Source organism: Escherichia sp. WS1451 (genome assembly GCF_046487365.1).
Classification (GTDB): Bacteria; Pseudomonadota; Gammaproteobacteria; order Enterobacterales; family Enterobacteriaceae; genus Escherichia; species Escherichia coli.
On sequence record NZ_JBJQJP010000021.1, the window covers coordinates 1 to 53,871 of the forward strand.

Annotated in this window: 69 protein-coding genes, 1 tRNA gene and 4 pseudogenes (1 of these 74 only partly in view); 17 read left to right on the forward strand and 57 right to left on the reverse strand. The window is 52.2% G+C overall.

From position 1 onward, the window contains the following. The 5 genes from ACJHX7_RS20820 to ACJHX7_RS20840 form a co-directional block, all read right to left on the reverse strand. The coding region (locus ACJHX7_RS20820) for a phage portal protein (protein WP_164525749.1) at window positions 1-768 on the reverse strand (768 nt) is incomplete at its 3' end. After that, window positions 768-950, reverse strand: a complete 183-nt coding sequence (gene ymfR, locus ACJHX7_RS20825) for a protein YmfR (protein ID WP_000605606.1) — start codon at window positions 948-950, stop codon at window positions 768-770. The genes ACJHX7_RS20820 and ymfR, both read right to left, overlap by 1 nt. A gap of 11 nt (window positions 951-961) precedes the next feature. Further along, complete coding sequence (locus ACJHX7_RS20830) at window positions 962-2,695, reverse strand: terminase large subunit (RefSeq protein ID WP_235410343.1); 1,734 nt, start codon at window positions 2,693-2,695, stop codon at window positions 962-964. Continuing rightward, the gene (locus tag ACJHX7_RS20835) at window positions 2,692-3,186 is read right to left on the reverse strand and encodes a phage terminase small subunit P27 family (protein WP_000929175.1); all 495 of its coding nucleotides are present in this window, start codon (window positions 3,184-3,186) and stop codon (window positions 2,692-2,694) included. The genes ACJHX7_RS20830 and ACJHX7_RS20835 overlap by 4 nt, the downstream gene beginning before the upstream one ends. 125 nt (window positions 3,187-3,311) lie before the next feature. Beyond that, window positions 3,312-3,662: an HNH endonuclease gene (locus ACJHX7_RS20840; protein ID WP_053264667.1), complete on the reverse strand. Its 351-nt coding sequence runs from the start codon at window positions 3,660-3,662 to the stop codon at window positions 3,312-3,314. 127 nt (window positions 3,663-3,789) lie between these two features. On the opposite strand from ACJHX7_RS20840, the gene ACJHX7_RS20845 reads away from it, so the two are divergent. Continuing rightward, on the forward strand, window positions 3,790-4,164 hold the full coding sequence (locus tag ACJHX7_RS20845) for a hypothetical protein (RefSeq protein WP_104698948.1): 375 nt from the start codon (window positions 3,790-3,792) through the stop codon (window positions 4,162-4,164). A gap of 82 nt (window positions 4,165-4,246) precedes the next feature. Here the strand turns inward: ACJHX7_RS20845 and ACJHX7_RS20850 are convergent, their stop codons facing one another. The 16 genes and pseudogenes from ACJHX7_RS20850 to ACJHX7_RS20925 all read right to left on the reverse strand — a co-directional run bounded on the left by ACJHX7_RS20850 (window position 4,247) and on the right by ACJHX7_RS20925 (window position 12,612). Next, window positions 4,247-4,495: a peptidase gene (locus ACJHX7_RS20850; protein ID WP_123017538.1), complete on the reverse strand. Its 249-nt coding sequence runs from the start codon at window positions 4,493-4,495 to the stop codon at window positions 4,247-4,249. Then, on the reverse strand, window positions 4,380-4,772 hold the full coding sequence (locus ACJHX7_RS20855) for a DUF2570 domain-containing protein (RefSeq protein WP_053264669.1): 393 nt from the start codon (window positions 4,770-4,772) through the stop codon (window positions 4,380-4,382). Before ACJHX7_RS20855 ends, ACJHX7_RS20850 begins: the two co-directional genes overlap by 116 nt. Next, a complete protein-coding gene (locus ACJHX7_RS20860; protein ID WP_053264670.1) occupies window positions 4,756-5,232 on the reverse strand; it encodes a glycoside hydrolase family protein in 477 nt (158 codons plus the stop codon). Before ACJHX7_RS20860 ends, ACJHX7_RS20855 begins: the two co-directional genes overlap by 17 nt. Before the next feature lie 3 nt (window positions 5,233-5,235). After that, window positions 5,236-5,573 (reverse strand): annotated as a pseudogene (locus tag ACJHX7_RS20865) (phage holin, lambda family). A 129-nt stretch (window positions 5,574-5,702) separates the two neighbouring features. After that, on the reverse strand, window positions 5,703-5,906 hold the full coding sequence (locus ACJHX7_RS20870; RefSeq protein ID WP_001181554.1) for a hypothetical protein: 204 nt from the start codon (window positions 5,904-5,906) through the stop codon (window positions 5,703-5,705). A 191-nt stretch (window positions 5,907-6,097) separates the two neighbouring features. Then, on the reverse strand, window positions 6,098-6,850 hold the full coding sequence (locus ACJHX7_RS20875; protein WP_001459462.1) for an antitermination protein: 753 nt from the start codon (window positions 6,848-6,850) through the stop codon (window positions 6,098-6,100). 13 nt (window positions 6,851-6,863) lie between these two features. Beyond that, window positions 6,864-7,853 carry a DUF968 domain-containing protein gene (locus ACJHX7_RS20880; protein WP_104698947.1) on the reverse strand — a complete coding sequence of 330 codons (990 nt, stop codon included), beginning with the start codon at window positions 7,851-7,853 and terminating at the stop codon, window positions 6,864-6,866. Window positions 7,854-7,860: 7 nt separating this feature from the next. After that, on the reverse strand, window positions 7,861-8,658 hold the full coding sequence (locus ACJHX7_RS20885; RefSeq protein ID WP_001061414.1) for a KilA-N domain-containing protein: 798 nt from the start codon (window positions 8,656-8,658) through the stop codon (window positions 7,861-7,863). Between the two features lie 19 nt (window positions 8,659-8,677). Continuing rightward, a complete protein-coding gene (locus tag ACJHX7_RS20890) occupies window positions 8,678-9,067 on the reverse strand; it encodes a RusA family crossover junction endodeoxyribonuclease (RefSeq protein WP_000767113.1) in 390 nt (129 codons plus the stop codon). Then, window positions 9,064-9,390, reverse strand: coding sequence for a LexA family transcriptional regulator (locus ACJHX7_RS20895; protein ID WP_000210170.1), 327 nt, complete (start codon window positions 9,388-9,390; stop codon window positions 9,064-9,066). The genes ACJHX7_RS20890 and ACJHX7_RS20895 overlap by 4 nt, the downstream gene beginning before the upstream one ends. Then, entirely contained in the window at window positions 9,387-10,040 is a 654-nt protein-coding gene (locus ACJHX7_RS20900; RefSeq protein WP_001433188.1) for a phage N-6-adenine-methyltransferase, read from the reverse strand. Before ACJHX7_RS20900 ends, ACJHX7_RS20895 begins: the two co-directional genes overlap by 4 nt. Next, window positions 10,040-10,534 carry a PerC family transcriptional regulator gene (locus ACJHX7_RS20905; protein WP_001393497.1) on the reverse strand — a complete coding sequence of 165 codons (495 nt, stop codon included), beginning with the start codon at window positions 10,532-10,534 and terminating at the stop codon, window positions 10,040-10,042. Before ACJHX7_RS20905 ends, ACJHX7_RS20900 begins: the two co-directional genes overlap by 1 nt. Next, window positions 10,531-11,472 (reverse strand): helix-turn-helix domain-containing protein, encoded by a 942-nt coding sequence (locus tag ACJHX7_RS20910; RefSeq protein ID WP_180464390.1) that lies wholly within the window; start codon window positions 11,470-11,472, stop codon window positions 10,531-10,533. Before ACJHX7_RS20910 ends, ACJHX7_RS20905 begins: the two co-directional genes overlap by 4 nt. Further along, window positions 11,462-11,641 (reverse strand): DUF4222 domain-containing protein, encoded by a 180-nt coding sequence (locus ACJHX7_RS20915; protein ID WP_023148278.1) that lies wholly within the window; start codon window positions 11,639-11,641, stop codon window positions 11,462-11,464. Before ACJHX7_RS20915 ends, ACJHX7_RS20910 begins: the two co-directional genes overlap by 11 nt. Window positions 11,642-11,816: 175 nt before the next feature. Further along, window positions 11,817-12,368: a protein YmfL gene (gene ymfL / locus ACJHX7_RS20920; RefSeq protein ID WP_000515830.1), complete on the reverse strand. Its 552-nt coding sequence runs from the start codon at window positions 12,366-12,368 to the stop codon at window positions 11,817-11,819. 43 nt (window positions 12,369-12,411) lie between these two features. Beyond that, entirely contained in the window at window positions 12,412-12,612 is a 201-nt protein-coding gene (locus ACJHX7_RS20925; RefSeq protein ID WP_000649477.1) for a YdaS family helix-turn-helix protein, read from the reverse strand. A 90-nt stretch (window positions 12,613-12,702) separates the two neighbouring features. Here ACJHX7_RS20925 and ACJHX7_RS20930 point away from each other — a divergent pair, with 90 nt between their 5' ends. Next, window positions 12,703-13,377, forward strand: a complete 675-nt coding sequence (locus ACJHX7_RS20930; RefSeq protein ID WP_000848748.1) for a LexA family protein — start codon at window positions 12,703-12,705, stop codon at window positions 13,375-13,377. A 234-nt stretch (window positions 13,378-13,611) separates the two neighbouring features. Beyond that, window positions 13,612-13,818, forward strand: a complete 207-nt coding sequence (locus tag ACJHX7_RS20935) for a hypothetical protein (protein WP_000549623.1) — start codon at window positions 13,612-13,614, stop codon at window positions 13,816-13,818. Here the strand turns inward: ACJHX7_RS20935 and ACJHX7_RS20940 are convergent. Then, window positions 13,790-14,224, reverse strand: coding sequence for a hypothetical protein (locus ACJHX7_RS20940; protein WP_000016389.1), 435 nt, complete (start codon window positions 14,222-14,224; stop codon window positions 13,790-13,792). The genes ACJHX7_RS20935 and ACJHX7_RS20940 overlap by 29 nt on opposite strands. A 143-nt stretch (window positions 14,225-14,367) precedes the next feature. Here ACJHX7_RS20940 and ACJHX7_RS20945 point away from each other — a divergent pair. The 6 genes and pseudogenes from ACJHX7_RS20945 to ACJHX7_RS20970 all read left to right on the forward strand — a co-directional run bounded on the left by ACJHX7_RS20945 (window position 14,368) and on the right by ACJHX7_RS20970 (window position 17,353). Next, a pseudogene (locus ACJHX7_RS20945) lies at window positions 14,368-14,687 on the forward strand (hypothetical protein). 81 nt (window positions 14,688-14,768) lie between these two features. Further along, window positions 14,769-15,305, forward strand: coding sequence for a 5'-deoxynucleotidase (gene yfdR / locus ACJHX7_RS20950; RefSeq protein WP_000008236.1), 537 nt, complete (start codon window positions 14,769-14,771; stop codon window positions 15,303-15,305). Continuing rightward, a complete protein-coding gene (locus ACJHX7_RS20955) occupies window positions 15,296-15,658 on the forward strand; it encodes a phage protein (RefSeq protein WP_001242749.1) in 363 nt (120 codons plus the stop codon). The genes yfdR and ACJHX7_RS20955 overlap by 10 nt, the downstream gene beginning before the upstream one ends. Continuing rightward, on the forward strand, window positions 15,658-15,963 hold the full coding sequence (gene yfdT, locus ACJHX7_RS20960) for a protein YfdT (protein ID WP_000206732.1): 306 nt from the start codon (window positions 15,658-15,660) through the stop codon (window positions 15,961-15,963). Before ACJHX7_RS20955 ends, yfdT begins: the two co-directional genes overlap by 1 nt. Next, window positions 15,879-16,313, forward strand: a complete 435-nt coding sequence (locus ACJHX7_RS20965) for a helix-turn-helix domain-containing protein (protein ID WP_077941726.1) — start codon at window positions 15,879-15,881, stop codon at window positions 16,311-16,313. Before yfdT ends, ACJHX7_RS20965 begins: the two co-directional genes overlap by 85 nt. After that, the gene (locus ACJHX7_RS20970) at window positions 16,235-17,353 is read left to right on the forward strand and encodes a tyrosine-type recombinase/integrase (protein ID WP_001132557.1); all 1,119 of its coding nucleotides are present in this window, start codon (window positions 16,235-16,237) and stop codon (window positions 17,351-17,353) included. The genes ACJHX7_RS20965 and ACJHX7_RS20970 overlap by 79 nt, the downstream gene beginning before the upstream one ends. A gap of 14 nt (window positions 17,354-17,367) precedes the next feature. Here the strand turns inward: ACJHX7_RS20970 and ACJHX7_RS20975 are convergent. From ACJHX7_RS20975 to proB, 3 genes are all read right to left on the reverse strand, one after another. Beyond that, window positions 17,368-17,443 (reverse strand) — tRNA-Thr (locus ACJHX7_RS20975). A 114-nt stretch (window positions 17,444-17,557) separates the two neighbouring features. Then, window positions 17,558-18,811, reverse strand: coding sequence for a glutamate-5-semialdehyde dehydrogenase (gene proA, locus ACJHX7_RS20980; RefSeq protein WP_094029763.1), 1,254 nt, complete (start codon window positions 18,809-18,811; stop codon window positions 17,558-17,560). Window positions 18,812-18,822: 11 nt separating this feature from the next. Beyond that, window positions 18,823-19,926: a glutamate 5-kinase gene (gene proB / locus ACJHX7_RS20985; protein WP_001285288.1), complete on the reverse strand. Its 1,104-nt coding sequence runs from the start codon at window positions 19,924-19,926 to the stop codon at window positions 18,823-18,825. 288 nt (window positions 19,927-20,214) lie between these two features. On the opposite strand from proB, the gene phoE reads away from it, so the two are divergent. Continuing rightward, entirely contained in the window at window positions 20,215-21,270 is a 1,056-nt protein-coding gene (gene phoE, locus ACJHX7_RS20990; protein ID WP_001339261.1) for a phosphoporin PhoE, read from the forward strand. A gap of 38 nt (window positions 21,271-21,308) precedes the next feature. On the opposite strand, the gene crl is transcribed toward phoE, so the two are convergent. From crl to gpt, 3 genes are all read right to left on the reverse strand, one after another. Further along, window positions 21,309-21,710 carry a sigma factor-binding protein Crl gene (gene crl, locus ACJHX7_RS20995; RefSeq protein ID WP_000174682.1) on the reverse strand — a complete coding sequence of 134 codons (402 nt, stop codon included), beginning with the start codon at window positions 21,708-21,710 and terminating at the stop codon, window positions 21,309-21,311. Between the two features lie 57 nt (window positions 21,711-21,767). Beyond that, window positions 21,768-23,012 (reverse strand): esterase FrsA, encoded by a 1,245-nt coding sequence (gene frsA / locus ACJHX7_RS21000; RefSeq protein ID WP_000189541.1) that lies wholly within the window; start codon window positions 23,010-23,012, stop codon window positions 21,768-21,770. A gap of 91 nt (window positions 23,013-23,103) precedes the next feature. Then, a complete protein-coding gene (gene gpt, locus ACJHX7_RS21005) occupies window positions 23,104-23,562 on the reverse strand; it encodes a xanthine phosphoribosyltransferase (RefSeq protein WP_001291990.1) in 459 nt (152 codons plus the stop codon). A 260-nt stretch (window positions 23,563-23,822) separates the two neighbouring features. On the opposite strand from gpt, the gene pepD reads away from it, so the two are divergent. Further along, complete coding sequence (gene pepD, locus ACJHX7_RS21010; protein WP_001293009.1) at window positions 23,823-25,280, forward strand: cytosol nonspecific dipeptidase; 1,458 nt, start codon at window positions 23,823-23,825, stop codon at window positions 25,278-25,280. 56 nt (window positions 25,281-25,336) lie between these two features. Here pepD and prfH read toward each other — a convergent pair whose 3' ends face one another. The 15 genes and pseudogenes from prfH to lafA all read right to left on the reverse strand — a co-directional run bounded on the left by prfH (window position 25,337) and on the right by lafA (window position 36,853). Further along, entirely contained in the window at window positions 25,337-25,951 is a 615-nt protein-coding gene (gene prfH, locus ACJHX7_RS21015; protein ID WP_094029765.1) for a peptide chain release factor H, read from the reverse strand. Beyond that, entirely contained in the window at window positions 25,948-27,087 is a 1,140-nt protein-coding gene (locus tag ACJHX7_RS21020) for an RNA ligase RtcB family protein (protein ID WP_410231690.1), read from the reverse strand. Before ACJHX7_RS21020 ends, prfH begins: the two co-directional genes overlap by 4 nt. Window positions 27,088-27,277: 190 nt before the next feature. Beyond that, window positions 27,278-27,730 carry a GNAT family N-acetyltransferase gene (locus tag ACJHX7_RS21025; RefSeq protein WP_075862062.1) on the reverse strand — a complete coding sequence of 151 codons (453 nt, stop codon included), beginning with the start codon at window positions 27,728-27,730 and terminating at the stop codon, window positions 27,278-27,280. A 9-nt stretch (window positions 27,731-27,739) separates the two neighbouring features. Next, window positions 27,740-28,138 carry a type II toxin-antitoxin system mRNA interferase toxin YafO gene (gene yafO, locus ACJHX7_RS21030; RefSeq protein WP_001263491.1) on the reverse strand — a complete coding sequence of 133 codons (399 nt, stop codon included), beginning with the start codon at window positions 28,136-28,138 and terminating at the stop codon, window positions 27,740-27,742. A gap of 2 nt (window positions 28,139-28,140) precedes the next feature. Beyond that, window positions 28,141-28,434 (reverse strand): type I toxin-antitoxin system antitoxin YafN, encoded by a 294-nt coding sequence (gene yafN, locus ACJHX7_RS21035; RefSeq protein WP_000554755.1) that lies wholly within the window; start codon window positions 28,432-28,434, stop codon window positions 28,141-28,143. A gap of 51 nt (window positions 28,435-28,485) precedes the next feature. Continuing rightward, entirely contained in the window at window positions 28,486-29,541 is a 1,056-nt protein-coding gene (gene dinB / locus ACJHX7_RS21040; RefSeq protein WP_001226154.1) for a DNA polymerase IV, read from the reverse strand. A gap of 70 nt (window positions 29,542-29,611) precedes the next feature. Continuing rightward, window positions 29,612-30,535, reverse strand: a complete 924-nt coding sequence (lafU, locus tag ACJHX7_RS21045) for a putative lateral flagellar export/assembly protein LafU (RefSeq protein WP_001232555.1) — start codon at window positions 30,533-30,535, stop codon at window positions 29,612-29,614. Between the two features lie 2 nt (window positions 30,536-30,537). Further along, the gene (gene motA, locus ACJHX7_RS21050) at window positions 30,538-31,401 is read right to left on the reverse strand and encodes a flagellar motor stator protein MotA (protein ID WP_001169518.1); all 864 of its coding nucleotides are present in this window, start codon (window positions 31,399-31,401) and stop codon (window positions 30,538-30,540) included. A 12-nt stretch (window positions 31,402-31,413) separates the two neighbouring features. Beyond that, window positions 31,414-32,133: a FliA/WhiG family RNA polymerase sigma factor gene (locus ACJHX7_RS21055; RefSeq protein ID WP_094029767.1), complete on the reverse strand. Its 720-nt coding sequence runs from the start codon at window positions 32,131-32,133 to the stop codon at window positions 31,414-31,416. Between the two features lie 19 nt (window positions 32,134-32,152). Next, window positions 32,153-32,620, reverse strand: a complete 468-nt coding sequence (locus tag ACJHX7_RS21060; RefSeq protein ID WP_000725264.1) for a flagellar basal body-associated FliL family protein — start codon at window positions 32,618-32,620, stop codon at window positions 32,153-32,155. A 7-nt stretch (window positions 32,621-32,627) separates the two neighbouring features. Beyond that, window positions 32,628-33,689 (reverse strand): flagellar hook-length control protein FliK, encoded by a 1,062-nt coding sequence (locus tag ACJHX7_RS21065; protein WP_094029768.1) that lies wholly within the window; start codon window positions 33,687-33,689, stop codon window positions 32,628-32,630. Next, window positions 33,686-33,997, reverse strand: a pseudogene (locus tag ACJHX7_RS21070) (flagellar protein FliT). The gene ACJHX7_RS21065 and the pseudogene ACJHX7_RS21070 overlap by 4 nt, the downstream one beginning before the upstream one ends. A gap of 4 nt (window positions 33,998-34,001) precedes the next feature. After that, on the reverse strand, window positions 34,002-34,394 hold the full coding sequence (fliS, locus tag ACJHX7_RS21075) for a flagellar export chaperone FliS (RefSeq protein ID WP_000285319.1): 393 nt from the start codon (window positions 34,392-34,394) through the stop codon (window positions 34,002-34,004). 22 nt (window positions 34,395-34,416) lie between these two features. Then, window positions 34,417-35,733: a flagellar filament capping protein FliD gene (fliD, locus tag ACJHX7_RS21080; protein ID WP_094029769.1), complete on the reverse strand. Its 1,317-nt coding sequence runs from the start codon at window positions 35,731-35,733 to the stop codon at window positions 34,417-34,419. Window positions 35,734-35,938: 205 nt separating this feature from the next. Beyond that, window positions 35,939-36,853, reverse strand: a complete 915-nt coding sequence (lafA, locus tag ACJHX7_RS21085) for a lateral flagellin LafA (RefSeq protein WP_000949085.1) — start codon at window positions 36,851-36,853, stop codon at window positions 35,939-35,941. Window positions 36,854-37,339: 486 nt separating this feature from the next. Between lafA and ACJHX7_RS21090 the strand changes: the two genes are divergently transcribed. After that, entirely contained in the window at window positions 37,340-38,182 is an 843-nt protein-coding gene (locus ACJHX7_RS21090; protein WP_122992238.1) for a transcriptional regulator, read from the forward strand. 57 nt (window positions 38,183-38,239) lie between these two features. Here ACJHX7_RS21090 and ACJHX7_RS21095 read toward each other — a convergent pair whose 3' ends face one another. The 14 genes and pseudogenes from ACJHX7_RS21095 to ACJHX7_RS21160 form a co-directional block, all read right to left on the reverse strand. Beyond that, the gene (locus tag ACJHX7_RS21095) at window positions 38,240-38,539 is read right to left on the reverse strand and encodes a helix-turn-helix domain-containing protein (RefSeq protein WP_000212551.1); all 300 of its coding nucleotides are present in this window, start codon (window positions 38,537-38,539) and stop codon (window positions 38,240-38,242) included. A gap of 9 nt (window positions 38,540-38,548) precedes the next feature. After that, window positions 38,549-38,890: a type II toxin-antitoxin system RelE/ParE family toxin gene (locus ACJHX7_RS21100; protein WP_122992239.1), complete on the reverse strand. Its 342-nt coding sequence runs from the start codon at window positions 38,888-38,890 to the stop codon at window positions 38,549-38,551. A gap of 75 nt (window positions 38,891-38,965) precedes the next feature. Beyond that, on the reverse strand, window positions 38,966-39,943 hold the full coding sequence (locus tag ACJHX7_RS21105) for a flagellar hook-associated protein (protein ID WP_094029772.1): 978 nt from the start codon (window positions 39,941-39,943) through the stop codon (window positions 38,966-38,968). A 16-nt stretch (window positions 39,944-39,959) separates the two neighbouring features. Further along, on the reverse strand, window positions 39,960-40,889 hold the full coding sequence (gene flgL, locus ACJHX7_RS21110; protein WP_094029773.1) for a flagellar hook-associated protein FlgL: 930 nt from the start codon (window positions 40,887-40,889) through the stop codon (window positions 39,960-39,962). A 14-nt stretch (window positions 40,890-40,903) separates the two neighbouring features. After that, window positions 40,904-42,234: pseudogene (gene flgK, locus ACJHX7_RS21115) on the reverse strand (flagellar hook-associated protein FlgK). A gap of 205 nt (window positions 42,235-42,439) precedes the next feature. Next, a complete protein-coding gene (locus ACJHX7_RS21120) occupies window positions 42,440-42,739 on the reverse strand; it encodes a rod-binding protein (protein WP_000867178.1) in 300 nt (99 codons plus the stop codon). Beyond that, on the reverse strand, window positions 42,739-43,839 hold the full coding sequence (locus ACJHX7_RS21125) for a flagellar basal body P-ring protein FlgI (protein ID WP_001181887.1): 1,101 nt from the start codon (window positions 43,837-43,839) through the stop codon (window positions 42,739-42,741). The genes ACJHX7_RS21120 and ACJHX7_RS21125 overlap by 1 nt, the downstream gene beginning before the upstream one ends. A gap of 14 nt (window positions 43,840-43,853) precedes the next feature. After that, a complete protein-coding gene (gene flgH, locus ACJHX7_RS21130; protein ID WP_000800868.1) occupies window positions 43,854-44,519 on the reverse strand; it encodes a flagellar basal body L-ring protein FlgH in 666 nt (221 codons plus the stop codon). Between the two features lie 82 nt (window positions 44,520-44,601). After that, a complete protein-coding gene (gene flgG, locus ACJHX7_RS21135) occupies window positions 44,602-45,387 on the reverse strand; it encodes a flagellar basal-body rod protein FlgG (protein ID WP_000990540.1) in 786 nt (261 codons plus the stop codon). A 78-nt stretch (window positions 45,388-45,465) separates the two neighbouring features. After that, the gene (locus ACJHX7_RS21140; protein WP_000375450.1) at window positions 45,466-46,203 is read right to left on the reverse strand and encodes a flagellar basal body rod protein FlgF; all 738 of its coding nucleotides are present in this window, start codon (window positions 46,201-46,203) and stop codon (window positions 45,466-45,468) included. After that, on the reverse strand, window positions 46,203-47,405 hold the full coding sequence (flgE, locus tag ACJHX7_RS21145; RefSeq protein WP_000119529.1) for a flagellar hook protein FlgE: 1,203 nt from the start codon (window positions 47,403-47,405) through the stop codon (window positions 46,203-46,205). Before flgE ends, ACJHX7_RS21140 begins: the two co-directional genes overlap by 1 nt. 22 nt (window positions 47,406-47,427) lie before the next feature. Continuing rightward, window positions 47,428-48,141 (reverse strand): flagellar hook capping FlgD N-terminal domain-containing protein, encoded by a 714-nt coding sequence (locus ACJHX7_RS21150; RefSeq protein WP_094029774.1) that lies wholly within the window; start codon window positions 48,139-48,141, stop codon window positions 47,428-47,430. Further along, window positions 48,141-48,572, reverse strand: coding sequence for a flagellar basal body rod protein FlgC (gene flgC, locus ACJHX7_RS21155; RefSeq protein ID WP_000010953.1), 432 nt, complete (start codon window positions 48,570-48,572; stop codon window positions 48,141-48,143). Before flgC ends, ACJHX7_RS21150 begins: the two co-directional genes overlap by 1 nt. A gap of 2 nt (window positions 48,573-48,574) precedes the next feature. Further along, a complete protein-coding gene (locus tag ACJHX7_RS21160) occupies window positions 48,575-48,910 on the reverse strand; it encodes a flagellar basal body protein (RefSeq protein ID WP_000512950.1) in 336 nt (111 codons plus the stop codon). An 81-nt stretch (window positions 48,911-48,991) separates the two neighbouring features. On the opposite strand from ACJHX7_RS21160, the gene flgA reads away from it, so the two are divergent. The 5 genes from flgA to ACJHX7_RS21185 all read left to right on the forward strand — a co-directional run. Next, window positions 48,992-49,729: a flagellar basal body P-ring formation chaperone FlgA gene (flgA, locus tag ACJHX7_RS21165; protein ID WP_094029775.1), complete on the forward strand. Its 738-nt coding sequence runs from the start codon at window positions 48,992-48,994 to the stop codon at window positions 49,727-49,729. An 80-nt stretch (window positions 49,730-49,809) separates the two neighbouring features. Beyond that, entirely contained in the window at window positions 49,810-50,088 is a 279-nt protein-coding gene (gene flgM, locus ACJHX7_RS21170) for a flagellar biosynthesis anti-sigma factor FlgM (protein ID WP_000705404.1), read from the forward strand. A 12-nt stretch (window positions 50,089-50,100) separates the two neighbouring features. Further along, entirely contained in the window at window positions 50,101-50,529 is a 429-nt protein-coding gene (gene flgN / locus ACJHX7_RS21175) for a flagellar protein FlgN (protein ID WP_000027802.1), read from the forward strand. A 127-nt stretch (window positions 50,530-50,656) separates the two neighbouring features. Then, a complete protein-coding gene (locus tag ACJHX7_RS21180; protein ID WP_410231692.1) occupies window positions 50,657-51,586 on the forward strand; it encodes a lysine-N-methylase in 930 nt (309 codons plus the stop codon). A gap of 178 nt (window positions 51,587-51,764) precedes the next feature. After that, a protein-coding gene (locus tag ACJHX7_RS21185; protein ID WP_122992240.1) for a glycosyltransferase crosses the window boundary here: on the forward strand, window positions 51,765-53,871 show its 5' portion. 365 nt of this gene lie beyond the right edge of the window; 2,107 of the gene's 2,472 nt are visible here — the first part of the coding sequence; it begins with the start codon at window positions 51,765-51,767; its stop codon lies off the right edge, out of view.

Here is a 53,871-nt window from a genome sequence, read left to right on the forward strand (position 1 = left end):
CGCCATCGACTTCCAGTCCAGCCCCATCTCAAGGATCATCGGGCGGTGAGCATTGCCAAGCCCGGTGTGACGCTCCTCAAAATCTTTCTTCAGGCGCTCATAAGCCTGATCTGACAGCGTCTGCTCTGTACGCAACACACCCGACGTCACCGCGCCATTGCTGAACAGTCTGGCCCCGTGCTCTTCGGTCGCTGCCGCCAGCGATATTGCCTCACGGGCATAGGCGATGGGATTCAGCCCCACCAGTCCGTCCAGCGTCAGCGTGCGCACATGCCAGATATCCTCCTGGCTCAGTACATCCGTGGAGCCATCCGGGAATGTGACCTGATAGACCGGCTCCCAGCTACTGTTAAGCTTCGGTACCACACAGCCGGGATCGACGGGCAGCAGTTCAGCCACTTCGCCAAATGCTTTCACTTTGTAGGCGTAAAAGTTTCCCCGCAGGCACAGACAGGTGACCACCAGCTCCCAGAACTCCTGCGGCGTCATATAGCCATTGGGATGCGTGGAGATCAGCTTATGCAGACGTTCGCCAGTGGCTCTCTGTTTCAGGCTGCCGTTCAGGTGATACAGGTTGCAGGGCAACATCCCGACCGACTCCGCCAGCACCCTGACACAGGAAAAAACCGCCGTCAGTCGCATGGCCCGCTGGCTGCTGATCTGCTTTCCGGTATAGGTGTCGTAGGACAACCCGATAGCATCCGCCAGCTCTGCTGGCGTGGTCACCGGTGCGTCACTTTTTCGTTGAAATAATCCCGAAAAGAACACTATTTACCTCCGCCGACAGACGACTGTGTACGGTCGAGATATCGCGCCACCAGCCACGACCAGAACAGGCACAACGCCCCGGCAACAACAAACCCCGCCGGGGGATAAATCAGCCAGGCACCATACGCCAGCAAAAGCGCCCCCAGCACGCCCACCAGAGGCGCGAGAATCAGCATGATCATAATTACCTCAGTTAAAGCGAGCGGATCCCATAGGACTCAATGTGGTCAGACAACGTGTCTTCTTTCTCGTACAGCATGGCTCTGCCAACCGCCATAATCAGCGCAACTGCACCATCGATTTTGTTTTCCGCCTGCTCTTTGACGGGCTTCACCACATCATCGTTACCCGGAATGGTTTTGCCGACCACGTTGCCGATACACCAGGTCATGATGGGATTGCCATCATGATGAAAGCGCCCCGATTCAATTGCCGCTTCCAGCTCTTTCATCGGGTCGGACATGTTGGTGTAGTTCTGAATGATAGTGATGGGGTTCAGGTCTTCATCAGCAAGGTCATGTGACAACCCGGTCGCCCCGAAGGGGTCGATGGGTGACTCACTGACCGGGCTGATTTTGTTCGCCGCTTTGGCCTCCTCGAGGATGTAGCGATAATCCACCTCCGCACCATCGGTAACGGTCAGAACGCCCATTTCCACCCATTTCTGAAAGCGTTCGGCTGTCCGTCGATCTTCATTTTTCTCGACGCTGTACACCGTGTCATACGGTACCCAGAAACGCGGGGCCACACTGTAGTAATGCGTTTTACCGTCAATCTCGCGGGTATAAAGTCGCGCCATGCTGTTCATATCCAGCTTACGCGCCAGGTCAAAGGCCAGAATGCACGGCTGCCCCTCGAACTGCTCAAGGGTCAGTGATTTATCCTCGCAGCTCTGCCAGCTCACCAGGTTGAAATACGCCGAACGCGCCGACACCCAGATATTGAGGTGTTTTGTTTTAAAGACGTTTGCCAGACGGGCGTTATTTTTCGCACGCTGCTGCTGACTTAACAAAAATTCGCGATAAACCGACACGCCAATATTTGGATTGGCTTTTTCCAGCACCTGCGGGTCGGTCCAGTCATCGCCTTCGTCAACGGTATAGATGATCCCGAACAGTTCATCGTTGGGTACCGAACCGTTGAGCATCTCGAGAACTTCCCGCCGCTTGTCGTAGCACGGCCCCTCAATGTTGTACCCGGCGGTGGTGATGGCCCACATCAGTGGCTGACGTCGCGCCCCCATCCCGGTAAGCATCGTGGTGTAAAGTGCATCGGTGGCATGCTCGTGATATTCATCCACCACCGCACAGTGGGGTGATGAACCATCACCGGGGTTACCGATCAGCGGCTCAAACCGCGCGCCATCCTCCGGACGGTTCATGTTTGAGGCGTTAACCTCAATCCCGAACGCTTCCGTCAGCATGGGTGTGCGTTTACACATCAGTCGCGCCGGGCGAAAGACTTCCCACGCCTGTTTCTCTGTCGTGGCACCGGAATACACTTCCGCGCCAAACTCGTTATCACAGGCAAAACAATACAGGGCGACACCGGCAGAGATTGCCGATTTGCCGTTCTTACGGGGGATTTCGGTATACACCTCCCGGAAGCGGCGCAGCCGGGTACCTTTATTGACCCAGCCAAACGCACAGCAGATCACAAAGAGCTGCCACGGCTCCAGCGTGATGGGCATCCGTTTGAATGCCCACTCACCCTTGGTATGCGGCAACAGCTGAATAAATTTGGCGGCCCGTTCAGCCAGGTCCTTGTCGAAGCGGTAACGAAACGACTTACTTTTTTCCGCCATCAGGTCATCAAGATGGCGCTGGCAGGCCTGAATCACAAACTGGCAGGCCACAATCTTTCCGCGAACGACATCCCGGGCATACTGATTGGCAGCATTTACGTTGGGGTAAGATTTCCGGCTCATGATTCGATAATTTTCAGAAACGGGTTAGTGGCTTTCTTCTGCCCCGCCAGGCCAATCAGACGCTGGCGGCTGCTGGGGTCGAGTCCGAGCATTGCCCCCGTACTGCTCATCTCGGACTCCTGTTCTTTTTTGGCGGTCAGCTCAGGATTTTTGACCATACCGCCCATTGCGCCGGTGATGGTGTTGCCCTGTCTGGCAATATTTTTCACGGCACGTCGCCAGAACTCATAGGCCACACACCACCGCTCAAGCACCGCGAGGTCAGTCACGCACAGCAGGCCCTGACCGCAGAGTTCTTTGGTTGTCAGTTGCCACATGATCGTGGCGAGAGGGAGATCTTCTTCAGCGAACCACTCCGGTGGCTCAACACCTTTGATGGGCGTAAAAACAGGTTCATCTTTATTCAGGGCTCGCTTGCCGGGGTTTCCGGCCAGCGCCTTGCGCGCCGTTGGCTTGGGGCGACGCCCGGAACGCCCCGCCGTTCCAGCCATATGCGGCACTCCTGGTTAAATTTCATTTTTCGCGGGTATAAAAAAACGATGGGGCGGGCAGTCCGGAAGACGTCAGGTCACAGGGATTTGACCCGCCCCTCCCCTCTGGCAGTGGGAACTGGTTCTTACTTCAACCGTTCACGGGCCGTCTTCGCCTTATGACACGGCCAGCACAGGCTCTGCAGATTGCTGTCGGCATCAGTGCCGCCATGCACTTTAGGGATGATGTGGTCAACGGTTTTCGCCTCACGCACCACACCGGCACGCAGACATAACTGACATAAACCTTTGTCACGCTTCAGCACACGCGCGCGGATAACATCCCACTTCGAACCATAACCGCGCTGATGACGGGACTGACCTGGCTTGTATTGCTTCCAGCCTTCGCTTTTGTGGCTTTCGCAATAGCCTGACGGGTCAGTCGTCGTATGGCGGCAGCCGCGAACACGGCAGGCTCTAGGTATCAGTGCTGGCATAAAATACTCTCTTTAATCTGATAGACATATTTGACAAAAGAGATTCATTTTTCTCTTTCACTCTTTCCTTTATGAGAAAAATCTGATAACAAGGTTCTAATAAAAGTAACTAAACACAGGTTATAACATGAGTGAAAAGAAAACCGTTGCTTATCGCATTGAGGGATGCGAAAACATCAAAATGATTGGAAACAAATCATTTGGTGCTGATGTTGGTTATGAAATTATTGATTCAGCTAATACTTTTCTTTCCAACAATATTCATTACTCAGCAGAAACAGTTCGGCTTATAAAAGAAGTAGAAATCGCCATACAAAATAACTTAAGTGAAATTAACGATAAGCTTGGTGCAGAGAAGCTACAAGAAATATACGACATTTTAAATGATATCAAGTTTAATCAGTCATCAAAACCTCTACAACTGATGGAGCGATTTTACTCAGCTGGTGCAAACACATTAACTTTATGGCCTATTATTCAGAGTCTCCTAAATAGTCTTTAATATTACAAACAAATCCACTTTGGTTTGAGCATAAATTATAAAGATGTCTAGTAATAGGCATCTTCAATTTAAATTAAAATCTTCATCTAGCATTGTTTATACTGCGGATAGCCTTTTTATCTCTATTGCACTGCCCTAATGCAGATAACAAACTTGCATTCAGGTCTAGGCTAGCACCATATGTCAGTGGACTAGGTATTATTGGAATCGGTGTTTCAGAAGTTAGGCTGGTTGACAGTGGTGCTACTGGGGTGCTCACGTAAACTGTCCGCGTACTTCCGCAACCGGTCAGTAGCGGCAGCAGGCACAGGACGTGAAGCGCAATCATCATTCGCAACAGCCACTTTGATATCTTCCTGGGTTCTCTGTGACTCCAGTGCGATTTGTTGTTTTGCATGCTGGCTAGCCTCCAGTGCTGTATTTACGATTTGTATTGATTGCAGGACGTTATTGGTAATGGCAGTTGCCGATTCAGCATTTCGTACAGCCTCATCAGCACGCTCCTTCTCGTGCTGATATTTGCTGTAGTAATGCCCGGCAGACCAGATGAAGGAACCAATGACGGTAACAAAGAAGGCAACAATAACCAGCTTATATCTCAGCTTCATTTACTACCCCACCAGCCTCTTTAAATCGGGCAATCAGGTCGCCGATTTTATGTTCATACTGACCGTAACCTGCACCTGGTAACGACGCCCAGATATTGCTGCAACGGTCGATTGCCTGACGGATATCACCGCGATCAATCATCGGTAAAGCGCCACGCTCTTTAATCTGCTGCAATGCCACAGCGTCCTGGCTTTTGGGGGAGAAGTCTTTCAAACCAAGCTGTTTACGGTAAGCATCCCACCAACGGGAAAGAAGCTGGTAACGTCCGGCTGCTGTTGATTTGAGTTTTGGGTTTAGCGTGACAAGTTTGCGAGGATGATCGGAGTAATCAGCGAATAGTTCGCCACCGACAATAACGTCATAACCGTGGTTACGTGTCGGTTGTCGCCCGTTATCCGTTCCTTCTGACCAGGCCACCATATCAAGGAAAGCTTTACGCTGAGGATTTAGTACCTGCATAAATTACTCCTTCGAGCTACCAAATTTGTTACCGATTACTCGCATTGCAGCCCCACGAATAGCATCGACACCGATCAGCCCAACGCCGCCACCAATGGCAACAGAAAGCGATTTGGGCCATCCGACATACTCAAGAGCGGATGCAAAAGTCAGCGTCAGAGCACCACAGAGCAAAATCTCGAGCGTTTTTCGCTTCCAGCCACCCCCCCCCCGCCAAAATAGGCAATGCGCAAGCCAGCCATAACGATCGACATAATCACTGCACCCAGCGGTGTGTCTCCACGCCACCAGCTCTGTAACAGTTCAAGTAAATCAGGCCAGGAATGAGGATCGTTGTGCATTTCATAATTCCCACCTCCGATTACCGGAAGTGCCACAAGTAAAAGGGAAAGAAGCTGGTTATAACGCTGATTTGCAGAAGTGCGCATAAAAAAGGCCGCCCGTAGGCGGCCTCAAAAATCTTATTTTCATCATCGCGAAGGATGGAGGGTTTTATGACGAGGTTTAATGTAAACCTCATAGGAATGAGACAGCTTGTCTACTTCTCTAATTGGTAATTCCCAACCAGTATTCAGCAGAATACTTTTCTGAGTAGCAGACACTAACACTGAGCCAATCTCAATATTATTTGCAATTGCCACGACCTTCTTGGTCGTGTGTTTACTATTTTGCATGGTGATCTCCTTTCAACCAGCATCACAAATGTGATGGAGATCACAATATCACTTGTTCAAAAAACATGCAACATAAAACCCACCTGAGCGGGTTTATAAAAGTTAGACATTCAATGCCCATCTTTACGTTAAGGCTAACCATATTTTTTGAGAAACACAAGCATTATGTCGTTATCTTCGGCGAAAATCGCTTATCTCGTCACCCTTCTCAATTGTGCTTCAGCGTAAGCTTCCTCCTGCCAGCACTTTGTAACCAGTTTATCAATGACATCTGCATATCCTTTGTACCACTGATAATCCGTCAGGTCTGGTACCAGCTTCTGGACATGAAGCCGCGCCAGTGTGGTTGGTAAACGGCTAAACCGGTTTCCATTGCAACGCCCACAAATCTTATAAACAGGCGTGCCATGAAGCCGGGTTCTTTTTTCATCCAGGACAATACCTTTACCCTTACACCCTCTGCACGCGGTGCTGACTTCTCCCTTACCATGGCAATGCTGACATAGTTCCTTCACCCACTCTTCCTTGATAACAGATTCCCCGCTTCTGGAGTGTTTCACCACTTCGCGCAATACATTATGAAATCCAGTACCAGCACAATGCTCACAGCGAGCCTTACTTGCCGCAGACCTGGAATAATCAGCAAAGGCAAAATTCACAAGGTAAGGGATGATCTGTAACCGGGTTTCTTCACTCAATTTGTTCAATGTCGGGTTATCCAGTGCCATCGCGTAATTGAGCAGACCTTCAATCGCAAACTGAGGATCCTGAACACCAACTTTTGCCAGGAATAAGGCAAACCCAAGCGGTGCTTTCGACTGCACCATCCCCTGCGCAGCCATCACATCCGTAATCGTTAAACCACCTGAGCCTGTCGCCGGTGCGTCATCGCTCAATTTTGGAGATTTTGGGGAGTAATATTTTGGTAAGGCTTCAAGGTTCATGCTCGTTCTCCACTTACGCCAGCACGCCAATTGCCAGCGCACGATCGATAAAACGAAATATCAGCTCAAGCTGGGAGCCATACTTCTCTTCAAATGCCACGGTATCCGCATGCAGCTCGTTGTGATGCTTTCTGCACAAAGGCAACACAAAGAGGTCATGCGCTTTTGTACCCATTCCGCCCTGACCGTGACCTGTCAGGTGGTGGGGATCATCAGCAGGTTTTCCACAACATGCGCACGGCTGCGTCTTAACCCATCGCGTGTACTTTTCATTAACCCAGCGGCGACGTTTGGGGCGTAACATAAAAGACTCCGGCGACTCCGGATCCACTTTCAGCGCCAGCACCTTTTTCGCTTTATCCTGGATGATGCTGGTGGCAGGAACCGAAGGCACAAGGTCACTTTCCCGGGTAACAGACGGCACAACAGGCTTCGGTAATCTCAGTGCCTTACGGGCTGCACTTTCCGGTAAGGCATCCGCCAGGTCATTACGAATCAGCCACCAGCACAGTTCCGGCATTGTCACAACGTGACTGTCATCAAAACCGAGATCCCGACGCACGACAGATAACACCCACCGGGCACAGTTATCCGTTGCCATTGATTCCAGCCGTTCCGTGAACTGATCGCGCAGTTGGTTATCACAGTGCCAGCACAGACGGATTGCGCCCGGCGCGTGTCGCATTGTGGTCATATTCTCGCTGTGCCAGCCGGAATGAGGCCACTGGCAGCCTGTTTCACGAAGTAACCAGCTCTCAAGGCATTCCACGCCCCCCGCCCGACGGATCACAGCCTCATTGCGGAACACGGCCCGAATGGCAGGATCATCCGCCAGCGGTTGTGATGCCGCCGGAACGGCACCACTGGCAAAAGATGAATAACGTTCCGGCTCAGGCTCCAGCAGGACACGCCCCTGCATAAACAGGGGCATCAGCTCTGAACCTGGCCTGAACAATACGATCCCCATACGCGGGGCAATTTCAGGGGTCAGTAGTGCTCTCACGGTCACCTCAATGAACGGTATCGAGCAGCTTTAACAGCTCAGGGAATCGGGATTCGAAGAAATGCGGCTGCGTCTCGCGCGGATTTGCAGGACTGGTGATGTTCTTGCCGAACATGCAGCCTTTCGCCGTCAGCGACCAGAATTTTTTGATGTTGTTAATCGCGGTACGGCTGTATCGTTCGCGCTGCTCGACGATCCCCAGCTTCACCATCTGGTGATATGCCTGATTAGCTGTCAGGCGGATACCATACTGCTTCAGCAGTGCACTCAGTGACAGCGTGGGGCGGCTTGAGCCATCAGGCGCGTCAGCAGGAGCATCAATGGCATAGCGCGGTGCCAGATTCGGTAAGCCAACAGCCTCCTGGAGTTTCTGACAGGCACCAAGCACTGAAGAGTTAGACAGGTTTAATTCCCGGCGCATAAAGTCCAGCAGAATCACACCAGCCTGCATCTTGTCAGCAGCCTGTCCGGATAATTTTTCCGGTGCGCTGGTTACCATGTCGAAAGTACGGATCACCTTCAGATGGAATGACGGGCTGATCCACATTGCATAGGCATACACCAGTTCTTTGCAGACATACGTCCCCTGGTTATTTCCGCCACGAATAACGTTAACTGACTCTATATTGACCGAGTTGCAAATCTGCAACTCGCTTATTAAACGCTCAGTTTGCTCATTGCGGAGCCAGAATGCAGGCTTATGCTTATCCAGAGAACCAGCAGCCCTGTGCAGATCGTTCAGGCTGTAACGCCCATAAGCATCACGACGAACTTCAATACCATCAATGACCATCAGATTATTCATACTTCGTTTCTCCTCTTGATCAGGCGGCTGCACCCGCCGTTTTCTCGTACTTACTGATAGTGATCTCGACCTTCCCTTCCGGGATAACCGGTCCCCACTCCACCAGCATTCTTTTCACCTGACTGTCGTCTTCCCACACCCCCGCGTGGGTCAGGGCGTCAAACAGCGCCTTGTTATAGTTGTCCAGATCGCGGATCCTGTTATCCGGAGGAAACAACACGATCTCCACTGAAGCAGGTGCCGACGTTGGTTTCGGCAGACGACGTAACTGCTCAACTATTGCTGCGCACGCCGCGCTCTGGAATTTTCGCCCCGCCGCGCTTATCAGGCTCTTACCAGCAAACGCCCCTTTGTTGGGGTGTCGCCAGTACGTGTTCACGCTGGGCGGAAAAGGCAGGATCAGCTTCATACTTTCAGGCCCCTCTCATGTAACCAGTGGGTTGCACGCAGCCTTGCGTTTTCCTCACCGGCAAGCAGTGAGCGGATAATCCCGACCGCCTCGCTGTCGTCGTCCTTCACCGCGGTATGAAGCGTGATGCCCCGGGCCACGCCACGCTTTATCGTGATGACGCCTTTTTTCTCCAGTGCGCGAAGATGCTCCACCGCTGCATTCACTGAACGGTATCCCAGCATGGTTGCCACCTCCTGATTGGTTGGCGGGAAGCCACGTTCTTTCTGATAAGAAATCAGCATATCCAGCACCTGCTGCTGGCATTGAGTTAACGTCGTCATGCCGCCATCTCCCTGACCAGTTTTTCTGCCTGCTGGCGAACCTGCGCCAGAAAGGCCTCACCACATGCCTCAAGTTCATCGCGCCCGATGTAGCTGATTGCCGGTCCCTTCCAGGTCTTGTCGAAAACAGCAATAGCACCAGCGAAGAAAGCGCCTGTCGGCACCTGCTTCTCATCCTTCGGGATAAACCAGGCAGGCAGTTCAAAACCAATACGCCCGCGAATAAAAGCAATATGATCTGCATCTTCCGGCCACCACACTTCGCTGGTGGCAGCTTTGATCAGGAAAACATAGCGCCCGCCTTTATCACGCATGGCACTGGCATGCTTCATGATGTAACGCATGCCGGTGATGTATTGCCCCTCATGCTGACTGGCGCGGCTGTATGGGGGATTACCAAAGGCAGCACCTTTAAGCTCCGCAAGGCGTTCTGACCAGTCATGCGCCAACGCGTTGTCTTCCGCCGTGTAATACGCAGCACATTTGGCGTTATCACCGTCAGTAAACAGATCCAGAACAAACGGGCCAAACAGAGTGTTAATTCCCCAGAAAATGTTGTCCGGCGTGCGCCACTGATCGCCCACTTCCTTCAGTTCATGGGCTGGTTTGTTCCGCAGTTCCGCCAGCGCCTGGCAATATTTATTACTCATTAAGCCCCCACGTAATTCCCTGAGAGATACCACTCTTCACCTGATGCAGCCCGCTTACTGCTTTTCCGTAAACACCGTTCACGACGTGCCAGAAAATTGTTTCGTTCTGGCTGGGAGTGGCTTTCACGGAATGCCGCCATCCACACCGTTGCAGCACGACGGTATAAGCCCCTGGACTCCAGTTCTTCCGCCTGGCGGGTCAGGCACAAAATCACCCGCGGGTCGTTAGTGCCGACATAGAAATTGCGCACAGGTCTGGTTTCACGAACTGGTTGTGGTTCCGGATCCTGCGCTCTCTCAGTCAGGCGCGGGAAATGTCTGTGTGTATCTCCTTCACAACGGTGAGCCACACGCCCACTCTGACGTAACTTGCTTGCTGACTGCAGAACGCGCTGCCGTGAGTAACCTGCAAAAGCATCCGCAATGTCTCCGGAAGTACAGCCCGGATGGGCTTCAATGAATTTCTGAACGTCATTCAAAAGACTCATGCTCACCCCCTGAATCCTGCCGGGATCTGGCTGTAGTCCACATTGTCGTAACTGGCTTTGAAGTACGGGTCTTCGCGTTTTTCTGTGTACGTGCTGACGGACGGCGATAAGCGCAGGGAAAGCTCATCCCATTTTTCCCGCAGCTTCGACGGGCTGAGCACGTTACGGCACCAGAACGGATCGCGGCTGACGCGGCTGTACATCTCGCAGATTTGTTTGTGAGTACGACCATCCTGCACACACATCAGGCGAATTTCGTTTGCCCAGGCTGTCCAGTTCGGTTCTTTGGGACGAACCACCTCGCCGTCACATTCGGCAGCCTGCTCGTACAGGGCGATGATTTTTTTCCAGAGCCACTGTGCGCAGGTCAAATCATCCTGCGTCCCCCACTGGCGCTTTTTAGGGCTGAATACAACCGCATCAGGATGGCGAGTTAAAAAATCCTGTTCAGCCGTCTGCGTGTCCGGTTGCGAAGCGTCCGGACGAGAAGGTTTTTTATCTGACGGATCATGTTTTGATTTTACTGACGGATCCCCGCCAGATTCTGACGGGTGAAAACCCGATTTTTTGCCAGATTTCGACGCATCAAATTTTGACGGGTCAGATTTTGATGCGTCAGATTTTGACGGGTCAGAATCTGACAGTTGAGAAAATGCCGCTGCCTGAAGCTTCGCAACGTTAAGCTGATAAACATTCGACGCATTGCGGTTACCCTGGCGACGCGCCTTACGCGTTAACCAGCCTTCTGCTTCCAGCCGTGCGATAGCCGTCCTGACGGTACTCATCCCCGCGCCAATCTGACGGGCAATAGTTTCAATTGATGGCCAGCACACACCTTCGTCATTACTGAAATCAGCCAGGCGGGCCATAATTGCCACGCTGGATAATTTCATGCCTGACGCAGCGCAACCATCCCATACATAGCCGGTTAATTTAGTGCTCATGACCGACCTCTATTTCCCTGAATTTACAACGAAACTGTTCGAGCGGGCTGAAGCACTCATGCTCATAGCCTTCACGGAGGTAGATAACCCGTTGTGTTTCCGGCTCCCAACGAATGACTCTGACGGGCACTCCGTAGTGATCTTTGAACCAGCGGTTAACTTGTCGCAAAGGACTGTCTCCTTCTGCCGGTTGAAATCACCCACAGCCCACTCTGCAAAGCTGTGGGTTACAATTTCCCTGTCACCTAGTACATTTACTGCATAGCAATACTCCACCTTCGCTTTTCCACCCGGTACAGGAAGCGCAATCAGTTGCGAGCGACGGTAGTGTGTTGTTAAACTGTTCATGCGTTAGTTTCTCCACAGTCACGACACGCCACGGCGCCCGGAGCTGCACACTCGCGGGCGTCACTACTTTCTGAAACGCAAAAGATTTTGTAGACCAGTGCTGCATGCTCCTGCAGCTTCGAAATTGAGAGGTACAGCTCATCGTTAATTGCTGTCTTCTCATGCGGTTCCACTACACCGTCTTCAATTGCTGAACGAATCTGTTTTGAATAACTGCCGATCTGTTCAATGACTTCCAGCAGGCGTTGGTTGATATCGGCGTTGTCCACATCCTCGACGTCAGGAAGAGACACAAAGACGCCATTTGCAGACTGCGCCACAGCATCAGCAATGAAGTGAGTGCCACCAGCACGCTGTAAAACCATTGCCCATCCCAGCGGGAAAATCTGATCGCCATCTGCACGAAGGCGGTTGAATAAAGCGTTTTCTGTTACATCGAGCCAGTCAGCCGCTTCAGCGTAACCACCCGGCAACGCCGCGATAGTTTTTCTGACAGCTTTCACGTACCACTCAGGCTGTTTTTCTATTTTCCAGTGATGCTTACCCACGGTTAGCCTCATCGTTCTGTGGTTAAAAATTGAAAGTGTTCTGCTAATCTTTCGGATAGATATCCGGTCTTAAGTCAGATTTCGTAATTGCACCTGACGTGCATTGCTCAAGTTTTTTAGCCAGCACAAAACTGGCTTTTTTATAGCCATTGAAAACCAGCCGTAAGTAGCCAGGTGTTGAGCCAACTTTTCCGGCCAACTCGCCCTGCTGTTCTTTGGTTAAAGAGTCCCAATACGCTTTCATACAATATGTACCTCCGGTGTACATATTACATGATTGAAATGAACCTTCAAGATACTTGTACCTTAACGGTACAAGGGTTTTAATTTCGTTATGAAAACAATCCATGACATCCGGCGGTCTAACGCCAGAAAACTGAGAGATGGTGTTGGCGGGAATTCTTCCTTTGCCACTATGATTGATCGCGAGCCAACCCAGACCAGCAGGTTTATGGGAGATGGTGCTACTAAAAATATCGGTGACAGCATGGCACGACACATCGAAAAATGTTTCGACCTGCCTGTCGGATGGCTCGATCAAGAACACCAGACAACGAACATCACAAAAAAACCTGATGTTTCAATCACTAATAAACAAATCACATTAGTCCCTGTCATATCATGGGTACAGGCCGGAGCATGGAAAGAAGTTGGATATTCTGAGGTTGATTTGAGCACAGCAGAAACGTATCCCTGCCCTGTACCCTGTGGGGAAATGACTTATATCTTGCGGGTGATAGGTGATTCAATGATTGATGAGTACCGCCCGGGAGACATGATTTTTGTCGATCCTGAAGTACCTGCCTGCCACGGTGACGACGTTATTGCATTGATGCACGATACAGGCGAAACCACCTTCAAAAGGTTGATAGAAGATGGGACACAGCGTTATCTCAAAGCGTTAAACCCAAACTGGCCTGAGCCTTACATTAAGATCAACGGTAATTGCTCTATAATTGGTACAGTGATTTTCTCAGGAAAACCAAGAAGATACAAAATCAAAGCCTAATCAATGTTTATGAACCTGCTTCGGCAGGTTTTTTTATACTTGACAATGTACCTTTGAGATACATAATGTACCCAAGCGAAACAACGAACAGGCAGGACGCCCACGAAGTAGCCGCCTGGGGCATATGAAGTCCAGGATGATTCGTTAGCAACAAAAAAGCGCCCTACAGGACGCTTAGCTCTTTAACAATCTGGTCCCCATCAACAAGTAACTGATAACTTGAGGAGATGTGAAATGCACAAAACAGAACCCAAAATCGTCGCGCCTGGCTACACAGATGAGGAAATTTATGAGTGGATGACAAAGAAGCTGGCAGCTATAAACCAGCTTCGTGAAGTGCTGTCTTATCGACAGGAAACAATAGACTCCTTAAAAAAACTGGATCAGGAAATCACGGTTTTATCACAGGATGTTACTTTAGATATTGTGCAGACAAATTAGGATCCCATTCATTTTCGTCAAAATCATCAAAGTGATGAATTTGTGATCTCCAGTCTCGATAATCTAAAAATTTCTGGGCGGTTACGCTTATTTTATCAAGCGTGAGTTCATCCTGAATTGAAAGAAGAAGTTCATCAAATTTCATCTCATTAATCTGTTTTGGCATCCAGTGATGCTTCATCAGAATAAGGTGAACCAGAGCCTTTTTCCCATTCAACTGATTATAGGGAGTGCCGAATTTCTTCCGGTGCTCATGTAAGACAAGGTCCAAAAGAGTAAGTAATGTTGCCCTTGATTCAACTTTGCTTATTTCGACTGATGACACTACCCCACTGATTTCAATGCCCCGATACTTTCCAACATTTTCACAGTGGGATTTGTACAGCGTATAGATATTACCGGACATTTCTTTTCCTTTTGCGTTGTTGGGGATAACCAGATTAACCGAATCCTTGTTGTTGGGGAATAACTAGGTCCACCTCGCCTGATGTGGCTAAAAGCAGGCACATAACAGCTAAGTATTTTCAACCAGAGAGAATCCTTAGCGTTGTGGTGAATGCGGCTCAGCGCACGCGGGTTAAGGTTGAGGCTGACAGTCGACCTTCTGTGGATACCCACCCGCCTGGTGTGCAACCTTCGCCAGGCACCGGGAGGCACCCGGCACCACAACTTTATGCTGTGTGTAGTCCTGGCGGTACCAGTTTGTACCCTTGCTTCCGGCTGGTACCGTCCTTTTTACAAAACAGAGAAGAGCATCACCGGACGACGGGCTCATAACCCAATCCATCCGGGCAGCTGCCACCGCAGGTGTTCTTCTCTGTTTTGTGGAGAAACTAACCGCCCCTACGGGGGCATTTTTGGAAATGTAATTGACTCAATAATCGCCGGACGGTGAGGGCTTCCTTTTACCCGAATTCAGCGCGGTGCAGCGCATATACGTGGAGAACAAAATGTCATTTATTAAAACTTTTTCCGGGAAGCATTTTTATTATGACAGGATAAATAAAGACGACATCGTTATTAACGATATCGCGGTTTCCCTTTCAAATATCTGTCGCTTTGCAGGACATCTTTCACACTTCTACAGTGTCGCCCAACATGCGGTGCTTTGCAGCCAGCTGGTGCCGCAGGAATTTGCTTTTGAAGCTTTAATGCATGATGCAACAGAAGCATATTGCCAGGACATCCCCGCACCACTGAAACGACTTCTTCCTGACTATAAACGGATGGAAGAAAAAATAGACGCCGTAATCCGTGAGAAATACGGGTTACCTCCTGTTATGAGCACGCCAGTGAAATATGCCGATCTCATTATGCTGGCAACCGAACGCCGCGATCTCGGGCTTGATGATGGCTCTTTCTGGCCTGTGCTGGAAGGTATCCCGGCAACAGAGATGTTCAACGTGATTCCACTGGCTCCAGGCCATGCCTACGGGATGTTTATGGAACGCTTTAACGAATTATCGGAGTTACGCAAATGCGCATGAATGTTTTCGAAATGGAAGGGTTTCTTCGTGGGAGATGTGTACCGCGAGATCTGAAAGTGAATGAAACGGATGCTGAATACCTGGTGCGTAAATTCGATGCGCTTGAAGCTAAATGTGCAGCACAGGAAAACAAAGTAATACCAGTGTCAACTGAACTGCCACCAGCAAATGAAAGTGTTTTGTTATTCGATGCTAACGGAGAAGGCTGGCTAATTGGCTGGCGTTCTCTCTGGTACACCTGGGGACAAAAAGAAACCGGAGAATGGCAGTGGACATTTCAGGTCGGGGACCTTGAAAACGTCAATATCACTCACTGGGCAGTAATGCCAAAAGCACCGGAGGCTGGAGCATAATGACCACTTTTACCGACAAAGAACTGATTAAAGAAATTAAAGAGCGTATCAGCAGCCTTGACGTGCGAGACGATATTGAGCGCCGTGCTTATGAAATCGCACTCCTATCTCTGGAAGTAGAACCAGATGAACGCGAAGCTTATGAATTATTCATGGAAAAGCGTTTTGGTGACTTAGTAGATCGTCGGAGAGCAAAAAACGGCGATAACGAATACATGGCATGGGATATGACTCTCGGTTGGATCGTCTGGCAGCAACGAGCTGGTATCCATTTCTCAACAATGTCACAGCAAGAGGTGAAATAATGGAGCCATACAGCCTCACACTCGATGAGGCCTGTCATTTTCTCAAGATATCCAGACCGACTGCCATTAACTGGATACGCACAGGGCGTCTTCAGGCAACACGCAAAGATCCCACTAAGAATAAATCTCCTTACCTCACAACACGACAAGCCTGCATTGCGGCTCTTCAGTCTCCGCTGCATACTGTCCAGGTGAGCGCGGGTGATGGCATAACAGAGGAAAGAAAATGTCACTCTTCCGCAGAGGTGAAATATGGTACGCCAGTTTCACATTGCCGAACGGTAAAAGATTTAAACAGTCTCTTGGAACAAAGGACAAAAGGCAGGCGACAGAACTCCATGACAAGCTAAAGGCTGAAGCATGGCGGGTCAGCAAACTTGGTGAAATACCTGATATAACGTTCGAGGAAGCGTGTGTCAGGTGGCTTGAAGAGAAAGCACATAAAAAATCACTGGACGATGACAAAAGCCGGATCGGATTCTGGCTTCAACATTTCGCAGGAATGCAACTAAGAGACATTACTGAATCAAAAATTTATTCAGCAATGCAGAAAATGACGAACCGGCGTCATGAGGAAAACTGGAAACTCAGGGCAGAAGCATGCAGAAAAAAAGGGAAACCTGTTCCAGAATACACGCCAAAACCAGCGTCCGTTGCAACGAAGGCTACGCATCTTTCATTTATAAAGGCCCTACTAAGAGCCGCAGAGCGTGAATGGAAAATGCTGGATAAGGCACCAATTATTAAAGTGCCTCAACCAAAGAATAAACGGATCCGCTGGCTGGAGCCCCATGAAGCACAAAGGCTGATTGATGAATGTCCGGAGCCATTAAAGTCTGTTGTTGAATTTGCACTGGCAACAGGCTTAAGACGCTCGAACATCATCAACCTTGAATGGCAACAAATAGATATGCAGCGCCGGGTGGCATGGATAAACCCGGAAGAGAGTAAATCAAACCGCGCAATTGGCGTTGCGCTGAATGATACTGCATGTCGCGTATTGAAAAAACAAATCGGGAATCATCACCGTTGGGTATTTGTGTACAAGGAAAGCTGTACCAAACCAGACGGAACGAAAGCGCCAACAGTAAGGAAGATGCGGTATGACGCAAACACAGCCTGGAAAGCGGCGCTGAGACGGGCTGGTATTGATGATTTCAGATTTCACGACTTGAGACACACCTGGGCAAGTTGGCTGGTTCAAGCCGGAGTCCCGTTGTCAGTGTTACAGGAAATGGGAGGCTGGGAGTCTATCGAAATGGTTCGTCGATATGCTCACCTTGCACCTAATCACCTTACCGAACACGCACGGCAAATAGACTCGATCCTGAACCCATCGGTCCCAAATTTGTCCCAGTCAAAAAATAAGGAAGGTACTAATGATGTGTAACTTATTGATTTAAATGGTGCCGATAATAGGAGTCGAACCTACGACCTTCGCATTACGAATGCGCTGCTCTACCAACTGAGCTATATCGGCCCTGAAAGGACATGTTCACGAACGTGAATCACGGTAGACAAGGTTAAAACTAACCGGGCGATGCGTCAATGGCCTTGTGAATCAAATGGCTACTTTTGCATCACCCGGTTTTATTTACGCACGAATGGTGTAATCACCAATGCCGATCCACTTGTAAGTGGTCAGTGCTTCCAGGCCCATCGGGCCACGCGCGTGGAGTTTTTGTGTGCTTACCGCCACTTCCGCTCCCAGACCAAACTGGCCGCCGTCGGTAAAACGCGTAGAGGCGTTAACGTAAACAGCGGACGAATCCACTTCGTTAACAAAACGCTGGGCGTTGCGCATATCGCGGGTCAGGATCGCATCGGAGTGTTGCGTGCCGTGTTCACGAATATGGGCGATGGCATCGTCAAGATCGCTGACGATTTTGACGTTCAAATCTAATGACAGAAACTCATCGTCATACTCTTCGGCTTTAACCGCCACCACCTTCGCGGGGCCTGTCTGCAACTGCGCCAGCGCAGCAGCATCTGCGTGTAACGTCACGCCGCTTTCCGCCATTTGCTTGCTTAATGCGGGCAGGAAGCTATCGGCGATGTTTTTATTTACCAGCAAGGTTTCTACCGTATTACATGTGCTCGGTCGCTGAGTTTTCGCGTTGACGATCACTTTTAATGCTTCAGCGATCTCTGCGCTTTCATCAACGTAAATATGGCATACGCCTATACCACCAGTGATCACCGGGATTGTCGACTGTTCGCGGCACAGTTTATGCAAACCAGCCCCGCCGCGCGGGATCAGCATGTCGATGTATTTATCCATACGCAGCATTTCACTGACCAGCGCACGGTCAGGATTATCAATCGCCTGCACGGCACCCGCCGGTAAGCCACAGGATTTCAGGGCGTCCTGAATCACTGCCACCGTTGCCGCGTTAGTGCGACACGTTTCTTTGCCGCCGCGCAGGATCACTGCGTTACCTGTTTTCAGGCACAGCGAAGCGACATCAACCGTCACGTTCGGGCGCGCTTCATAAATCACGCCAATAACCCCCAGCGGTACGCGACGACGCTCCAGACGCAGGCCACTGTCCAGTACGCCGCCATCGATTACCCGCCCCACCGGATCGGCGAGATTGCACACCTGGCGCACATCGTCGGCAATGCCTTTCAGCCGTGCGGGCGTCAGTGCCAGACGGTCAAGCATCGCTTCGCTAAGGCCATTGGCACGCGCGTCAGCAACATCCTGGGCGTTAGCGTTGATGATGTTTTCGCTTTGTGCTTCCAGTGCATCGGCAATCTTCTCCAGCACACGATTTTTTTCGCGGCTGGAGAGTTGCGCTAATTTATACGAGGCTTGCTTCGCGGCAATGCCCATTTGTTCCAGCATCGGCCAGCTCCTTAACGGGTAATCATGTCATCACGGTGAACGGCAACCGGGCCGTATTCATATCCCAGTATTGCATCAATTTCTTGCGAGTGGTGTCCGGCAATACGGCGTAATGCATCGCTGTTGTAACGACTGACGCCGTGGGCGATATCGCGACCTTCGAGGTTGCAAATGCGGATGACTTCACCACGCGAGAAATTGCCAGTCACGCTTTTGATGCCTTTCGGCAACAGGGAGCTGCCGCGTTCAAGAATGGCGGCGGTTGCCCCTTCATCTACCGTGATTTCACCCGCAGGCGGCGCACCGAAAATCCAGCGTTTGCGGTTTTCAAGCGGAGTCGCCTGGGCATGGAACAACGTACCGACGGAGATGCCTTCCATCACATCACCAATAACGCCCGGCTTGCTGCCCGCGGCAATAATGGTGTCGATACCCGCACGGCAAGCCACGTCCGCGGCCTGCAATTTGGTACTCATGCCGCCAGTTCCGAGGCCTGAAACGCTGTCGCCAGCAATCGCGCGCAGTGCGTCATCAATGCCGTAAACATCTTTAATCAGTTCTGCCTGCGGATTGCTGCGCGGGTCAGCGGTATACAAACCTTTTTGATCGGTCAGCAGCAACAGTTTATCGGCACCCGCCAGAATCGCCGCCAGCGCAGAAAGGTTATCGTTATCGCCGACCTTAATCTCTGCAGTCGCGACAGCATCGTTCTCATTGATTACCGGAACGATATTGTTATCGAGCAACGCACGCAGGGTGTCGCGGGCGTTCAGGAAGCGTTCACGGTCTTCCATATCAGCACGGGTCAGCAACATCTGCCCGACATGAATGCCGTAAATTGAAAACAGCTGTTCCCACAGTTGAATCAGTCGACTCTGCCCTACCGCCGCCAGCAGCTGTTTTGAAGCGATAGTCGCTGGCAATTCCGGGTACCCCAGGTGCTCACGTCCGGCGGCAATCGCACCCGACGTCACAATAACAATCCGATGCCCGGCGGCATGTAACTGCGCGCACTGGCGAACAAGTTCAACGATATGGGCACGGTTCAGGCGGCGCGATCCGCCTGTTAGCACACTGGTGCCGAGTTTTACCACCAGCGTCTGGCTGTCACTCATGATTCTCTGCCATTCAATTTTAGGAAAAAATGATATCAAACGAACGTTTTAGCAGGACTGTCGTCGGTTGCCAACCATCTGCGAGCAAAGCATGGCGTTTTGTTGCGCGGGATCAGCAAGCGTAGCGGCAGTTGTTTACGCTTTTATTACAGATTTAATAAATTACCACATTTTAAGAATATTATTAATCTGTAATATATCTTTAACAATCTCAGGTTAAAAACTTTCCTGTTTTCAACGGGACTCTCCCGCTGAATATTCGCGCGTTAATTAAAATCAGGAATGAAAATGAAAAAGAGCACTCTGGCATTAGTGGTGATGGGCATTGTGGCATCTGTATCCGTACAGGCCGCAGAAATATATAACAAAGACGGTAATAAACTGGATGTCTATGGCAAAGTTAAAGCCATGCATTATATGAGTGATAATGACAGTAAAGATGGCGACCAGAGTTATATCCGTTTTGGTTTTAAAGGCGAAACACAAATTAACGATCAACTGACGGGTTATGGTCGTTGGGAAGCAGAGTTTGCCGGTAATAAAGCGGAGAGTGATACTGCACAGCAAAAAACACGTCTCGCTTTTGCCGGGTTGAAATATAAAGATTTGGGTTCTTTCGATTATGGTCGTAACCTGGGCGCGCTGTATGACGTGGAAGCCTGGACCGATATGTTCCCGGAATTTGGTGGCGACTCCTCCGCACAGACCGACAACTTTATGACCAAACGTGCCAGCGGTCTGGCGACGTATAGGAACACCGACTTCTTCGGCGTTATCGATGGTCTGAACTTAACCCTGCAATATCAAGGGAAAAACGAAAACCGCGATGTTAAAAAGCAAAACGGCGATGGCTTCGGCACATCATTGACATATGACTTTGGTGGCAGCGATTTCGCCATCAGTGGAGCCTATACCAACTCTGATCGCACCAACGAGCAGAACCTGCAAAGCCGTGGCACAGGCAAGCGTGCAGAAGCATGGGCAACAGGTCTGAAATACGATGCCAATAATATTTATCTGGCAACTTTCTATTCTGAAACACGCAAAATGACGCCAATAACTGGCGGCTTTGCCAATAAGACACAGAACTTTGAAGCGGTCGCTCAATACCAGTTTGACTTTGGTCTGCGTCCATCCCTGGGTTATGTCTTATCGAAAGGGAAAGATATTGAAGGTATCGGTGATGAAGATCTGGTCAATTATATCGATGTCGGTGCTACATATTATTTCAACAAAAATATGTCAGCGTTTGTTGATTATAAAATCAACCAACTGGATAGCGATAACAAATTGAATATTAATAATGATGATATTGTCGCGGTTGGCATGACCTATCAGTTTTAATGGATATTGCCGGATGTGATACATCCGGCACATTTCACTCACGCCGTTAACTTCACCGGTTCATCACGAAAATCATCCGCCGGTTCCAGCTTCAGATTCAGCGTCGCCAGCAGCTCACGCAGTTTCTCATGAAACTCACGCAGGGTGTGCTCCAGTCGTTCAACCACTTCAGTGTCTTTTACCGGAACACTCGTCCAGTCGCCTGCTTTATCGAACAGACCAAACTGGTAACTGTAGGTAAAACGGGATTCCTGCGCTTCCAGTTCCATCCACCAGCCCCAGAACTCACGCACTTCCGGTGCCGGTTTCACGTTGACGCATACAGCCAGACAATCGAAAAAGAATCGATTATCTTCGCACTTACCTTCACGAATATACGGGCCTAGTGCGGTAAATTTTTTGATCAATCTGCTCTTCGGGTGTCCACTCGGTAACGTCATTGCAATCTCCTGTTGTGATGCAACTGTTTTACCAAATTGGTAAAATTTAGCAAATTTTTAACACAATCGTTTTTCGATCCAGTCGGTGATTTCCTGAAGACCTTTGTCAAAATTCCGATACACCGGGTTAAATGGGATCTCTAACAATTTACCGTCAGCAGATGATGAGGTGATTAAGCGTGAGTCCTCTTCCGGGCTGAACGGATCGTTCTTCCAGTAGCCTGATAACATTGGCGTTGGGCAGCGACGTCCCAGCAATCCTTGCACTTTTAATGAATAGCGATTCAGCTCCACGCGCAACGCTTCGTCGGAAGCATCATGCATCCCCAAACGGCTCGCCAGAACGTCAAGATACATTTCCGGCACCTGTTGCTGGCACTTAAAATCACTCAACAGGGTATGAACTACCGGACCAAGACAGGCAACCGCTTTCAGACGCGGCGATTCAAGGTATGCCAGACGCACGGCAACGTTAGCGCCGAAACGGAAACCAAAGGCCGCGACGCGAGTGTGATCTACCCACGGTACGTTAGGCAGCGCCTTTAAGACGTGCTGATGCAACAGGCTGGAGTCCTGGGTGAGCTTCCATTTTGAAGAAAAGCCCACCGACGGCATATCAATAGTCAGCATCGCAATGCCGCGCGGCGCAAAATAACGTTCATACAGGCTGTAATAGTCCGTCTGCATCGCATCCAGACCACCACACATTAATACTGTCGGGAACGGGCCATCACCTTTCGGCATATGCAAAAAGCCGGTGATGGGCGCACCGCCGGGTACGGTAAACTCCATCTGCCGCATCGTGCCCGGCAGACGCTGAGCGGCCTCTTCATAGGCGCGGTTTGACAAAGCCTGCGCTTGCTCGGCCAGGTCATCTCCTTTCAGATGAGGATAGGCAGCAATGTTGTACAACGTAGCCGCATGCAGCCAGTGTCGACCGCTGAGTTGCGGATCTTCTTCCGCACAGGCTTTTTGTTGCCACACCATCGCCTGGGTAGCCCACTCATAAATCCAGTTGCCGCCGCGGTAGCCAATCACCGTATCGTATAAATCATCGTCGGTACGTTCGGCATCGCTCATCACAATACGCGCCTGGACGTCGAGGATTTCACGTGGGTCAATGCCGCGCCAGATCCACATCAGACGGTTAATCATGCGATACCAGTGAGGGATGGTTTTACCATCAAGGGCCGACTGCACAGGCGGTTGTGCGCCGTGATTAAAGCGGCGGACTAGCGTCGAGGTTTCAGGATGTTTAAAGCGGGGTTTGAACAGGGTTTCGCTCAGGTTTGCCTGTGTCATGGATGCAGCCTCCAGAATACTTACTGGAAACTATTGTAACCCGCCTGAAGTTAAAAAGAACAACGCCCGGCAGTGCCAGGCGTTGAAAAGATTAGCGACCGGAGATTGGCGGGACGAATACGACGCCCATATCCCACGGCTGTTCAATCCAGGTATCTTGCGGGATATCAACAACATAGTCATCAACCAGCGGACGACCAGCCGGTTTTGCGAAGATGGTGACAAAGTGCGCTTTTGGATACATTTCACGAATCGCAACCGCAGTACCACCGGTATCCACCAGGTCATCAATAACGATGAAGCCTTCGCCATCGCCTTCTGCGCGTTTCAGCACTTTAAGCTCGCGCTGGTTGTCGTGATCGTAGCTGGAAATACAAACGGTATCGACATGACGAATACCCAGTTCACGCGCCAGTAACGCACCCGGTACCAGACCGCCACGGCTTACGGCAATAATGCCTTTCCATTGTTCAGAAGGCATCAGTCGGCTTGCGAGTTTACGTGCATGGATCTGCAACATGTCCCAGGTGACGATGTATTTTTCGCTCATGTGAAGTGTCCCAGCCTGTTTATCTACGGCTTAAAAAGTGTTCGAGGGGAAAATAGGTTGCGCGAGATTATAGAGATCTGGCGCACTAAAAACCAGTATTTCACATGAGTCCGCGTCTTTTTACGCACTGCCTCTCCCTGACGCGGGATAAAGTGGTATTCTCAAACATATCTCGCAAGCCTGTCTTGTGTTGACAACATTTTCTGCTAACCCTGTGACCTGCAATACTGTTTTGCGGGTGATCGACAAGGAGACTTAACGTGTCTGAACTGTCTCAATTATCTCCACAGCCGCTGTGGGATATTTTTGCCAAAATCTGTTCTATTCCTCACCCGTCCTATCATGAAGAGCAACTCGCTGAATACATTGTTGGTTGGGCAAAAGAGAAAGGTTTCCATGTCGAACGCGATCAGGTAGGTAATATCCTGATTCGTAAACCTGCTACCGCAGGTATGGAAAATCGTAAACCGGTCGTCTTGCAGGCCCACCTCGATATGGTGCCGCAGAAAAATAACGACACCGTGCATGACTTCACTAAAGATCCTATCCAGCCTTATATTGATGGCGAATGGGTTAAAGCGCGCGGCACCACGCTGGGTGCGGATAACGGCATTGGTATGGCCTCTGCACTGGCGGTTCTGGCTGACGAAAACGTGGTTCACGGCCCGCTGGAAGTGCTGCTGACCATGACCGAAGAAGCCGGTATGGACGGTGCTTTTGGCTTACAGAGCAACTGGTTGCAGGCTGATATTCTGATTAACACCGACTCCGAAGAAGAAGGTGAAATCTACATGGGTTGTGCGGGGGGTATCGACTTCACCTCCAACCTGCATTTAGATCGTGAAGCGGTTCCAGCTGGTTTTGAAACCTTCAAGTTAACCTTAAAAGGTCTGAAAGGCGGTCACTCCGGCGGTGAAATCCACGTTGGCCTGGGTAATGCCAACAAACTGCTGGTGCGCTTCCTGGCGGGTCATGCGGAAGAGCTGGACCTGCGCCTTATCGATTTCAACGGTGGCACACTGCGTAACGCCATCCCGCGTGAAGCCTTTGCGACGATTGCTGTCGCAGCTGATAAAGTCGACGCACTGAAATCTCTGGTGAATACCTATCAGGAGATCCTGAAAAACGAGCTGGCAGAGAAAGAGAAAAATCTGGCATTGCTGCTGGACTCTGTTGCGAACGATAAAGCTGCCCTGATTGCGAAATCTCGCGATACCTTTATTCGTCTGCTGAACGCCACCCCGAACGGTGTGATCCGCAACTCCGACGTGGCAAAAGGCGTGGTCGAAACCTCCCTGAACGTGGGTGTGGTGACCATGACTGACAATAACGTAGAAATTCACTGCCTGATCCGTTCTCTGATCGACAGCGGTAAAGACTACGTGGTGAGCATGCTGGATTCTCTGGGTAAACTGGCTGGCGCGAAAACCGAAGCGAAAGGCGCATATCCTGGCTGGCAGCCGGACGCTAATTCTCCGGTGATGCATCTGGTACGTGAAACCTATCAGCGCCTGTTCAACAAGACGCCGAACATCCAGATTATTCACGCGGGCCTGGAATGTGGTCTGTTCAAAAAACCGTATCCGGAAATGGACATGGTTTCTATCGGGCCAACCATTACCGGTCCACACTCTCCGGATGAGCAAGTTCATATCGAAAGCGTAGGTCATTACTGGACACTGCTGACTGAACTGCTGAAAGAAATTCCGGCGAAGTAATTATTTGATTTGCTGCCGGATGGCGTTTAATCGCCTTCCGGCAGTTTCATCCTTCATTATCCTTCGATAAAAGCCATCCCTGTAAATGTCCGTCTCGGGTTGCCACGTTCAATCTGGTGATGGAACATTCGCCGCTGCGATTTCAGCGCCGCGCTATTTTCCTGTTGCTGTTGTTCCAGCTTCCAGGCAATCAGTAATCGCGCCAGCCGTTTGTTAGCATGCTGACTGCGCTCTGACTGAACCTTCACGCTAATACCGGATGCCAGATGCGTGGCGCGTACCGCCGAGTCGGTTTTATTGACATGTTGACCGCCCGGCCCCGACGAACGCAGCGTCTCATAACGGATCGCGTCGGATTGTTCCTGCTCATCAGCGGTAAAACGCCCAATGCCCAGAAACCAGTTTTTGCGCCCATGATGAGGCCGATACGGACTCGGACAAATCCACTGGATAGTGCCACACCAGCTTTCGCTTAGAGCCCATGCGTTATCGCCATCCAGAGAAACCAGCGCTGAACGCAGCGTGTCAGAGTAGCGACCCGTTTCTGTTTCCAGCACCGTTACCGCGACGTCTTGTCGGGTAGCTTCTTTAATCAACCTGTCCAGCGCCTTTTTCACTGCCAGGCAACATTCTTCCGGCCCCTGAGCTGAGGAGAGTTGTAGCAAGATCATCCTTTTTTCCCTCCATTGTTTTTGAGCGTTAGCACCGGACGCAGCCGCGCGACAGGAATAATTAAACCGGCCTGCACCAGACATTGCACCACGCTTTCAGCCGATTTATAGGCTTGTGGCGCTTCTTCAAAGATGAGTTGTTTATCGCGACAAATTACCCGACTGCCAAGTTCAGTACGCGAGAGTTGCGTCGCCGTGTATTTCGCTGCCAGACGCCCTTTACACTCGGTGCGCCCCCATTTACGCCCTGCCCCATGCGCCAGCGAGTGGAGTGTTTTTTCGTTCGCAACAGGTTTAACCAGCCAGGAGTAATCACCGCGTGAACCGGGAATAATCACCAGACCGTTGTCATCCGGCGTGGCACCTTTACGATGCAACCAGCCCTGTTGATCGCCGATTTGACAGGCGCTAACAAAGTTATGCGCCACATCCAGAACAGGACTTCCGGTGGCCTTAACCTGTTGCATTATGCGCAAAGCGATCATCTGGCGATTAATACGCGCAAACGCCAGCGCATCGTCATGTTCCGCAATATACCGTAGCGCGTCGTCACTGCCTTCAGGCAAACCATGATGCGAAAACGAGGCAATATGCCGCTGTAAAATAGACTGCCCCAACCCCCTCGAGCCGCTATGAACCAGCAGTTGCAGATGCTGCGCATCCAGACCTGCCAGTGCAAACAGTTCAGCGTCGATGATTTGATCAACTTGTTGCAGTTCTGCGAAGTGGTTTCCGCCACCGATAGAGCCAAGCGAGCTGCGCCACGGATGCTGTGCAAATGCTGACAGCAGGTTTTCCTCCAGCCAGCTTTCTTCAGCAACGTCATCCAAAGCTGATAATCGCTTTTCAAACTTATCGGCGTTGTATTTACGAACGAGAATATCTGTTTGCCACAGCGCCATGCCGCAGCCGATATCATTGCCGACCAGTGCCGGGTAAAAACGGCCTGCGGAGAAGAACGCTGCGCCAATCGGGTAGCCGCGTCCGGGGTGTAAATCTGGCATCCCTACTACGCGCTGCATGTTGGGTAAATTTGCCGTGGTGTGTAATTGTTGGATCGCTAAACTCTCGATCCACAGGTCATCAGATGCGATGGTAAATACCGCATCGGATAAGGGACGAATATATTTGCCCATAAACCATTCCATTTATGAATAAAAATCAGGAAATGGCAGACGAATCCAGGGCAAGAAAAAAAGAATTAATCCTGGAAAGGTCTGCAAAGAGTCATTGATAAAGGATTTGTCATGATTTACCTCCTTGCAGTTTGTGGAATAAGAAAACGCACACATACTAGGCGGGCGTTATTTTCATTGCAAGCTGGATTTAATGTCGCGGTTTATATCGCATATAAAAATTAGTAAACCACTCTCCCCGGCATTCAACGCACTGCTGCTTAACTGTCTGAAAACCATAACGTTCAAAAAAGGGCTTTGCGGTTATGCTGGCGTCCACCGTAAGTTCGGATTCAGACTTAATCAATGGTTTTAACAAAGCGCTGGCAACCCCGCGTCGGGTGTATTCAGGTTCAACAAATAACATATCGATATAATGTCCAATGCGGGTAATAAAACCAACCGGTTGTGCATTAATAACTGCAACCCGCACTTGTGATTTCGCGAGTTTCTCCTTCCAGCGAGATTCGTCAATCTGCGCCCAGGCGGCAATTTGCTGTGGAGAATAGTGCTGACTCGCCGTCATCGTAACCGCTCGAAGGAAAATAGCGCATAGTTGCTGAAAATCACCAGGCTGATAGTTTCTTATTTGTATGTTATTCATAATATAAATTCAAAAACGCATGCGAAACGCTTCTGCCATTTTCCCAATTTTATGCATTTGGTTGTTATCTCGAGCCAGTTTATGAGGTTCAGGTTTCAGAATGGCAATGAGCAACCATGCTTGCTCATCAAACGCACCCTGACAATATACCAAATGCGCTTCGTCATTCGTTCTGCTGAATTGGCGCAACTGTGGCGGAAATGGATTATTCACATTTGCCAGATGAATATGAGCAACTCGCTCAAATTTGATTAATGGCCAGGTAAACGAGTCGTCGTAGAGTGCATCGCGACCAAATATATCTGGCAAAACACCGTCACGCTTATAGGAAATAAAATCCGCCGTTAACGCATCAAGTTCCTCTGCTGTAAGTTGCAGGCGAATAAGTTTTGTTTTGAATACCCGCATCCTTATTCCTTAAAGTCATTGAAATCATCATCCGTCATATCATTAAGATATTGTTCAGCGCGGCGTGTAATTTCCTCTAATCTTGCGGCACTCGGACGGAAGCGCGCCTTAACCAGTTTTTTCTCCTCTTGTTCAGCAAGCATGTCCATTAACGCTTCAAATGCGCTGGCACTTAAGAGATATCCTGCGGGGCGATTATTAGAAAGAACCGCAACCGGTTGATCAATAAAGTATTTAGCTGGGTTTTTACGTAACTCAGTGATATTGACCGATTTTTCAGCGAGAATTCGATGCATACAGTGATCCCCTCATAATAATGAACATCAGAATATACATAATAGTATACATCATAATCCCAGCACCAGTTGTCTTTCCATTTGAGGGTCAAGTAACGTCACATGCAGCCCCACCAGACGCACACCGCGCCCGCCACGGCGTTCATTCCAGGTTTTACGCGCGGTGGCGATTAAGTCAGCTTTATTCAGCCGCGGCCAGACGTGCTCCTGAGTGGTTTGCTGAAAATCATCAAACTTTAATTTCACCCCCTGGCGAGCAATCAGTAAATCAGGTTTTACCTTTGCCAGACGGCGTTCAAGTTCAGGATACAGCCGCTCGATAATCGCTTCACATTCAGACCAGTGATGAATATCTTCCGCCATCGTGCGTTCTACGCCGACGGATTTTCGCAACCGTTCACTGTTAACGTCGCGCTCGTCAATCCCCTGACTACGCTCCCACAAAATGCGGCCAAATTTGCCAAAACGTTTGAGCAGAGTCACCAGATCACACTTTTGCACATCACCGCAGGTCCGCAGCCCCATCGCTTCCAGTTTTGCCGCCGAGACTTTGCCGACGCCGGGAATTTTTGCCAGCGGTAAGGTTTGCAGAAATGCCGGAACTTCTGCCGGCGTAATCACAAACTGACCGTTGGGTTTATTCATGTCGGAAGCAATTTTGGCGAGAAACTTTACCGGCGCAACGCCCGCAGATGCCGTCAGTTGCAGCTCGTTAAAGATCGTCTGACGGATTTCCTTGGCGATGAGGGTCGCAGAACCGTGGCAATGCACACTATCGGTGACGTCGAGATAGGCTTCATCCAGTGATAACGGTTCAATGCGCGAGGTATAGCGCGAGAAAATTTCTCGGATATGATTTGAGGCTTCTTTGTAGGCGTCAAAGCGCCCTGGAAGCAGCGTGAGATGTGGGCATAATTTGAGCGCCATCCCTGTCGGCATAGCGCTGCGTACGCCAAATTTACGCGCGGGATAATTGGCGGTGCTGATCACCCCCCGACGTTCGCGGCTGCCGCCAATAGCAATAGGGATATCGCGCAGAGCGGGATTGTCGCGCATCTCCACCGCTGCGAAAAAGCAGTCCATATCCACATGAATGATTTTACGCATTGCTCACCTCTCAACACTGGTAAAGTATACAGTGATTTCAGGGTTTGAGAAATGCGTAAAGATTCAGCATCTAGCGCGTTCGCTGTGAAAGTACCTGCTGCTTATCCAGCTTTTGCACCAGCGGCTGCACCACTTTATCCCCATGCTGACCAAAGTATTGATACAGCGTATCGGACGCGCTTTTAGTCAGTACCATAATCTCAATGCGCCGGTTGCCCGCGCTTTGCGGATTTTTGGCATCCAGCAGCATCTGGTCCGCCATTGCGCTTACCTGCATCACTTTATCTTCCGGCATTCCGGCCTCTTCCAGCACCCGACGAGCTGAAAGCGCGCGATCGCCCGAAAGGTTCCAGTTGTTGTAGATATTGTTTTTGTAGGCCATCGCATCGGTATGCCCGGTAATAATAATTTTGTTATCGAGCGAGTCGAACACTGGCGCAAGCTCCACCAGCAAAGTTTTAAAGAACGGCATAATCTTCGCGCTGCCGCGTTCGAACATATTGCGGTTCTGGTCGTCTTTAATCAGCACGCGTAATCCCTGGGGAACAATCTCCATCTCCAGATTCGCTTCCATATGCGCATCACGGGCGATGGTATTGATACTGGTCGCCAGCTCGCCAAGCTCGGTGGCGGATTTCTTCTTCAGCAGCGCCGTTTTCTCGTTGACGTCGCGCGCTTTTTTCTCCGTCTCTTCCGGCACCGCCACGGTGGCAGGTTTTGGCGGATGAGACGGGCTGATTTTATTTAACGGCGACAACCCACCACCGTTAAAAATCGACTGCCCGTGCAGCGCGGCGATAATGCTTTCACGCTCGGATTTACTGACGCTGTTGACAATCCACAGCGTCATAAACAGCGCCATCATTGCCAAAGTAAAGTCGGCGAACGCCACCTTCCACGCCCCGCCGTGGTGCCCGGCATGATTCTTTTTGATCTGCCGCCGGACGATGGTGGTTTTTGCCCCACGTTCGCGGCGGTTGCCCGTCTTTCTCATGCTTATTCTTGCTCCAGCATCGCATTCACCCACGCGTCGAGGTTGGCGAAGGTCGGTTTGGATGCCAGATGCAGCAGCTTACGCCCGGCGTCCACCGCCAGCAGCGTCGGTTTGCCGCCTGCCTGCGCCACCAGCACGGTGCGCACGCATTCCAGCAAAGAATGTTCCGCCCGCGCCTGTTGTTCCATGGCGTTGGCAAGCGGGTCCATCAGGCAGTAGCAGATAAACACGCCTAAAAACGTCCCCACCAGAGCCGCCGCCACTTTCAGGCCAATCAGGGCGATAGAGCCGTCAATCGACTGCATGGTGATGATGATGCCGAGCACTGCTGCACAAATACCAAATCCCGGCATCGCTTCGGCAGTACGTTGCAGCGAGCGCGACGGCGTTAACAGGGACTCTTCCGCGGTGTCCAGCTCCTGATCGAGAATGCCTTCCAGCTCATGGGCGTCGATTTTACCCATCGCCATCAGGCGAAAGTTATCGGCAATAAAGGTCACCAGCCGCTTCTGGGTTAACACCAGCGGGTATTTCTGAAAAATAGTGCTCTCTTCCGGCTGCTCAATATGCTGATCCAACATCCGCAGACCACCGTTTTGCACCATTTCGAGCAACTCATACAGGCACATTAATAGCTGACGCTGAAACTCCGGCCCGAGCTGTTTTTTACTGATCACGCCTTTAATTTGATGGGCAATCTCTTTCAGCACATGTTTCGGGTTACCAATAATCATCGCCCCGAAACCCGCCCCCAAAATAATGATCATTTCCGCCGGTTGCCAGATAGCCACTAATTGCCCGCCCGCTTCAAAATAACCGCCAAATACGCAGCCGAGCACCACCAGTAAACCTAATATTTTTTGCATGATTTCTTCACTTTAATTCGGATAGACAAAATCACGAATTTTCTGCGCGATCTGTTTATTCAGTTGACAAATTCGGGCCTCGGTTAGCCCTAATACCAGCGCAATCTCTTTGAGATTCATCTCATGCTGGTAATACATGGAGAGGATCAGTTGCTCTTTTTCGCTTAATTGTGAAAGCGCGTGTTGCAACATTTGCTGGGTGACAAACTGATCTTCCAGTTCCCGGCCAGCAAGCGGAATGCCTGGCCCTTCGCCGTTCAGCAGTTCGTCAAGGCTGGCGAGCGTTTCCGCCCCTTCCAGTTGCTGATATTCGAGATAATCTTCATGCGAGATCCCTTCCACGGCCAGTTCTGACCACTCAGGCTCGTGCCCCAGTTTTTTACGCGTTTCGCGAATCAGGTCTTTCATCTGATGATATTTCTGTCGCAGCTGGCGCGGTCGCCAGTCGAGAGCGCGCAGCTCATCCAGGATCGCGCCGCGAATCCGGTGCACGGCATAGCCCGCAAAACCTTCGTCCGGCAGCCCGTAGCGGCGAATGGCGTTAAGCAGCCCTATTAACGCCGTTTGTTCCATATCCTGACGATCAATAATGCAATTACACTGCGGGGCAAGGTGCCGCACCACTTTACGCACCAACGGTAAATAGGCCTGCAAGTAGTGGCTCTCCTGCTGCGGGGTTAATACCGGCGCGGCAGCAAATTCTTCTGACTCGAATAATACGTCCTGTAGCATGTTTATATCCGCCTGGTGATTACTGGAAGACCACTTTTTTCACCAGCAAATCCTTATACGGTGCGCTCATTTTGCGACGCTGAAGATCTTTCTTTAACGCATCCGAAATCAGTTTGCGGATGGCAGATATTTTCATGCCCCGCAAATCTTCAAATTTCATTTCCGTCAGGCATTCAACCGCAATACTTTGATACAGCGGCTCCTGATGTTTTATTTTTTCCGCCTCTTTGTCACTGGCGACCACCATCACTAATTCCGCCGACAAATAATGATCCGCGCCGTTGTTGTCATGCAAAGTGACAATGGTTTCCGGCAGCGTCACAAATACGCTCTTGCTCTCATCCAGAGCTTCCACCGATTCCGTTTGCGCGGCGGTAGTCGGTTTTCCTTTTCCGGCATAATGATGCCAGACACTCCATCCTGCTCCAGCGCCGACCACCAACGCCAGAACGGCGCTGACCACGCCTGCCACCACGATTTTCTTCATATTGCCTTTACACTTTGATCAAAACGGATTCGTTCTGTTGAAATTGAGGCGCATCATCAAGCTGTAAGGCGGCACTCACCTCTTCCTGCTGATGGCCCGACTGTTGTTGCTGCTGCGACTGCCCTTCGGAGGAGACCTGTACGTTCACCTCCATAAAATTTTGCGCCGTCAGATGCTGGCGGAGATCGTCGCTAAACTGCTGTAACGCTCGGCAAACTTCACTTTGGTTCGCGCCGATGTGCACCATCAGTTTGCCGTTGTCGAGTTGTACGGCGATCTCGAGCTTGCCAAGCGACGGTGGATCGAGACGGATGGTGGAGATCTGCTGTTGTTTGTTGAGCTGAAAGTGGATCTGATCTTTCAACAGCGTCGTCAGTTTTTCGCCCAGTTCGTCCATCGAAAGCGTGGCTGGTTTGGCGACAATCTCCTGATGTTCGCTGACCAGATCCGGCGTCTTAACCTGCAACACCGCACGCGCAATAACCGGTTCGCTGTCCGGCACTTTTTCCGTTTTACGCTCGACCTGCGGGCGCGCGTTCACACGGGTTAGTTCAGGTTTCGGGCGAGCTGGCTGTGTTGAGACGCGCGGCTGCGTCGGTGCAATGGCATGTAAATCTTCACTGGCGTAAGTCGCCAGTCTGGCCTGCTGTTCGGGTTTCGCCTGCGGCAACTGACTGATCAGCTCCTGCAACTGCGGCGGCAACGGCGTGAGTTCCTGCTGCTGCGTCGGGCGTTGCGGCGCGTTTTGCACCACCGCTTTCGTCAATTGCTGGATAACCGGCGATGTTGCGACGTTTCGCGGCTGCGGCGTGACCTGATGCGGCGCGGCAGGTTGCGGAAGTAACAGCGCCATTAGCGCCTGCATCGCCACCGGATCGTTCTCCTGCGGGCGCGTCGCCTGTTGCTGACTGGTTTTTGCGCTATGAACGCGCTCCGCCACCGCCGCGACCGCCATTTTCGGCAGGGTAAACGCGGGCGCGTTTTCACTACTCACCGGCGGTAAAATATCCGCTTTCAGCGACGCCGTTTCCGCAAGTGTTCCGAGCGTGGCAAGCAATGCCGGATTCATGACTTCTCCGAAAGTAAATTAACAATTGAGTAGGCCAGTACGCCTTCCTGATGCCGCTGATGCTGTTCCATACGCGCCTTCAACACTTCTGCGCGCTGCTCGCGCCGTTTAATCAGGGTATTAAACGCGCCGTACAACTGCGCTTTCACCGTATCCAACTACGCCGCATCGGTTTCCGCCGCCGCGTAATCGTGAAACTGGCGCATCAACTGCTGATGCAGTGCCGGAAGGCGTCGCCAGCGTTGCTTGTCGAGGGCTTCATTCATCGCCTCGACCAGTGCGAAAAGTTGCCTGCGTTGTTTTTCCATCGTCTTAACCCAGCTTGCCCGAAAGCCCTTCCCAGCCTTCGCGCAGGTTGCTTAAGATCAGCATCACTTCATCGATTTTCTCTGCCGACAGTTCGCCGCTGGCCTCATACAATCGGTAAACGCAGTGGTCATAGAGGCGCGAAAGGTTGACCACCAGCTCGCCGCCAGTTTCAAACTCCAGCGAACTGGTGAGCGCATTGAGAATGTCGATGCATTTATTGATGCTCTGGGCTTTCTTCTCGAAACGCCGCCCTTCAATATGGCTTTTGGCGCGTTCCAGCTCGTCCATCAGACCAGAAAACAGCACCAGCACCAGTTCCAGAGGCGATGCCGCCGCAGTACGCGCCGCGAGATCGATCTCTTTATATTGCGAATAGCCGTCCTGTACTTGGTACATCTTTAGGGATATTCCTTCTGAGTTACGCGAATGCCGCCATGCTGGCTTTCATGGTGTACACCTCGACCAGCGTGTTGGTGTACTCCTCCAGATAACGGTCGTAGTTGGCGTTATAGGTATCAGTAAGCTGATCGCCTTCGTCCTGAATTTTGCTCATCTGATCGTCAATGTTCTGCTGGCGCAGGGTGATGATGCCGTTGCTGGAGTCCGTGTAGGTGTTAATCAGGTCGTCCATCTGTGCCACCATGCTGTTGTCGCCAACGAAAATAGAGGTCAGACCGTCAGGATTTTTCGCCATTTCGTCGTTGAACTGGTCGGAGTCAATCTGTAAGTGGCCGTGAGAATCAAGCGTGATGCCATAGTCAACAATCGACACCCCGTTGTAGCTGGCATGGGCGATATCATCGAGCTGGTTCGCCAGTGAGCTGAGTCCGGCGTCACCCGCAAATACCCCGGCGCTGGTACTGTCATCACCGTGGGTGGTTAGCGAATCAACCGTATCGATCAGGGTGTTATAGGCATCGACAAAGGTCTGCACTTTCTCCTGGCTGGCGCTGGAATCTTCGCTAATGTTAAAGGTAGTGAGGTCGCTGTCAGAATCGCTGACTTCGGTGAAAGTCATGGTGACACCGGGGATCACATCATCAAACGTATTGCTGCTGTTGGTGATCTCAGGCCCTGTGGCACTGCCGAGATGAATAATCGCGTCCTGAGCGGAGGAAACATCCGTGGCAACGGGCGCGCTGGCGCTATCGTTGCTGGTGTCATGCCCCGTTACGCTCACCGAAAATGCGCTCTGCGCCCCGGTGCTATCGGAGGTGAGCATAATGGTGGTGGTGCCGTCGGTTTTTACCAGTGCCGCCGACACGCCCGGATTGTCATCAGAGTCGTTAATCGCATTCACCAGTTCACTGGCGTCGATAAAACCGTCGCCGTCACCGTTTTGATCCGCCGCCGACAGATCAATATCCATGGTGCTGTCGCCCATCGTCAGTTCAAAAGTGCCGGTGGCGGAAAAGGCGTCGTCGCCCATACTGAACGTGGTTTGCTGCCCCTGCGCCAGTTGCTCAACGAAAAACGAGTAGCTTCCCGCCTGTGCCTGCGAGTTAGCGGAAACGGTCGCCGAGTCATTATTGCTGGTGGCGGCAAACGTCACCGGGCCGTCAGTATCGCTGTTCAGCGCGTCAACGGCGCTCTGAAAATCGCTCAACGCTGAGCTGAGCGAGTCCAGGCCGCTGCTTTCAGCATCCAGCTCGCTCTGCTTCTCCTGCAAGTTTGCCGCCTGAGTGGCAACATCCGCATAGGCGATTTCTTGCGCAATGGTTCTTGGGTTGATCATTGATGACTCCGAATAACGATGTCAGGTTATTGGCAAAAGGCGTGCCAATATTTTTTATGTGAAGAATCAATAGATTGAAAAAGGGGCGGAAATGGTGTTTCCGGTCTGGCGGAAAAAAGCCTGCCGCAGAAAGAACAACACCGCCCGCAGGCGGTGTTGTTCGTGGCCGGATAAGGCGTTTACGCCGCATCCGGCAAGTCCGCCATTACTGCAGCAGGCTGGAAACCATGCTGGACATGCTGTTGGACTGTTTCAGCATGGTGATGCCGGTCTGCATCAGCACCTGTTGTTTGGTCATGTTGGACGCTTCCGTCGCGTAGTCGGTATCCATGATGTTACCGATAGCGACTTCCGTGTTGTCCTGCATGCTGGTCAGGTTGTTGGCAGTGTCGTTCAGACGGTTAATAGACGCACCCAGCTTGGATTGGATCTGCGAAACATCATCCATCGCGGTAGAGATGCTGGTGATCATCTGGTTAGCCGAGCCAGACGCGGTCAGCTCAGTACCGCCAGAAACACCTGCGGTGCCCGTGGTGTCAGCCTGATCCGCACTAAAGGAGTTGCTGATAGAAGAAAGATCGGTCACCAGGGTGTTCAGTTGGCTTGAAATGTTCACGGTCATGGTGTCGGAAGATTCCGCGCCCACCTGGAAAGTTACCGCGCTCTGGAACAGGCCGTCAGTACCGGTGTTGCTGGTGCCGGAAACACCGAACAGGTTGGTACCGCCGTAAGTGGTGTTTTGCAGCATGTCAGACATCTGCTGACCCAGTTCGTCGTATTCGTCCTGCATCGCCTGCAGGTCGTCGTCGCTGTAGGTGCCGTTCGCTGCCTGAGTTGACAGGTCTTTCATACGACCCAGCACATCAGACATTTCGTCGAACATGCTGTCGGCGGTTTGCAGCATCGCGGTGGCATCATTGATGTTGCTCAGCGCCACACCCATACCGCTGGACTGTGCTGTCAGACGGTTAGCAATTTGTTTGCCCGCTGCGTCATCGGCAGAAGAGTTAATCCGGTTACCCGTTGCCAGGCGTTCCATAGATGTAGACAGAGAAGAGCTGCTTTTGCTGATTGCATTAACGGCGGCCATTGAGGCGTTATTGGTGTTAATAGATAACATGATACTGCTCCTTGGGATTAATCGTTTTCGTTTCGATACCCTGTAAAAACGACACCTCAGGAGCAAACTTAAAATCGCCGTTAAAATTTTTTCGCCACGTATTATCCGATGCCACTTTTAGCTAAAAAAAAGCAGAGTTTAAATTCAGATAAAAAGATTATTAGCAATATCTGCCACATGGCCAGGTATCAAAATATGTCTTTATCAAATGCTTGATATAGTTAAGATTGTCATCAATTATCGCGTTTTGTTCTCAATGTACTGATGCCAAAATTTACATTGCGTTGCAAATAGTACACATTTGGCTATTGTACCTGTCCTGTCATTTCGTTACATTTCCACGCCATATAGTGATTAAGAATAATCCTATTACCATAAAATATTAATTATCACGCAGAAAAATCATCTTCTCAGGGACGTATAAGACTGTGCTTTATGCAAAGCACTATCAGGAAACATTTATCCCTTGCTAAGGTAAACTCAACTATGAGTATTATTATCAACAACTGGCGGATGGACCCGTCGCTTAATGCCTTAATACATTGCGAAACGGGTGAAACACGTCGTCTCGGCGAATACCATTTTATTTTGCTGGAAACATTAGCAAAAAATGCCGATGTGGTTTTATCGCGATCTTATTTATGTGCCGAAGTATGGAAGAACCGCATAGTCGGCGGTAACAGCCTGCCGACGGCGATCCATGCGTTGCGCGTTGCTATCGACGATGATGGCAAACAACAGAACATTATTAAAACAATTCCGAAGAAAGGTTACTTGTGCAATAAAGAGTATGTGTCTTTGCCGGAGTCATCGCCTGCAGAAGCGCTGATTATTACCGACCAGATACAAGATACAGCCCCAGAAGAGATATCTTCGACAACACCGCCTGTACCTGTTAGAAAAAAACATAAAGGACTGATGGGGTTAGCGTTGACCGCGGCTGTTATATTTATTGGCTCGACCGTGGGGTATTCACACTTGAAAAGTACACCTGACGCCCCGCAACTGGTAAAAGAGTCAATTAACAGTCCAAGAATAAAAATATTTCATCTTAGTTCTGGAAAGGAAAATAATTCCGTACCGTTACTGTCACAAACCCTCGAACCAGGAAAAGACAAACTCGATAATTTATTGTCAGCGCATAATATGACAATGACAACCTATTATAAATATGTTCGTAACCGACTGGAAAGCGATATTGTTCTGCGTAACCAGTGCAACGGCAGCTGGCAATTAACCTTTAATGTGGAAGGTTGGCAGAACAGCGATATTAATCGCGCGATGTATCAGAATTTAGAGAAGTTGTTAAATACTGTGCAGAAATGCTGATGTTTACCGGATTAGATACCGTTTTATCTAATCCGGTTCATAAAATGCACCCCAAAATTAAATCTGAAATGCAATTCTCTTACCATTCGGCAGTTTAACGTCGATACTCAATTCCCCACCTAAAGCCGCAACATAGCGTTTTAGCGTAGACAACCGAGGATCGTTATCTGCCTGCTCCATTTTTGCAAGAGTCGGTTGCTTAATGCCCATCGCTGCCGCCATTTCCGTTTGCGAAATATTGAGTTCTTCTCTCAGCTGATGCAAGGCGATGGTCTGGCGCATTTCCTCAACTTTTGCCGCAATACGCGCCTGGCTTTCAGGGCTTTGCTTTGCCATCAGTTCTTTTAGAGTAGCCATTATCGTTCCTTACTTTTTCAGATGCTTACGGTATTCAGAATCAGCGAGCTTGATCATATCGCGATAAAACTTTTTCTCATTTAACCCCGTTTTATCACCCGCACATAATACAATGCCACGGCGCGCAGGATCGAAAGCAAAAAAATCACGTACCGGGTTTCCCTGATGTTGGACGCGTAATTCTTTCATATTTGAAAACTGTGAATCATTAACCGTATCCGCAAAGGGTCTGCCCAACTGTGGGCCATACTCAGCAAGAATCAGCATTGCAGCAAGTAAATCTTCTTTCAGCGCAACAGTCTGGGCATCAAACCAGTTGTCGAAAGTCTCCGTTGTCTCGACGTCCCACATCATCGGTCCCTCATAGCTTTTATGCTATAGATAAACTATAGCTTAATAGCTATAAAAGCAACAATGACAATAACCCTAACCCAATAAATTTCTTACCGTCTGACTGGAAATTCGCGCCTGACCGTTCACCGCCTGCAATAAAACTTGATAGTTATGATTGGCGCTATCCAGCACGCCGCCGAGATTTTCCGACGCCTGCACGGCGCTTTCCGTTTGCGGGAAGCGGGACATGCCGTCGATCAACTGCCGCGCTTTTTCCTGCTGCACCGCCATTTGCGCGCGCTGCTGATTAATGTTTTCCAGCATTTGAGAAATTCCCGCCCCGCCTTGTTGCAGGCTTTGCGCTAAGCGGTCCGCCTGTGACGGTTCGGCAAAGGTTTTCAGCGGCATAAACGCCGACTTATCGCCATCGGTGCGCACGCTTAAGGTGCGCTCGATATGGGGCCACTGTTTTTCAGTGGTGGAGAAGCTGATGCCGTCCGCTTGCTGATGCAGTTGCACACCCACGCGGCGCAGAGCGTTGGTCAGCCGCGTCTGATACTGCGCGGCGCTGTCATCCTCAGACAGCATCACCGCCGAAAGCTGGGTCTGCCGCCCGCCAGTGACACTGAACATGCGCGTTCCCGGCGTGGGATTGTGTACCAGATTCGTCAGATCCGGCGAGTGAAAAGTCACCCGCGCTTCCCCCTGCAACACTGGTTGTAACTGGCGGTCCACCGCGCCGCCGGAAAGTGCGGCGCGTTTGTCCAGCATCTGCATCAGCGCCGAACTCTGCGCCTGCCCGCCCTTACGCTGGCTATGACGATAATCGAGCAACTGCTGCTCCAGTTGCCCGAGATAGTGATCCGCCTGCTGCAACGTGGTGAGCTGGTCGTTAAGCTGTACGCTGTAACGCTGCGGGCGAGTGGTAATCAGCGGCGAGGCCGGATATTCACTCGCCGTCGCCGGGAGCGTTTGCCGCACCGCCTGAGTGGGCGCAACGGTTGACGACGATACCGCAGCGCTATGCGCGCCGCCGGTGGTGAGTGACGAAGAAGTAAGTCCGACCTGCATACTGTTCCTGAAAGAGTTAGAGAACGCTGAATAAATTCAACTCACTCACTTTCGAGTAAGTCTTGAGGGTAGCTTCCATTGCTACTTCCAGTCCGGTAAAGGTGATCGACGCCGGGCCGTAATCGAGATCCTGTAATGAACCAATCAACTCATCATTAGAAGTAGAGATATCGGTCTGCGCATCGCTCAGCATCGACATGGTGTTCTGCGTCTCGCCAAGCGACGCAATCGAGGCGTTGAGATCGTCCGAAGCGGTGTCCACCACATCAACGGCGTTCTGAATATCGCTCTGCACCTGCGGATCGGCCGGGTCAACGTTTGGGTCTTGCAACTCCTGGGAGAGCGAATTGAGCGTGTTGAGCACATCTAAATTGCTGCCGAAGAAATCGCTCGCCGCCACGTTGGTATCCACTTCCACGCCGTTCGACACCGTGGTCTGGCGGTGGTCGCTGTTGCCCTGATAGCTATAGCTATCGGTCACGCCATCGCCATCATCGTCCACCGCCACAATCGGCGGCTGATCGTTGATGGTACCGCCAAACACGTAATGCCCGTCTTCGTCCTGATAATTGAGCGCCGCCACCATCGATTCGGTGAGCGACTGAATATCCTGCCCGAGGCTTGCGAGCGAATCAACGGTATTGGTGCCGTTCGCCGCTTCCAGCAGGTCGTCGCGCACCGCCAGCAGGCTGTTGTTGACGCCATCGAGAATCGACTCCTGCTGGCTTAACCCCGCCGACGCAGAGTCAATATTGCTTTGATACTGCTCAATCGCCGACTGCTGGCGGTTCAACTGGGTGATACGCGTGGCGGCGATCGGGTCATCCGACGGCTGCAAAATTTCCTTGCCGGTTGCCATCTGCTCGACCACATGCGCCAGATCGCCGGAGAGATTGTTAAAACTTTGCGTCATCGAAACGTAGGTTTGTTGGGTGGTTACTCGCATTTTCGCGCTCCCGCTTAGCTGCACATTTCCAGCACCGAATCGAAAATCTCGGCCCCGGCGGAAATGACTTTCAGATTGGCTTCATAAATTTGTTGATAGGTGATCAGGTTCACCGCCTCTTCGTCCATGCTGACGCCGCTGACGCTGCTCTGCTGGTTTTGAGCTTCGGAATAGACATTGGACGCGGCATCGACTTCCGTCTGATTTTGCTGACTGTAAATGCCGATATTGCTGATGATTGACGAGCACGCCTGCCCGACCGTCACACTGCCAAGATTGGCAATTTCCAGCGGTTCGGTGGAGATGTTGATCAGCGCCTGCAGGTTGTCGCTGTTACCGCTTTCGTCCGGCGAACTGGAAAACGCCAGCTCATCGGCGGTGATATCCGGGTTAACGGTCAGTGGGCCATCGGCATTGCTGGCGTCATAAATAAACAGCGGCTCGCCGGGGTTACCGTTGAGATCGTAGCCCTGCGCCAGCTGGTTGTTAACCGCATCGGCGAACTGCGACGCCATACTGTTGATGGTGTCGGTCAGCGGCGTCAGCACGTCGTTTTGATAATCAAACAGTGCGCCTAATGAACCGCCGGTGTCGGTAGTCATCGTCGAGGTGGTGCCAGCGCGATGGTCGAGCTTTGTTGCCCGCTCACCAGCGGCTGACCGTTTTTCAGGGTGACGTTGTAGTTGCCCTGGTCGTCGATATTGACCTGCACATCCATCATCCCGCTAAGCTCTTCCACCATCTGGTCACGGGCGTCATACAGCGCGGAGGCATTATCACCGTTGGCTTCAGCCTGGGCGATTTGCTGGTTATAGCTGGCGATACCGCTGGTGAGCGTGTTGATTTGCGACACCATCGCCTGCTGCTGGCTGATGATTTCCGTGCTTTGCGAGTCGATGTAATCCAGCGTGTTGTCGATACGCAACGACAGCGCCCCGGCTTCGCTGATCACCTGTTCGCGCAGGGCGGAATCATCGGGGCTGGTGGTCGCTTCGTTAAGGGCGGCGAAGAAGTTATCGAAGCCGCCGCTCAGGCTGCTGTTATCGTCGCTCAGTACCGCTTCCAGTTGCGTGAGATACCCCTGCTGGGTGCTGTAATAGCCGTAATCGCTGGCGGCATACCACACCTGATTCACCTGATACTGGTTAGAGACGCGGCGAATGCTGTCGACCTGCACGCCGTTACCGGCGCTGTTCGGCGAACCACCGCTGGCGCCGATGGTGCTGATCTCCGCCACCTGACGGGTGTAGCCCGTGGTCATGGCGTTGGCGGTGTTTTGCGCCGTGACGTTCAGCTCTACCTGCGCGGTTGATGCGCCGCTGTAGCCGATGTTAATCATGTCCATGTTGGATCCTTACCGGTAAATCGTGCCGGTTAAAAGCGGCGTGAAGATGGGGATTCTTAAGTGGATAATGGTGCGCGCTGATGCCCTCACCCCGGCCCTCTCCCACAGGGAGAGGGCGAAAACCTGCGCCATATTCACCTCCGCGCTCAATCGGTCCCCTCGCCCCTTTGGGGAGAGGGTTAGGGTGAGGGGCAAAGCGCGCCCCTCATTTCCCCTTCGGCGACAACTGCTTCACAATCATCGCCGCAATCCCAATCCCGTGCTGCTGCGCCAGGGTGTTACACAACTCATCGTCATAAAACCCCTGCATCATGCGCACCGAATCGCTGTTAAATGGGTTATCTTTCGAATCGAACAACTCGTTGGTTTTACGCATCTCTTTCAGCATGTTGCGTAAAAAAATCGCCTCAAACTGCTCCGCGGCCTGCTTAATATCATTGGCCTGAACCTTCGGCCCCATTAACGCATCGCTGCCATCAATCCCGCCGCTGGCGTTCACTTTCATCAGATCACCTCCAGGTCGGCATCCAGCGCGCCCGCCTCATGCAGCGCCTGTAAAATCGACATAATGTCGTCCGGCGTCGCGCCCAAACTGTTCAACGCATTGACCAGCGTTTTCAGGCTGCTCGACTCCGGCAAACTCACCACGCCCGGGCGCGCATGATTCACCGCGATATTGCTCTGCGGCGTTACCGCCGTGCGCCCGCCTGCAAAGGCATTCGGCTGGCTGACGTTGCTGGTTTCGTTAATCGAGACGGTCAAACTGCCGTGCGACACCGCCGCCGCATGCAGCGCAACGCCATCGCCCATCACCACCGTGCCGGTACGCGAGTTAAACACCACGCGGGCGCGGATTTTCTCTGCCTGCACCTGTACATCATCCAGTTGCGACATAAATGCCACCCGCGCGCCGGGGCTGGTGGGCGCACGCACGGTGACGTTGGTGGAACTCTGCGCCGTGGCAATGCCGCCAAACGAGGCGTTGATCGCCGCCGCAATGTTGTTGGCGTCTTTAAACGACGGGCGTTTCAGGTTGAGCGTGATGGTGTCGCCCATCTGAAAATCGCTGGGGATCTCGCGCTCCACCGTCGCGCCGTTGGGAATTAACCCGGCAGTTGGCGTATTAACCGTCACACTGGAACCGCTGGCCCCGGTGGCGTTCATCCCGCCCACCACCACGCTGCCCTGTGCCAGGGCATAAACCTCGCCATCTGCGCCGTGCAGTTGGGTCAGCAGCAAGGTGCCGCCACGAATACTTTTGGCATCACCAATCGACGAGACGGTGACATCAATAGTCTGCCCGCGTGAGTACATCGGTGGCAGCGTGGCGCTCACTGCCACCGCCGCGACATTTTTCACCTTCGGGTCGATTTTATTCGGCAATTGCACGCCAAACTGGCGCAGCATATTGGTGATGGTCTGGTTGGTGAATTTGACCTGGTTTTTATCGCCAGTACCGTCGAGGCCGACCACCAGGCTGTAGCCGACCAGTTGGTTTTCACGCACGCCTTGTACGTTGACCAGCGACTCCAGCGATTGCGCCAGCGCCACGCCGGGCAGCGCCAGGCTTAGGGCGATAACTGCGGCCTTTATCCAGTTTTGCATTGCACTCTCCGGCATTAAATCGGGAACAGAGGATGGTTAAACAGCCGCGTCAGCCAGCCTGCGGCGTTGGCGTCGCTTAACGCGCCGCGTCCGGCATAGGAGATGCGGGCATCGGCGATCCGCTGGGAGGAAACCGAGTTGTCGTTCTGGATATCGTCGGCGCGCACCAGACCGCTTAAACGGATGTACTCATCGCCCTGGTTGAGGGTGAGCCATTTCTCGCCGCGAATTTCCAGGATGCCGTTGGGCTGCACCGCATGGACGGAAACCGTGATCTCCCCGCGCAGGCTGTTCTGCTGCTGGGAAGTGGCGCTGCCGTCAAAGTCGCGGTTGGCATCGATGGAGCCGGAAAGCTTATCTTTGGTGTGACCAAAAATGGTCGGTGCGCCGATATCGACGGTGTTGCTTTTGCCGAAGTTGGTTTTCGCCTGTTTGCTCGACTGGGTGGATTCTTCGAGGATCACCGTCAGGATATCGCCCACGCGGTAAGCCCGCCGGTCGGCAGTTAGCGACCAGTTGTAGCCGGTTTCAAACACGCCCCCGGCACGCCCGTCTGCCGGAGGCGGTGCTTCGGTTTTCGGTGGCGCAAAGTATGCGTCGTCTTTTTTGACCAGAATGGCCTGCGATTCACACCCGCTAAGCAGGGGAAGCAGCGCCACCAGCCAGAGATAATTTTTCACGTTCTGCCTGTTTAAATACAGTGAGTTATGTGCTCTTGTAGGTCGGATAAGACGTGTCAGCGTCGCATCCGACATTTCGGCCTTACAGCGTCTGACTGATGTACTGCAACATATCGTCCGCAGCCGACACCATTTTGGCGTTCATCTCGTACGCCCGTTGCACCGTAATCATCGCCACCATCTCGTTGACGATATCCACGTTCGAGCCTTCGAGCGCGTTGTCCTGCAAGGTGCCAAGCCCATCTTCGCCCGGTACGCCTTCGGTCGGCTGACCGCTGGCAGCGGTTTCCAGATACAGGTTGTCGCCCTCGGCAGAAAGCCCGGCCGGGTTGGCGAAGTTCACCAGCGTCAGTTGCCCTAACTCAGTCACGTCGCTGTCGCCGGGTAAGATCGCCGTCACCGTGCCATCCTCACCAAACGCGACGTTGGTCGCCCCCGCCGGAACGTCGATTTCCGGCTGCAACGGCAAGCCCTGCGAGTTGGTCAGTACGCCGTCAGCGTTCACCTGCAAGTTGCCGTCGCGGGTATAAGCGATATCGCCGTTAGCCTTTTGCACCTGCAAAAATCCCTGTCCCATGATGGCGACATTCATGGCGTTGTCGGTGGTCTCAACGTTGCCTTCGGTGAAGGTTTTCTGGGTACCGACAATGCGTACGCCGCTCCCGAATTGCAGCCCGGTCGGCATGATGTTGTTCTGGTCGAGCATCGCGCCCGGCGCTTCCTGGGTCTGGTAGAACAGATCCTGAAACATCACCCGATCGCGCTTGAAGCCGGTGGTGTTAACGTTGGCGATGTTGTTGGCAATCGCGCTCATTTCAGCATCCTGCGCCGAGAGGCCGGTTTTGCTGATCCATAGTGCTGCGTTCATGGTGGTAAATTCCGTGTTATTTTTGGGCCGCAGTTGCCGGATGCGGCGTGAACGCCTTATCCGGCCTACGATGTGCGGTTACGAGCCGCGCAATAAGCGGTTGCCCGCGTCGCTGATATCTTCGGCGGTTTTCATCATCTTGATCTGCGCTTCAAACTGGCGATTCATGGCGATGGACGACATCATTTCGCTCACCGCCGAGACGTTGCTGCCTTCGAGAAAACCGCCGCTGACTTTGATGTTTTCATCGCGCTGGGCCGGAACGCCGTCGGCAGTTATCAGCATCCCTTCAGGATTTTTCGCCAGGTTAGCGACGGGAATATCCACCAGCTTCAGGCGGTCGATATCCATCGTCGCGGTCACGTCGCCATCATCGGGCGTCACCGACAGCGTGCCGTCGCTGCCAAACGAAGCAATAGCGTTCGGCGGCAGAATGATCGGCCCGTTATCCCCCAGCACCAGATTGCCGTCGATGGTCAGTTGCCCCTGGTCATCCTGCTGAATGTTGCCGTTGCGGGTATAGACTTCGTTGCCGTTTTTATCCTGCACCGCAATGTAACCCGCGCCCTGAATCGCCACGTCCAGCGGGCGTTCGGTTTTCTCCGCAACACCGGTGCTATCGTTCACGCCGCTGGCCCCTTCCTGCGCCATATAGCGCGTGTCGAAGCCACCGCCTTTCACCTTGTCGTTGGTCGCCATCGCCATATCGGCACGAAAACCATTGGTGTTGACGTTCGCCAGGTTGTTGGCGCTGATCTGCTGCTCGTACAGGGTCTGAGAAGCACCGCTCAGGGCGGTATAAATCAAACGGTCCATTACATTGCCTGGAACAGCGCGTCATCGAGCTGCGTGCTGGTGGCGATCACTTTGGTGTTGGCCTGATAGTTACGCTGGGCGGTCATCAGGTTAACCAGTTCGCTGGTAATATCGACGTTAGAGCTCTCAAGCGCTCCCGACGTGAGCGTGCCGCAGGTTCCGGAACCGGGAACACCAATCAGTGGCGTGCCGGATTCCCCGGTTTGTACCCACGCGGTACCGCTTACGGCTTGCAGGCCGTCGTCGTTAGGGAACGTCGCCAGCACCACCTGGCCCTGCAACATGCGCTCGCCGTTGCTGTAGGTGGCGTAAACTTTGCCATCGTCATCGACCTGCACACCGTTCTGAGTCGCGGAGGCGTAGCCGTCGGCGGCGTTGGTGGTGACAGAAAATTCAGAACCGTATTGCGTACAGGTGGAGTAATCGACGGTCAAATCGATGGGCGCGGCGGCGTCGGTCTGAAACTCAATGGTCTGCGGCGTGGTTGGCGAAGTCAGCTTCCCGGTGTTCGGGTCGAAGGTTAACGTCGTCGCCGGAACGCCGGTCTGCTGCTGACCGTCGAAGGTGTACTGCACTTCCCAGGTGTTGTCGCTGGTTTTGGTGAAGTACTGGCATACCGAGTGTTCGTTACCTAATGAGTCGTACACCGTGGTGGTGTAGCTGTCGGTATACGAGCTGCTGTTGGTCGCGTCGAACGGTACGGTAGTGCGGTCGATAGCGTCGTCGCTGGCATCGAAGTTGGCGGTAAAGGTCAGGCTGCTGCTGGCCTGCGCCGGAATATTGCCAGTTTTGATCTGGATATCGGTGACTGTACCGGTTTGCAGAGTGCCCGTGTCATCGACCGGATAGCCCTGCAAATAAGCGCCTGAGGCGTTGACGATATAGCCGTTTTTGTCGGTTTCAAACGATCCGGCGCGGGTATAAGAAATGTTGCCCGCGCTGTCGCAGGTAACAAAAAAACCGTCGTCATTAATCGCCAGATCCAGCGCGTTGCCGGTGGATACCAGCGAACCGCCGCGCGAAATACTTTGTGCGGTGCCTGCCACGCTGACGCCCATCGCCTGACTTCCGGCATACATGGCGGAAAACTGGGTGGTCATCGACTTATAGCCTACCGTTCCGGCGTTGGCGATGTTGTTACTGATCCCGTCCAGCTGTTCGTTAACGGCATTCAGCCCCGTTGCGGCAATTTCATAACTCATTGTTTCTTCCTGTTAATTGTTCTTACGCCGCATCACTGTCGGCATCGGGTACGCCAAACTGGCTAATCATGGTGAACGGCACTTCACCTACACCGGCAACGTTAAGTACCGGGGAGCTGCCGTCGAGCGGGATGCGCACATCTTCCACTTCGCCGGAGACTTCAATCGGCACCTCTTCTTCCCCGGTGTTGGTGACCACCGAGACGTCGTAATCGCCCGGCGGGATACCGTAATCCGCCGGATTCACCGAGAAATCCACCTGGCCTGGCCCGACGGACGAACTCCCTTCCGGGATCAGCGACACCGTATAGTCATCGCCTGCGGCATCGGTAAAGTGGAGATCGGCGGTGGTACAGGCGTCGTCAAGCGTGGCGCGACCGTTAATGGTCTGGTCACTCACCTGCAAGGCGGTGGTCTGCACCATAATGTCGTCGCCCACCAGGTTGCCGAGCGCCATCACCTGAATGTTGCTCATCAACACCGCGTTGGTATTCGCCTGCACGCTCATCTCTTCCATCATCGCCACCTGCGCCATTGACGAAAGCTGGTCGATATATTCGGTGGCGTCGGTCGGGTCGGTCGGGTCCTGGTTTTGGATCTCAGCGACAAACAGCGTCAGGAAAGTATCAACGGGCGAGCTATCGCTGCTGCTTGTCGTGTCGCTGGCCGCCACGTTGTTGCTTTCCGCCGTGGCGGTCGGCTGCGGCGATTGCGCATTCAGCGCCAGGGTATTCATCAGGCTTCTCCCAGTTTCAGCAGGCTTTGCTGCATACTTTTCACGTTGTTGAGCACATCGACATTGGTTTCAAAATCGCGCGAGGCCGACATCATGTCCGCCATCTGTTCCACCACGTTGACGTCGGGATACCAGACATCCCCGTTAGCATCCGCCAGCGGCGAATGCGGTTCATAGCGTTTCACCGCCCCGCCGGTTTGCAGCACGTCCTGCACCTGCACGCTGGCACCATCAATGGCATGACGATGTGTACCCACCAGCAAGCTGTGGTGATACACCGCCGCAAACACCGGGCTGCGCGCTTTATACGCCTGCGCCTCGCTGCTGGCAGGTGCATTAGCATTCGCCAGGTTACTGGCGACGGTATTCAGACGTAGCGTTTGCGCCGTCATCGCCGAGCCGGAAATCTGATAGATATCAGTAAATGACATGCTTATTTCCCTTCAATGGCCTCTCTGATGCCGCTGATTTGCAGATTCAGAAAGGTCAGACTGCTTTGATAATCCATACTATTTTGTGAAAACCGTGCCTGTTCGCTGTTCAGTTCCACGGTGTTGCCATCTTCTGACGGCTGCATCGGCACGCGGTACTGGACATCCACCGCCGCGTTATTTGCCCGTTGCATCTCCCTGGCAAAATCAATATCTTTAGCCTTGAAATTTGGCGTATCGACATTCGCCAGATTCGCAGTCAGTAGCTCGGTCCTCTCAAGACGTAACTTCACTGCCTGCGGATGTACTCCCAATGCTTGTTGAAAACTGATCCCCATTTCTTGCGTCACTCCCGCTTCAATCCGCATACGCTAAGCAATCGCTGTGCCAATTTTTAAGTGACTGATGAGAAAGGGTTTATGAGTTTTCAATTTTGCAGGCGGAAGTTGTATTTCCTCCTGGCGCTGGCCTTACCGGGCTACGCCGCCGTCCATCCCGTGCAACATAGCGCGCGGGAACAAGTCAACGCCCAGGTGCTGAATGCCGCGAGCCAGCAGATTGAATCGCTGGCGCAACAACGGCAGTGGCATGACTATCGCTACACCTTTAAGGTCTACATTCCCTCGCAGATTGCGACCGCCGCGCCCTGTACAACGTCACCCGGCGTCACGCTGACGTCGCCTGCGGAAATCGCCCTCAACCGGATGAACTTCACCGTCAGTTGCCCGCAAAGCTGGCAGATGAACGTCGCGGTACGCCCGGATGTTCTGGTGCCGGTGGTGATGGCAAAGTCACTGGTTGCCCGCGATACGCCGCTCACGGCGAATGATGTGGAGCTGAAGCCCTACAACGTCAGCGCCCAGCGCCGCAATGTGTTGATGGAACTCGATGACGCGATTGGTTTCAGCAGTAAACACGCGTTGCAGCCGGGCAGGCCAATCACCAAAGAAGAACTGGTGTCTCCGGTGCTGGTCGGGCGCGATCAGCCGGTGATGATTGTTTACCAGAGCGCGGGGATCACCGCCTCAATGCCCGGCGTGGCGCTGAAAAATGGTCGCAAAGGCGAGATGGTGAAAGTGCGTAACGCCAGCAGCCAGCGGGTCATCAGCGCGATGGTGGCAGAAAGCGGCGTGGTGACGACGGTAAGCGCGGAGTAATTTGCGCAGGCGATTAAAGTTTTGCCGCCTGTTAACCGCTTTACCGGAGTAACCCACCTAAATACCGAGACGAGGTTGCGATGAAAATCACCCCGACTATGCCAGGCAATCGCCCGACAGCCACAACGGCAGGCTCCAGCCAGTCGCGCAAAAGCACGGCGACCACCGCCACGACGCTAAGCGCCGACGACATTACCCAGGCGGGATTGCAGTCTGCCCAGCAAACGCTGAACGACCAGCAAGAGAGCGATATCGACAGCGACAAAGTGGCGCAAATGCAAGCGATGCTGGCGTCCGGCAGCCTGCAAGTGGACACCGAACAGTTAGCCAGCGACATGCTGAGTTTTTTCCAGAACTAAGAGGCCGATGAAGTGAGTATCCGGTTACAACAGGTGAAGGCGTTGTTGCAGGGCATTCGTGACGACGACGCACTGTACGATTCCCTGCGCGAACTTCTCCAGCGTCAGCGGATCTGCATGATTCGCCGCGCCAGCGAAGATCTGCTGGCGGTAAACGACGAGATAACGCAGCACTATGAACAGTTGCATGGGCATAGCCATCAGCGGCACAGCCTGCTGAAAATGCTTAATGTCAGTGTAAATCGTGACGGTCTGGCGCAGGTTTTTGCCTGGCTTCCGGCTGTGCAAAAAGCAGCAGCACAACAGTTGTGGCAACGCCTTGAGCAAAAAGCGGAACGCTGCAAAGCCTACAACGACAAAAACGGCGAGCTGTTGATTCGCCAGTATGAATTTATTCAGTCTTTTTTAGGCGGCGAAACAGATTTTCTGTACCAGGAATAACGACAATTCCTTCCCCCATCGCGGAAACGGATTTTCCGCCTGATTCTCAATCCCTTGTTTTTGATTACAAAAATTCCCGGCACGCTTATTGCACATTCCGCAAAGTAATAAAGACTGGAAGCCACCTATGAGTTTTATTGAATGTTACGAACCGGAATACGTGCGCAATTTTATGACGCAATATCCCGATTCGCCTTTGTACGTCCGCAAGGTCTGGAAGAATGAGATTCACCAGAGCCTGGCATTGACCGATATTGAAAGTTGCAAAGCGGTGCTCAACGATGCCAGGGCCTTTGATTTACAGCTCACCTACCGCCCTGTGGAAGACAATGCCGCCGAGCTATCCGCGCGCGATGCGATAGTAAACCAGGCCATTTTGAGCACCCTTACGCTCCCCGATTTAACCCCGGAGCTTTCCCTGTATGCCGTCGGGATTTTGCTCTCCCGCGCCAGTAAAATGCCGGGCAGAGACGGAGATATTCTTGCCCGCTTGACGACGCTGCCACAGGCGCTGGGGGGTCATGCACAAAAAGGCACGCTACAGGCACAGTTCGCCCAACTCCCACCCGTGCCACAACTGGCGCGCCAACTGGTGACGCTGCTCGGGAGTTTTGCGTTTGACTGGTCGATTTTGCCGGAAAGCCCGCGCAAAGCCTCGCTACCGTTGCAGGTGACTTTGCTGACGTTGCATGACGCCAACAGCGAAGCTTTGTTGCAACAGCAGCTTAAGGTGCAGTGGCAAACCACCTGGCAACAGCATTTTGCCGCCGCGCCGTGGATGATGCGCAACTGGCTGATTTACCGCGTTTATCACGACGTGATTGGGCAGGCAGACGGAGCAGATTATTGCCCGCTGGTGTGTGATTTTTATCTCATCCGCACGTTAATCAGTTTATGGACGCTGGATGGTTCACCGCTGCGGAAGGAGGATATTTTCGCCCTTTTTGCGGTGTTTGAACGCTGGCGAGAGAGTGAAAATGCTGCGGCGATTCGCCAGCAGCTCCAGTCGTTATGTGCGGCAGAGCCGCTGCTGTCAGCATTTTCGCTGCTGACGTGAGTCGCTCTGTGCGCGCTTTTCCCCTCCCCCTAACCCTCTCCCCAAAGGGGCGAGGGAACCGATCGAGCACGGTGTTAAAATCGGCGCTGGTTTTCTCCCTCTCCCTGTGGGAGAGGGTCGGGGTGAGGGCATCAGCACGCACATTCATCACATTCACCCATTAACTCACCCAAACACCATGCCAACACCAACCATTATCAAAACACTCGCCACCCAGCGCGAAAAACCGTTCGTCAGCGTCGTCACGCCAACCTGGAACCGCAGCGCATTCCTGCCGTACCTGCTTTATATGTACCGCTATCAGGACTACCCGGCAGACCGCCGCGAACTCATCATCCTCGACGATTCCCCGCAAAGCCATCAACACATCATCGACCGCCTGACCAATGGCACACCGGAAGCCTTCAACATCCGCTACATCCATCACCCGGAAAAACTGCCGCTGGGCAAAAAACGCAATATGCTCAACGAACTGGCGCGCGGCGAATACATCCTCTGCATGGACGATGACGACTACTACCCGGCAGATAAAATCTCTTACACCATCGCTATGATGCAAAAAAACCGGGCGCTCATCTCCGGTTCCGACCAGATCCCCATCTGGTACAGCCACATCAATCGCATCTTTCAAAGCCGCAGCTTCGGCCCGCATAACATCCTCAACGGCACCTTTTGCTATCACCGTAACTACCTGAAAAAGCACCGCTACGATGACGATTGCAATTTAGGCGAAGAGAAAAGTTTCACCGACAATTTCAGCGCTAACCCGCTACAACTGCCCGGCGAGCGCACGATTTTGTGTATCTCGCACAGCCACAACACCTTTGATAAAGACTTTATTCTCGGGGCCAGCACGCCAGTAAACGCGACGCTTACGGATATCGTCCGCGATCCGCTGCTCCGCAATGCTTATCTGAGTCTGCATAACGCCACTCATCATCAGGCGATCCAGTATCAGGCGATCGATCAGATCGTTCTGCTGAATCTGGATAAACGCCCGGATCGCTTACAGCAGATCCGTGAAGAACTGGCATTGCTACACATTCCGCCCGAGAAGATCACCCGCCTTGCCGCCAGTGAAAATGAAAACGGTCAACGGGGCCGCCAGCAATCACACTTGCAGGCACTGCGTCTGGCGCAACAGCACGGCTGGCAAAACTACCTGCTGCTGGAAGATGACGCGGTTATTCTCAAACAGGAGAAACATATTCAGGTGCTGAACGCGCTGCTGGCGAGCCTGGCGAAAATTCCCTGGCAGGTGATGATCCTCGGCGGCGAAATTTCGCAGGGAACGATGCTAAAAAGTTTGCCTGGGCTGGTGCACGCGCGGGACTGCCGCAAAGTGTGCGCTTATCTGGTGAACCGCCGCTACTACCCGCAGCTGGCGCAGCAGATGAACAACGATGAGCATTCGCTGGAAGACGGCTGGCAGCCGCTGCTGCGCACCGACAAATGGCTGGCCTGTTACCCGAGCCTTTGTTATCAGCGACCGGGCTTTAGTGATATCGAGAAAAAAGCGACTGATAACATTAACCACTACTTCAATAAGTTACCCGTAGCCACCAAGCCATCTACATTACCTATCGCCGATACCATCGGCTTTTTTATGGAAACCTCATTCCACTACGCGCTCTACCGCCCAATCATCACCGCCCTGCAGGCGCAGGGGCAGAGCTGCACACTGGTGATCAATGACCGCGTGTTTAAACCGTTTCTGGATGAGATGCTGGAAACACTGAAAAACATCGACGATCCGCAGATTAAAGGTATGCGTCTGTCAGAAATGCAGGCACACGGTCAGCGAGTAAAATGCCTGGTCAGCCCCTATCACACGCCTGCGCTCAGTGGCCTTTCCCCCCTGAACATTCGCGCCATGTACGGCTTAGCCAAAGAAACGTGGAACCACGCCGACTGGAACCGTTTTTATCAACGCATTTTGTGTTACAGCCACTACAGCCAGCGGGCGCTGGAACATTTCGGCAATGCAAAAGTGGTCGGCAACCCGCGCTTCGACGCCTGGCATAACGGCACGTTTGACCGCGCCCTGCCGGAAAATATCCAACCCGATTCCCGTAAACCTACGGTGCTCTACGCCCCCACGTTTGGCGCATTAAGCTCCCTGCCCCACTGGGCAGAAAAATTGGGGCGCTTGAGCGGTAATGTAAACCTGATTTGCAAACTGCACCATGGCACCAGCTCGCGCCCGGAAGAAGCCGCATCGCTGAACCTGGCACGCAGACATTTAAAACAGCGCACCGACTCCGCCCGCCACACGCTGGCGCTGC

Coding starts and splice junctions, on each gene's coding strand:
- ymfR (WP_000605606.1), bottom strand. CDS start 950: ATGATCATGCTGATTCTCGCGCCTCTGGTGGGCGTGCTGGGGGCGCTT.
- ACJHX7_RS20830 (WP_235410343.1), bottom strand. CDS start 2,695: ATGAGCCGGAAATCTTACCCCAACGTAAATGCTGCCAATCAGTATGCC.
- ACJHX7_RS20835 (WP_000929175.1), bottom strand. CDS start 3,186: ATGGCTGGAACGGCGGGGCGTTCCGGGCGTCGCCCCAAGCCAACGGCG.
- ACJHX7_RS20840 (WP_053264667.1), bottom strand. CDS start 3,662: ATGCCAGCACTGATACCTAGAGCCTGCCGTGTTCGCGGCTGCCGCCAT.
- ACJHX7_RS20845 (WP_104698948.1), top strand. CDS start 3,790: ATGAGTGAAAAGAAAACCGTTGCTTATCGCATTGAGGGATGCGAAAAC.
- ACJHX7_RS20850 (WP_123017538.1), bottom strand. CDS start 4,495: ATGATGATTGCGCTTCACGTCCTGTGCCTGCTGCCGCTACTGACCGGT.
- ACJHX7_RS20855 (WP_053264669.1), bottom strand. CDS start 4,772: ATGAAGCTGAGATATAAGCTGGTTATTGTTGCCTTCTTTGTTACCGTC.
- ACJHX7_RS20860 (WP_053264670.1), bottom strand. CDS start 5,232: ATGCAGGTACTAAATCCTCAGCGTAAAGCTTTCCTTGATATGGTGGCC.
- ACJHX7_RS20870 (WP_001181554.1), bottom strand. CDS start 5,906: ATGCAAAATAGTAAACACACGACCAAGAAGGTCGTGGCAATTGCAAAT.
- ACJHX7_RS20875 (WP_001459462.1), bottom strand. CDS start 6,850: ATGAACCTTGAAGCCTTACCAAAATATTACTCCCCAAAATCTCCAAAA.
- ACJHX7_RS20885 (WP_001061414.1), bottom strand. CDS start 8,658: ATGAATAATCTGATGGTCATTGATGGTATTGAAGTTCGTCGTGATGCT.
- ACJHX7_RS20890 (WP_000767113.1), bottom strand. CDS start 9,067: ATGAAGCTGATCCTGCCTTTTCCGCCCAGCGTGAACACGTACTGGCGA.
- ACJHX7_RS20895 (WP_000210170.1), bottom strand. CDS start 9,390: ATGACGACGTTAACTCAATGCCAGCAGCAGGTGCTGGATATGCTGATT.
- ACJHX7_RS20900 (WP_001433188.1), bottom strand. CDS start 10,040: ATGAGTAATAAATATTGCCAGGCGCTGGCGGAACTGCGGAACAAACCA.
- ACJHX7_RS20910 (WP_180464390.1), bottom strand. CDS start 11,472: ATGAGCACTAAATTAACCGGCTATGTATGGGATGGTTGCGCTGCGTCA.
- ACJHX7_RS20925 (WP_000649477.1), bottom strand. CDS start 12,612: ATGAAAGCGTATTGGGACTCTTTAACCAAAGAACAGCAGGGCGAGTTG.
- ACJHX7_RS20930 (WP_000848748.1), top strand. CDS start 12,703: ATGAAAACAATCCATGACATCCGGCGGTCTAACGCCAGAAAACTGAGA.
- ACJHX7_RS20935 (WP_000549623.1), top strand. CDS start 13,612: ATGCACAAAACAGAACCCAAAATCGTCGCGCCTGGCTACACAGATGAG.
- ACJHX7_RS20940 (WP_000016389.1), bottom strand. CDS start 14,224: ATGTCCGGTAATATCTATACGCTGTACAAATCCCACTGTGAAAATGTT.
- yfdR (WP_000008236.1), top strand. CDS start 14,769: ATGTCATTTATTAAAACTTTTTCCGGGAAGCATTTTTATTATGACAGG.
- ACJHX7_RS20955 (WP_001242749.1), top strand. CDS start 15,296: ATGCGCATGAATGTTTTCGAAATGGAAGGGTTTCTTCGTGGGAGATGT.
- yfdT (WP_000206732.1), top strand. CDS start 15,658: ATGACCACTTTTACCGACAAAGAACTGATTAAAGAAATTAAAGAGCGT.
- ACJHX7_RS20965 (WP_077941726.1), top strand. CDS start 15,879: ATGGGATATGACTCTCGGTTGGATCGTCTGGCAGCAACGAGCTGGTAT.
- proA (WP_094029763.1), bottom strand. CDS start 18,811: ATGCTGGAACAAATGGGCATTGCCGCGAAGCAAGCCTCGTATAAATTA.
- proB (WP_001285288.1), bottom strand. CDS start 19,926: ATGAGTGACAGCCAGACGCTGGTGGTAAAACTCGGCACCAGTGTGCTA.
- phoE (WP_001339261.1), top strand. CDS start 20,215: ATGAAAAAGAGCACTCTGGCATTAGTGGTGATGGGCATTGTGGCATCT.
- crl (WP_000174682.1), bottom strand. CDS start 21,710: ATGACGTTACCGAGTGGACACCCGAAGAGCAGATTGATCAAAAAATTT.
- frsA (WP_000189541.1), bottom strand. CDS start 23,012: ATGACACAGGCAAACCTGAGCGAAACCCTGTTCAAACCCCGCTTTAAA.
- gpt (WP_001291990.1), bottom strand. CDS start 23,562: ATGAGCGAAAAATACATCGTCACCTGGGACATGTTGCAGATCCATGCA.
- prfH (WP_094029765.1), bottom strand. CDS start 25,951: ATGATCTTGCTACAACTCTCCTCAGCTCAGGGGCCGGAAGAATGTTGC.
- ACJHX7_RS21020 (WP_410231690.1), bottom strand. CDS start 27,087: ATGGGCAAATATATTCGTCCCTTATCCGATGCGGTATTTACCATCGCA.
- ACJHX7_RS21025 (WP_075862062.1), bottom strand. CDS start 27,730: ATGAATAACATACAAATAAGAAACTATCAGCCTGGTGATTTTCAGCAA.
- yafO (WP_001263491.1), bottom strand. CDS start 28,138: ATGCGGGTATTCAAAACAAAACTTATTCGCCTGCAACTTACAGCAGAG.
- yafN (WP_000554755.1), bottom strand. CDS start 28,434: ATGCATCGAATTCTCGCTGAAAAATCGGTCAATATCACTGAGTTACGT.
- dinB (WP_001226154.1), bottom strand. CDS start 29,541: ATGCGTAAAATCATTCATGTGGATATGGACTGCTTTTTCGCAGCGGTG.
- lafU (WP_001232555.1), bottom strand. CDS start 30,535: ATGAGAAAGACGGGCAACCGCCGCGAACGTGGGGCAAAAACCACCATC.
- motA (WP_001169518.1), bottom strand. CDS start 31,401: ATGCAAAAAATATTAGGTTTACTGGTGGTGCTCGGCTGCGTATTTGGC.
- ACJHX7_RS21055 (WP_094029767.1), bottom strand. CDS start 32,133: ATGCTACAGGACGTATTATTCGAGTCAGAAGAATTTGCTGCCGCGCCG.
- ACJHX7_RS21060 (WP_000725264.1), bottom strand. CDS start 32,620: ATGAAGAAAATCGTGGTGGCAGGCGTGGTCAGCGCCGTTCTGGCGTTG.
- ACJHX7_RS21065 (WP_094029768.1), bottom strand. CDS start 33,689: ATGAATCCGGCATTGCTTGCCACGCTCGGAACACTTGCGGAAACGGCG.
- fliS (WP_000285319.1), bottom strand. CDS start 34,394: ATGTACCAAGTACAGGACGGCTATTCGCAATATAAAGAGATCGATCTC.
- fliD (WP_094029769.1), bottom strand. CDS start 35,733: ATGATCAACCCAAGAACCATTGCGCAAGAAATCGCCTATGCGGATGTT.
- lafA (WP_000949085.1), bottom strand. CDS start 36,853: ATGTTATCTATTAACACCAATAACGCCTCAATGGCCGCCGTTAATGCA.
- ACJHX7_RS21090 (WP_122992238.1), top strand. CDS start 37,340: ATGAGTATTATTATCAACAACTGGCGGATGGACCCGTCGCTTAATGCC.
- ACJHX7_RS21095 (WP_000212551.1), bottom strand. CDS start 38,539: ATGGCTACTCTAAAAGAACTGATGGCAAAGCAAAGCCCTGAAAGCCAG.
- ACJHX7_RS21100 (WP_122992239.1), bottom strand. CDS start 38,890: ATGTGGGACGTCGAGACAACGGAGACTTTCGACAACTGGTTTGATGCC.
- ACJHX7_RS21105 (WP_094029772.1), bottom strand. CDS start 39,943: ATGCAGGTCGGACTTACTTCTTCGTCACTCACCACCGGCGGCGCGCAT.
- flgL (WP_094029773.1), bottom strand. CDS start 40,889: ATGCGAGTAACCACCCAACAAACCTACGTTTCGATGACGCAAAGTTTT.
- ACJHX7_RS21120 (WP_000867178.1), bottom strand. CDS start 42,739: ATGAAAGTGAACGCCAGCGGCGGGATTGATGGCAGCGATGCGTTAATG.
- ACJHX7_RS21125 (WP_001181887.1), bottom strand. CDS start 43,839: ATGCAAAACTGGATAAAGGCCGCAGTTATCGCCCTAAGCCTGGCGCTG.
- flgG (WP_000990540.1), bottom strand. CDS start 45,387: ATGAACGCAGCACTATGGATCAGCAAAACCGGCCTCTCGGCGCAGGAT.
- ACJHX7_RS21140 (WP_000375450.1), bottom strand. CDS start 46,203: ATGGACCGTTTGATTTATACCGCCCTGAGCGGTGCTTCTCAGACCCTG.
- flgE (WP_000119529.1), bottom strand. CDS start 47,405: ATGAGTTATGAAATTGCCGCAACGGGGCTGAATGCCGTTAACGAACAG.
- ACJHX7_RS21150 (WP_094029774.1), bottom strand. CDS start 48,141: ATGAATACCCTGGCGCTGAATGCGCAATCGCCGCAGCCGACCGCCACG.
- flgC (WP_000010953.1), bottom strand. CDS start 48,572: ATGTCATTTACTGATATCTATCAGATTTCCGGCTCGGCGATGACGGCG.
- ACJHX7_RS21160 (WP_000512950.1), bottom strand. CDS start 48,910: ATGGGGATCAGTTTTCAACAAGCATTGGGAGTACATCCGCAGGCAGTG.
- flgA (WP_094029775.1), top strand. CDS start 48,992: ATGAGTTTTCAATTTTGCAGGCGGAAGTTGTATTTCCTCCTGGCGCTG.
- flgM (WP_000705404.1), top strand. CDS start 49,810: ATGAAAATCACCCCGACTATGCCAGGCAATCGCCCGACAGCCACAACG.
- ACJHX7_RS21180 (WP_410231692.1), top strand. CDS start 50,657: ATGAGTTTTATTGAATGTTACGAACCGGAATACGTGCGCAATTTTATG.